The sequence below is a fragment of the Photorhabdus sp. RM96S genome (assembly GCF_042879335.1).
Taxonomy (GTDB): domain Bacteria; phylum Pseudomonadota; class Gammaproteobacteria; order Enterobacterales; family Enterobacteriaceae; genus Photorhabdus; species Photorhabdus kayaii.
The window spans coordinates 1-57671 of record NZ_JBHFKT010000018.1 but is presented as its reverse complement, the minus strand read 5'-3'; the positions used below and the strand labels follow the sequence as shown (position 1 = coordinate 57671).

At 42.4% G+C, this 57671-nt stretch carries 50 protein-coding genes, 3 tRNA genes, 3 pseudogenes and 1 CRISPR repeat array (1 of these 57 running past the window's edge); of the genes and pseudogenes, 30 read left to right on the top strand and 26 right to left on the bottom strand.

From position 1 onward, the window contains the following. The 9 genes from ACGF49_RS12480 to ACGF49_RS12440 all read left to right on the top strand — a co-directional run. Positions 1–660, top strand: the 3' portion of a protein-coding gene (locus ACGF49_RS12480; RefSeq protein ID WP_113043427.1) for a hypothetical protein. It extends 468 nt beyond the left edge of the window; the window shows 660 of its 1128 coding nt (coding positions 469–1128); its start codon lies off the left edge, out of view; its stop codon occupies positions 658–660. Beyond that, positions 657–4043: an ImcF-related family protein gene (locus ACGF49_RS12475; RefSeq protein WP_387491197.1), complete on the top strand. Its 3387-nt coding sequence runs from the start codon at positions 657–659 to the stop codon at positions 4041–4043. Before ACGF49_RS12480 ends, ACGF49_RS12475 begins: the two co-directional genes overlap by 4 nt. Further along, complete coding sequence (gene tssA / locus ACGF49_RS12470) at positions 4028–5602, top strand: type VI secretion system protein TssA (protein ID WP_387491194.1); 1575 nt, start codon at positions 4028–4030, stop codon at positions 5600–5602. Before ACGF49_RS12475 ends, tssA begins: the two co-directional genes overlap by 16 nt. Positions 5603–5698: 96 nt before the next feature. Then, on the top strand, positions 5699–7474 hold the full coding sequence (tssF, locus tag ACGF49_RS12465; RefSeq protein WP_113043424.1) for a type VI secretion system baseplate subunit TssF: 1776 nt from the start codon (positions 5699–5701) through the stop codon (positions 7472–7474). Next, positions 7438–8529 (top strand): type VI secretion system baseplate subunit TssG, encoded by a 1092-nt coding sequence (gene tssG, locus ACGF49_RS12460; protein ID WP_271859451.1) that lies wholly within the window; start codon positions 7438–7440, stop codon positions 8527–8529. Before tssF ends, tssG begins: the two co-directional genes overlap by 37 nt. Continuing rightward, positions 8507–8761 carry a hypothetical protein gene (locus tag ACGF49_RS12455; protein WP_387491190.1) on the top strand — a complete coding sequence of 85 codons (255 nt, stop codon included), beginning with the start codon at positions 8507–8509 and terminating at the stop codon, positions 8759–8761. The genes tssG and ACGF49_RS12455 overlap by 23 nt, the downstream gene beginning before the upstream one ends. A 109-nt stretch (positions 8762–8870) precedes the next feature. Then, a complete protein-coding gene (tssJ, locus tag ACGF49_RS12450; RefSeq protein WP_387491187.1) occupies positions 8871–9212 on the top strand; it encodes a type VI secretion system lipoprotein TssJ in 342 nt (113 codons plus the stop codon). 4 nt (positions 9213–9216) lie between these two features. Further along, positions 9217–9657, top strand: a complete 441-nt coding sequence (gene tssE, locus ACGF49_RS12445; RefSeq protein WP_113043421.1) for a type VI secretion system baseplate subunit TssE — start codon at positions 9217–9219, stop codon at positions 9655–9657. A gap of 100 nt (positions 9658–9757) precedes the next feature. Continuing rightward, a complete protein-coding gene (locus ACGF49_RS12440) occupies positions 9758–11167 on the top strand; it encodes a VasL domain-containing protein (protein ID WP_387491184.1) in 1410 nt (469 codons plus the stop codon). 139 nt (positions 11168–11306) lie between these two features. Here the strand turns inward: ACGF49_RS12440 and ACGF49_RS12435 are convergent, their stop codons facing one another. Both ACGF49_RS12435 and ACGF49_RS12430 read right to left on the bottom strand, forming a co-directional pair. After that, a complete protein-coding gene (locus ACGF49_RS12435; RefSeq protein WP_113043420.1) occupies positions 11307–12458 on the bottom strand; it encodes a type I restriction endonuclease in 1152 nt (383 codons plus the stop codon). Positions 12459–12467: 9 nt separating this feature from the next. Then, complete coding sequence (locus ACGF49_RS12430) at positions 12468–13160, bottom strand: XRE family transcriptional regulator (RefSeq protein WP_387491181.1); 693 nt, start codon at positions 13158–13160, stop codon at positions 12468–12470. Positions 13161–13752: 592 nt separating this feature from the next. Here ACGF49_RS12430 and ACGF49_RS12425 point away from each other — a divergent pair. The 3 genes and pseudogenes from ACGF49_RS12425 to ACGF49_RS12415 form a co-directional block, all read left to right on the top strand. Next, a pseudogene (locus tag ACGF49_RS12425) lies at positions 13753–14031 on the top strand (DNA-packaging protein); the annotation flags it as partial. 162 nt (positions 14032–14193) lie between these two features. Further along, positions 14194–14345: a CRISPR direct-repeat array (repeat unit 29 nt; unit sequence GTGCACTGCCGTACAGGCAGCTTAGAAAT). Between the two features lie 561 nt (positions 14346–14906). Continuing rightward, positions 14907–15525: pseudogene (locus ACGF49_RS12420) on the top strand (tail fiber protein); the annotation flags it as partial. A 230-nt stretch (positions 15526–15755) separates the two neighbouring features. Next, positions 15756–16382 carry a tail fiber assembly protein gene (locus ACGF49_RS12415; protein WP_113043468.1) on the top strand — a complete coding sequence of 209 codons (627 nt, stop codon included), beginning with the start codon at positions 15756–15758 and terminating at the stop codon, positions 16380–16382. A 102-nt stretch (positions 16383–16484) separates the two neighbouring features. On the opposite strand, the gene ACGF49_RS12410 is transcribed toward ACGF49_RS12415, so the two are convergent. The 6 genes from ACGF49_RS12410 to uvrY form a co-directional block, all read right to left on the bottom strand. Next, a tRNA-Leu gene (locus ACGF49_RS12410) sits at positions 16485–16571 on the bottom strand. A 6-nt stretch (positions 16572–16577) separates the two neighbouring features. Beyond that, positions 16578–16651 (bottom strand) — tRNA-Cys (locus tag ACGF49_RS12405). A gap of 90 nt (positions 16652–16741) precedes the next feature. Then, positions 16742–16817 (bottom strand) — tRNA-Gly (locus ACGF49_RS12400). Positions 16818–16961: 144 nt separating this feature from the next. Then, positions 16962–17510 carry a CDP-diacylglycerol--glycerol-3-phosphate 3-phosphatidyltransferase gene (gene pgsA / locus ACGF49_RS12395; RefSeq protein WP_049581866.1) on the bottom strand — a complete coding sequence of 183 codons (549 nt, stop codon included), beginning with the start codon at positions 17508–17510 and terminating at the stop codon, positions 16962–16964. A 57-nt stretch (positions 17511–17567) separates the two neighbouring features. Next, a complete protein-coding gene (gene uvrC, locus ACGF49_RS12390) occupies positions 17568–19400 on the bottom strand; it encodes an excinuclease ABC subunit UvrC (RefSeq protein ID WP_113040719.1) in 1833 nt (610 codons plus the stop codon). Next, a complete protein-coding gene (gene uvrY, locus ACGF49_RS12385; RefSeq protein ID WP_113040788.1) occupies positions 19384–20049 on the bottom strand; it encodes a UvrY/SirA/GacA family response regulator transcription factor in 666 nt (221 codons plus the stop codon). Before uvrY ends, uvrC begins: the two co-directional genes overlap by 17 nt. A gap of 499 nt (positions 20050–20548) precedes the next feature. Between uvrY and ACGF49_RS12380 the strand changes: the two genes are divergently transcribed. The 9 genes from ACGF49_RS12380 (at position 20549) to phoH (ending at position 28902) form a co-directional block, all read left to right on the top strand. Further along, positions 20549–20773: a DUF2594 family protein gene (locus tag ACGF49_RS12380; RefSeq protein WP_113040718.1), complete on the top strand. Its 225-nt coding sequence runs from the start codon at positions 20549–20551 to the stop codon at positions 20771–20773. A 236-nt stretch (positions 20774–21009) separates the two neighbouring features. Then, positions 21010–21438, top strand: coding sequence for a universal stress protein (locus tag ACGF49_RS12375; RefSeq protein ID WP_113040717.1), 429 nt, complete (start codon positions 21010–21012; stop codon positions 21436–21438). 163 nt (positions 21439–21601) lie between these two features. Beyond that, on the top strand, positions 21602–21940 hold the full coding sequence (locus ACGF49_RS12370; protein ID WP_228903145.1) for a hypothetical protein: 339 nt from the start codon (positions 21602–21604) through the stop codon (positions 21938–21940). Positions 21941–22297: 357 nt separating this feature from the next. After that, positions 22298–22993 (top strand): aquaporin Z, encoded by a 696-nt coding sequence (aqpZ, locus tag ACGF49_RS12365; protein ID WP_113040714.1) that lies wholly within the window; start codon positions 22298–22300, stop codon positions 22991–22993. 319 nt (positions 22994–23312) lie between these two features. Then, positions 23313–24032, top strand: coding sequence for a phage tail protein (locus ACGF49_RS12360; protein ID WP_113040713.1), 720 nt, complete (start codon positions 23313–23315; stop codon positions 24030–24032). A gap of 21 nt (positions 24033–24053) precedes the next feature. After that, positions 24054–24680, top strand: a complete 627-nt coding sequence (locus tag ACGF49_RS12355; RefSeq protein WP_113040712.1) for a tail fiber assembly protein — start codon at positions 24054–24056, stop codon at positions 24678–24680. A gap of 287 nt (positions 24681–24967) precedes the next feature. Next, positions 24968–26266: a tail fiber protein gene (locus ACGF49_RS12350; protein WP_113040711.1), complete on the top strand. Its 1299-nt coding sequence runs from the start codon at positions 24968–24970 to the stop codon at positions 26264–26266. Between the two features lie 378 nt (positions 26267–26644). After that, a complete protein-coding gene (locus ACGF49_RS12345) occupies positions 26645–27628 on the top strand; it encodes an endonuclease (protein ID WP_387491251.1) in 984 nt (327 codons plus the stop codon). A gap of 482 nt (positions 27629–28110) precedes the next feature. Continuing rightward, on the top strand, positions 28111–28902 hold the full coding sequence (gene phoH, locus ACGF49_RS12340; protein WP_113040709.1) for a phosphate starvation-inducible protein PhoH: 792 nt from the start codon (positions 28111–28113) through the stop codon (positions 28900–28902). 268 nt (positions 28903–29170) lie between these two features. Here phoH and ACGF49_RS12335 read toward each other — a convergent pair whose 3' ends face one another. The 7 genes from ACGF49_RS12335 to ACGF49_RS12305 form a co-directional block, all read right to left on the bottom strand. Further along, the gene (locus tag ACGF49_RS12335; RefSeq protein ID WP_113040708.1) at positions 29171–29917 is read right to left on the bottom strand and encodes a hypothetical protein; all 747 of its coding nucleotides are present in this window, start codon (positions 29915–29917) and stop codon (positions 29171–29173) included. Continuing rightward, on the bottom strand, positions 29914–31356 hold the full coding sequence (locus tag ACGF49_RS12330; RefSeq protein WP_387491172.1) for a lipase family protein: 1443 nt from the start codon (positions 31354–31356) through the stop codon (positions 29914–29916). Before ACGF49_RS12330 ends, ACGF49_RS12335 begins: the two co-directional genes overlap by 4 nt. A 546-nt stretch (positions 31357–31902) precedes the next feature. Further along, positions 31903–32736: a siderophore-interacting protein gene (locus tag ACGF49_RS12325; protein ID WP_228902294.1), complete on the bottom strand. Its 834-nt coding sequence runs from the start codon at positions 32734–32736 to the stop codon at positions 31903–31905. A gap of 138 nt (positions 32737–32874) precedes the next feature. Then, on the bottom strand, positions 32875–33963 hold the full coding sequence (locus tag ACGF49_RS12320) for a histidine kinase (protein ID WP_228902292.1): 1089 nt from the start codon (positions 33961–33963) through the stop codon (positions 32875–32877). Between the two features lie 208 nt (positions 33964–34171). Further along, a complete protein-coding gene (locus tag ACGF49_RS12315) occupies positions 34172–34330 on the bottom strand; it encodes a DUF2474 domain-containing protein (RefSeq protein WP_071824106.1) in 159 nt (52 codons plus the stop codon). Beyond that, positions 34311–35318, bottom strand: a complete 1008-nt coding sequence (gene cydB / locus ACGF49_RS12310; protein ID WP_113040704.1) for a cytochrome d ubiquinol oxidase subunit II — start codon at positions 35316–35318, stop codon at positions 34311–34313. Before cydB ends, ACGF49_RS12315 begins: the two co-directional genes overlap by 20 nt. Beyond that, a complete protein-coding gene (locus tag ACGF49_RS12305; protein ID WP_228902290.1) occupies positions 35308–36645 on the bottom strand; it encodes a cytochrome ubiquinol oxidase subunit I in 1338 nt (445 codons plus the stop codon). Before ACGF49_RS12305 ends, cydB begins: the two co-directional genes overlap by 11 nt. Before the next feature lie 130 nt (positions 36646–36775). Here ACGF49_RS12305 and ACGF49_RS12300 point away from each other — a divergent pair, with 130 nt between their 5' ends. The 3 genes from ACGF49_RS12300 to vapC all read left to right on the top strand — a co-directional run bounded on the left by ACGF49_RS12300 (position 36776) and on the right by vapC (position 39003). Next, positions 36776–38203, top strand: a complete 1428-nt coding sequence (locus ACGF49_RS12300) for a PLP-dependent aminotransferase family protein (protein ID WP_387491167.1) — start codon at positions 36776–36778, stop codon at positions 38201–38203. A 162-nt stretch (positions 38204–38365) separates the two neighbouring features. Next, on the top strand, positions 38366–38596 hold the full coding sequence (vapB, locus tag ACGF49_RS12295) for a type II toxin-antitoxin system VapB family antitoxin (protein WP_110090524.1): 231 nt from the start codon (positions 38366–38368) through the stop codon (positions 38594–38596). After that, positions 38596–39003, top strand: a complete 408-nt coding sequence (gene vapC / locus ACGF49_RS12290) for a tRNA(fMet)-specific endonuclease VapC (protein ID WP_262978256.1) — start codon at positions 38596–38598, stop codon at positions 39001–39003. Before vapB ends, vapC begins: the two co-directional genes overlap by 1 nt. An 83-nt stretch (positions 39004–39086) precedes the next feature. Here the strand turns inward: vapC and ACGF49_RS12285 are convergent, their stop codons facing one another. Further along, complete coding sequence (locus ACGF49_RS12285; protein ID WP_228902286.1) at positions 39087–39929, bottom strand: hypothetical protein; 843 nt, start codon at positions 39927–39929, stop codon at positions 39087–39089. A 783-nt stretch (positions 39930–40712) separates the two neighbouring features. Further along, positions 40713–41519: a hypothetical protein gene (locus ACGF49_RS12280; RefSeq protein WP_113040698.1), complete on the bottom strand. Its 807-nt coding sequence runs from the start codon at positions 41517–41519 to the stop codon at positions 40713–40715. 799 nt (positions 41520–42318) lie between these two features. On the opposite strand from ACGF49_RS12280, the gene ACGF49_RS12275 reads away from it, so the two are divergent. Both ACGF49_RS12275 and ACGF49_RS12270 read left to right on the top strand, forming a co-directional pair. After that, positions 42319–42495, top strand: a complete 177-nt coding sequence (locus tag ACGF49_RS12275; RefSeq protein WP_271867374.1) for a hypothetical protein — start codon at positions 42319–42321, stop codon at positions 42493–42495. Continuing rightward, entirely contained in the window at positions 42485–43693 is a 1209-nt protein-coding gene (locus ACGF49_RS12270) for a phage tail protein (protein WP_228903030.1), read from the top strand. The genes ACGF49_RS12275 and ACGF49_RS12270 overlap by 11 nt, the downstream gene beginning before the upstream one ends. A 68-nt stretch (positions 43694–43761) precedes the next feature. On the opposite strand, the gene ACGF49_RS12265 is transcribed toward ACGF49_RS12270, so the two are convergent. Beyond that, complete coding sequence (locus tag ACGF49_RS12265) at positions 43762–44196, bottom strand: PIN domain-containing protein (protein WP_271859444.1); 435 nt, start codon at positions 44194–44196, stop codon at positions 43762–43764. Continuing rightward, positions 44193–44414, bottom strand: a complete 222-nt coding sequence (locus ACGF49_RS12260; RefSeq protein ID WP_112895714.1) for an AbrB family transcriptional regulator — start codon at positions 44412–44414, stop codon at positions 44193–44195. Before ACGF49_RS12260 ends, ACGF49_RS12265 begins: the two co-directional genes overlap by 4 nt. Positions 44415–44572: 158 nt before the next feature. Here ACGF49_RS12260 and ACGF49_RS12255 point away from each other — a divergent pair. After that, a pseudogene (locus tag ACGF49_RS12255) lies at positions 44573–45447 on the top strand (IS982 family transposase). 6 nt (positions 45448–45453) lie between these two features. Here ACGF49_RS12255 and ACGF49_RS12250 read toward each other — a convergent pair. The 5 genes from ACGF49_RS12250 to ACGF49_RS12230 form a co-directional block, all read right to left on the bottom strand. Then, a complete protein-coding gene (locus tag ACGF49_RS12250) occupies positions 45454–46686 on the bottom strand; it encodes a DUF2087 domain-containing protein (RefSeq protein WP_387491162.1) in 1233 nt (410 codons plus the stop codon). Between the two features lie 11 nt (positions 46687–46697). Beyond that, the gene (locus ACGF49_RS12245) at positions 46698–47381 is read right to left on the bottom strand and encodes a hypothetical protein (protein WP_113040694.1); all 684 of its coding nucleotides are present in this window, start codon (positions 47379–47381) and stop codon (positions 46698–46700) included. A gap of 18 nt (positions 47382–47399) precedes the next feature. Next, a complete protein-coding gene (locus ACGF49_RS12240) occupies positions 47400–48587 on the bottom strand; it encodes an MFS transporter (RefSeq protein ID WP_113040693.1) in 1188 nt (395 codons plus the stop codon). Then, positions 48574–49761 (bottom strand): hypothetical protein, encoded by a 1188-nt coding sequence (locus tag ACGF49_RS12235; protein WP_271867368.1) that lies wholly within the window; start codon positions 49759–49761, stop codon positions 48574–48576. Before ACGF49_RS12235 ends, ACGF49_RS12240 begins: the two co-directional genes overlap by 14 nt. 101 nt (positions 49762–49862) lie before the next feature. Further along, on the bottom strand, positions 49863–50042 hold the full coding sequence (locus tag ACGF49_RS12230; RefSeq protein WP_113040691.1) for a hypothetical protein: 180 nt from the start codon (positions 50040–50042) through the stop codon (positions 49863–49865). A 185-nt stretch (positions 50043–50227) separates the two neighbouring features. Here ACGF49_RS12230 and ACGF49_RS12225 point away from each other — a divergent pair, with 185 nt between their 5' ends. Continuing rightward, a complete protein-coding gene (locus tag ACGF49_RS12225; protein WP_262405093.1) occupies positions 50228–50503 on the top strand; it encodes a transposase in 276 nt (91 codons plus the stop codon). Between the two features lie 266 nt (positions 50504–50769). Here the strand turns inward: ACGF49_RS12225 and ychF are convergent, their stop codons facing one another. Both ychF and pth read right to left on the bottom strand, forming a co-directional pair. Further along, positions 50770–51861: a redox-regulated ATPase YchF gene (gene ychF, locus ACGF49_RS12220; RefSeq protein WP_113040690.1), complete on the bottom strand. Its 1092-nt coding sequence runs from the start codon at positions 51859–51861 to the stop codon at positions 50770–50772. A 134-nt stretch (positions 51862–51995) separates the two neighbouring features. Then, entirely contained in the window at positions 51996–52586 is a 591-nt protein-coding gene (gene pth / locus ACGF49_RS12215; RefSeq protein ID WP_113024373.1) for an aminoacyl-tRNA hydrolase, read from the bottom strand. Between the two features lie 364 nt (positions 52587–52950). On the opposite strand from pth, the gene ACGF49_RS12210 reads away from it, so the two are divergent. Next, on the top strand, positions 52951–54633 hold the full coding sequence (locus ACGF49_RS12210) for a phage tail protein (RefSeq protein WP_113040689.1): 1683 nt from the start codon (positions 52951–52953) through the stop codon (positions 54631–54633). 256 nt (positions 54634–54889) lie between these two features. Next, positions 54890–57671, top strand: a 2782-nt coding sequence (locus tag ACGF49_RS12205) for an inverse autotransporter beta domain-containing protein (RefSeq protein ID WP_387491156.1), incomplete at its 3' end; no start/stop codon positions are given.

The window sequence follows — 57671 nt, the reverse complement described above, 5'->3', positions numbered from 1 at the left end:
CAGTGTCCCGGATATCGCTCGCTTTTGAGCACCATTTATCTTGCTGACGTCCCTTCAATGGATTTGTCTCATCATCAAGAGTGTGTGCAACAACAGTGGGGTTTGGTTCCCACTCAAATAGAGAGCAGGGAGGTAATCACGTCATTGTACGATAAGGCGGCTTTTGAGGGGTTGACAATGGTTATCGCCTGCCAGTGCTGGCCTGCCAAAGGAGGTAAAGAAGCATACAGCGAATTTTTGTCTGCTCAGTTACTTTCCTCAACGGCATTTGCCGCCCAGAAAAAGTTAAACGTTCTGGCGGGTATGGGAAGGGCGCTGCCATCGTTACCCGGGGAAATAAAGAAAGATTTCAGAATGTTATTTGAGTATAACCGCATTGCCAAAAGCAGTATGCAGCACCTCTGGGTGACGGGGATTTCTCAAAACGTGCTGACTGAACTGATGATGGAGGGCCGTGATAGTCCATTCCATTTTGTCCCGGAAAATCCTGTTCATTTAATCGACCATACTTTTGGTCCACCGGGGCCGTTGTCTGTGTTTCTGACCTCAGCCATGCTGACCGAGGCCACTGGCCTGACAAATAGCGATCATATCATTATCAATCAATTACCCGAGGGTAACGCTGTACTTTATTTAATGACGAAGGAGTTACATCCATGAATGCGAGTCATCATCATCACTATGGCCTTCGGGGATATATTGTAATTACGCTGAGTCTTGCCGGAATATTTTTTCTGCTGATTTATTTAAATCAGGCAGTGCTTGAGGACAACGGGTTACTAAACCTTGCGTGGTATGCCTATGCCACGCTTTTCCCAGCCATATTGATAGGCTTATTGGGGAGCACGGCATGGGAGTATATACGGCAGAATAAAGCGCAACAACCATTACGGCCAGAGGCTGCACAAGCTGAAATTCGCCTCAGCCAGTCTGCGCCAATACTCAGTGATTTAGGCGATCGCTTGCACCGTCGTTACGGGATGTTCTGGTGGTATAAGGTCCGTATCTTGTTGTTGGTGGGCGAACCTGAACAGGTGGAAGCCATCGCGCCGGGGCTGACCACGCAACACTGGCTGGAGGGCCATCGCACGCTCTTGTTGTGGGGCGGCAGTTTACACACTGAACCCGATGCCGCGCAACTGGCGGCCCTGCGTCGCTTGCGCCGTTTCCGTCCGCTCAACGGTATCGTCTGGGCGCTGACTGAACAACAAAGCGCGCAGCCGGTCTGGATGGATAAGGCCCTGCGGATGTTGCAGAAACAGGCTCAACAGTTGCACTGGCAAGCGCCCGTCTATTTGTGGCAGGTGTGTCACAGTCTCTGGTCACAGGCAGGACGGGTGACTCAGGCGGTGGGGTGCTTTTTGCCTGAACGCTGTACCCCCGAGATGGTGGAGACCCAGCTGCGCCAGTTGATTGACCCGATGCGCCAGCAGGGCATGCAACAGGTGCTGGCCGAGAATGCCCATGATTTTTTGTATCGGCTGGCCTCCACGCTGGAGAAAACAGGCATTGCCCACTGGCGCAAGGTGTTGACGCCGTGGCTGGCGGAATACGCTCAGGTCGTGTCGCTGCGCGGCCTGATGTTCAGTCTGCCGCTGGCGGCGACCCCGGACGCAGGACCGCAAAGCTGGCTGCCCGATGCCGCCTGGCAGGGGGTATTAGCTGACAGTCGGCACCGGCACGGCAGACGGGTCGGATGGCGCCAGAAGCGCAACGTTTATCACGGCCTGATGGCCCTGGCCTTATTGTGGGGCGCGGGCAGCGTGCTTTCTTTTTTGACCAACCGCGACCAGATAGCGGCGGTCAACGCGGCGGTGACCGATTTGCAAGCCCGTCCTGAGGCGTCCGACGCCCAGTTGATGGCGTTTAAGGCGCTGCGTAATGAACTGGGCCGGTTACAGTATCGGGTCGAACATGGGGCGCCCTGGTATCAGCGTTTCGGTTTGAGTCAAAATCAGCCGCTCTTGACGGCGGTGTTGCCGTATTACACCCAGATGAATAACCGGCTGATACGGGATAAGGCGGCGGCGATACTGCATCAAAAACTGAGCGCCCTGGTGAATCTGCCCCCGGGCAGTCCGCAACGGGCCCGCCGGGCAAAATCTGCTCACGACCAGCTTAAAGCCTATTTGATGATGGCCTCCCCACCGAGAGCGGAGGCCGCGTTTTTAACCCGCGTCCTCCGTGAAAACGAGCCGGCCCGGGCCGGTATTGCCCCCGGCGTGTGGTTGAGCGCGGCCCCGGATTTGTGGGCTTTTTATGCGGAGAATCTGCCCGCCCATCCGGAATGGCGGATTCAGCCGGACACGGCGTTGGTCAGTCAGGCGCGCCGGATATTGCTGGAGCAGATGGGGCGGCACAATGCGGAAGCCACGCTCTACCAGCAGATGCTGCACTCGGTGGCGCCGGATTATGCCGACCTGACCTTAAGGCAAATGACCGGCGACACCGAGGCGGAACGGTTGTTTACCACCTCGCGCGTGGTGCCGGGGATGTTTACCCGTCAGGCGTGGGAAGGGCAGATACAGAAAGCGATTGATAACGCGGTGGCTTCACGCAAGGAAGCGATTGACTGGGTATTGAGTGATAACCGTCAGGCCGTCCCGGCCGCCGTCTCACCGGCAGCGCTGAAAGCCCGCCTGACCGCGCGTTACTTTACCGATTTTGCCGGGGCCTGGCAGGATTTTCTCAACAGCCTGCGCTGGAACAAAGCGCGTAATCTGGCCGGGGTGACAGACCAGTTAACCCTGATGGCGGACGGGCGTCAGTCCCCGCTGATAGCGTTGATGAACACCGTGGCGTATCAGGGGCAGACCGGCCAGCAGGGGCCGGCGTTATCGGAGGTATGGGTGAAATCCGCGAAGACGTTGCTGAATAAAACGGCGGTGCCGGTGATTAACCAACAGGCTGGCGACGTGAACGGACCGATGGACAGCACTTTCGGTCCGTTACTGGCGCTGATGGGGAAAAATAAGGCATCGGATGTCATAACGGCGGACAGCAACCTCAACCTGCAAACCTTCCTGACCCGGGTTACTCAGGTGCGGCTGAAACTGCAACAGATAAACACCAGTGACGACCCCTCAGAGAGGGCGGGGAGGCTGGCGCAGACGGTGTTTCAGGGCAAAAGCACCGACCTGACGGAGACCCAGGGTTACGGCAATCTGCTGGCGGCCGGTTTGGGTGACCAATGGCGCGGTTTCGGTCAGACGATGTTCGTACAGCCGTTAAATCAGGCATGGCAGGGAATACTGAAACCGGCAGCGGCAAGTTTAAATGAACAGTGGCAGACAGCCATCGTGGCTAACTGGAATACCGCCTTTGCCGGTCGCTACCCGTTTGCCGGTGGGCAAAGTGACATTTCATTGCCGATGCTGGGGCAGTTTATCCGCCCGGACACCGGGCGCATTGAGCAGTTTTTGACGCGCCAGTTAGGCGGGGTGCTGCATAAAGCGGGTAACCGTTGGGTGCCGGATAACGTGAACGGTCAGGGGTTGCAGGTTAACCCGCGTTTCCTGCAAGCGGTGAATCAGCTCAGTCAGTTATCGGATGTGCTGTTTGCGGACGGCAGTCAGGGACTGCGGTTTGAACTGCGGGCGCGCGCGGCGCGGGATGTGGTGGAAACCGACCTGACGATAGACGGGCAGAAATTGCGTTACTTCAACCAGATGGAAAGCTGGCAGCGTTTTCGCTGGCCGGGAGAGACGTATAAACCGGGGGTGATGCTGACCTGGACCAGTGTCAATGCCGGGGCGCGGCTGTTCGGTGATTATCCGGGAACCTGGGGGCTCATTCGCTGGCTGGCGCGGGCGAAAGCAGAAAAGTGGGATGAAAGCCGTTACCGGCTGACCTTCACTATGCCGGACGGTTTACCGGTGACCTGGATATTACGCACGGAAATGGGCAGCGGGCCGCTGGCGTTGCTGAAACTGCGGGGATTTACCCTGCCGAAAGAGATTTTTGACACGACACCGGGTGATAACCCGGTCATCTCACCGGTCGATGACGATGACCTGACGGAGGACTCATGTTGCAACGATTGATAACAACCTGTCTGGGTGAGCGTGATGTGTTGGCCCTCGCCCGAGAGCAGACCGAACGGTGGACGACGTGGTTGTTGCCCATTAGCGCGGAGGCGCCGACCGGGGAGGATCCGGCGCATCACGATGATTTTCAGCGCATGCGTGAGGAGGTCAATAAACTCAGTGGCATTGATACGGCCCTTATCTGTCAATTGGCGGAAAAACTGCTGACGACCTGCTGCAAAGATGTTCGCGTGGCGACCTATTACGTCTGGGCGCGTCTGCATCAGGAGGGTGAAAACGGCCTGGCTGAGGGGCTGACGTTGTTAGCCGCGCTGGCGGACCGTTTTGGCGAAACCTTGCTACCCCATCGGGCAGGCCGCCGTCAGGCGGCGCTGGTGTGGCTGACCGGGGGCAAAGTTCAGGCCAGTTTATCCCGCTACCCGGAAGTGAATCGCGCCGATTTTGAACGCGTGCTGGCCGCGCTGGCGTTACTGGAACACGTGTTTGCCGGCTGGGACGCGGCGGCTCGTCCCACCCTCGCCGGGCTGGCGGGCCCCCTGGAAACCCGTCTGGCCCAATCGGGCGGGGTTGACGCCGTGGTGCCGCAAACTATCGCACAAACTGCGTCGGCGAACGGTGACGGGCCGTCACCCGGCGTACGGCCCGTGCAGTCCGGGCGTGATTTGCTGGAACAGGCGCGTGAACTGGCGCGTTATCTGCGTGATCAACCGCAAGGGTGGTTATCCAGTCATCGCCTGATGAAAAGTCTGCGCTGGGATACCGTTCATCAGTTACCGCCGCAGGATACCGCCGGACTGACCCGTTTGGCGCCGCCTCGTACGGAATACCGGGCGCGGCTGAAACGGCTCTACCGGCAACAAAGTTGGCGTGAGTTGTTGGCGCAGGCCGACCGGATGTTCGCGGCAGGGGTTAACCACTTTTGGCTCGATTTACAGTGGTATCTCTGTCAGGCATTAAGCCAATTGGGCCATCCTGATGAAAGTTGGGCGGATATTGTGAAACAGGATCTGAACATCCTGCTTGATCGTCTGCCGGGGCTGGAGAATTTGGCCTATAACGACGGGACACCGTTTGCCGATGAGGTGACCGGTCAGTGGATAGCGCGGGACGTGATGGCGGCCCAGGACCACGGGTTACCGGACGCCCCGCCGGCACCGGGTGAGCATGACCTCCTGGCGCGGGAAGCGGAGGCGTTACAATTGGCGGACAGTGAAGGTATTGAGGCGGCGTTGCGCTGGCTGGGGCAATTACCGGGGATCGTGGGGGGGCGTCCCCGCTGGCTCCAGCGCTTGTTGATGGCGCGGGTGGCGGAACAGTACGGCAAAAATGAGATGGCGTTGCATCTGCTTGCGGAGCTGGACGCCGGCGAGCCGTTGGCTCTGAGTGAGTGGGAACCGGCGCTGATGTTTGAGGTGAAAGCCCGGCAACTTAAGTTGCTGCGGATGAAAGCCCAACGCAGTGAACAGGATAAGGCGCTGACGGCCCAACGCAGGGAGACATTGCTGGCCGGATTGGTGGCGATTGATCCGGTCAGGGCGGCGGTGTTGTGTGGCTGATGGCCCTGGAATACGGTATGACACTCTTATCCCGGTTCGACCCGTTTTACCCTCCCCAATGTGTTTATTCTGAATGGTTTATTTGAGGACAATTCGATGGATGATTTAATCCTGCGCTATTACGAGGCAGAAATGCGCTACCTGCGTGACGCGGGCAACGAGTTTGCCAAAGCCCATCCTGACCGGGCGGCTCTGCTCAATCTGGACAGCGTCGGTACCCGTGACCCCTATGTGGAGCGTCTGTTTGAAGGCTTTGCCTTTCTGATGGGCCGCCTGCGCGAGAAGCTGGATGATGACTTGCCGGAGTTGACGGAAGGGCTGGTCAGTTTGCTGTGGCCGCATTACCTGCGTACCATCCCTTCCCTGTCCATTGTGGAACTGGGCGCGGATTGGGCACAGTTGAAACAGCTGAAAAATCCGGCGCAGGTGAACAAGGGCTTTGAGGTGCTTTCGCAGCCGATCGGCCCGCAACAGACCCGGTGCCGCTATACCACCACGCAGGCGGTTCAGTTGCTGCCGCTGGCGCTGACTGACGCTTCGCTTAAATCTGAGCCGGATGGCCGGGCTGTTATTCGCCTGCGTTTTGATTGCGGCACGCAGGTGGACTGGCGCCAGGTTGATTTGAGTCGGTTGCCGCTGTACCTGAGCGCGGACAGCCCGCTGGCCTGCGCGTTACATCGGGCATTGACGCTTCAGACGCAACAGCTGTATCTGCGTCTGCCCGGTCAGCCCGACCGCCAGCCGTTTGACGGGGGATTCTCCCCGTTGGGATTTGGCGATGAGGAAAGGCTGTGGCCGAAAGGGGACAGCGCGTTCAGTGGTTATCAGCTGCTGCTGGAGTATTTTACCTTCCGTGAGAAATTCATGTTTGTCGCGTTGTGTGGGCTGGAACAGCTGACTATACCCGACAGGACGCCGTGGTTTGAACTGGATGTGGTGCTGGGTGAAAGCTGGCCTCATGAGAGGCCGTTTTCTGCGGCGCATATCCGTTTGCACTGTGTGCCGGTGATTAACCTGTTCCCGCTGGAATCCGATCCGTTGCCGCTGTCACCGTTGAAAACGGAGTATTTGCTGCGCCCGATGCGCCTTCAGGACGGGCATACCGAGATTTATTCGGTGGATGCGGTAGTGTCCTCGAAGCGTAGTGATCACCAGTCGTATGTGCCCTTCAGTAGTTTTCGCCACCAGGGCGGTATGCTGCGCCATGACGCGCCGGCGCGTTACTACCATACCCGGGTAAAACAGGGGCCGTCGGGTTTGTACGACACCTGGCTGATTCTGGGCGGGGAGGCGATTGATAATCATGAGGGATCGCGTGAAGCAGAAAATCTGTCACTCACCCTGACCGGCACGCATGGGCAACTGCCCCGCAGGGCATTGCAGGAGACGCTGCTGGATACGGCGGTGTCTCCCCCGTTGGCGGGACTGACCGTGCGTAATCTGCGTGAACCGACATTGCCGTGTTATCCGCCAAACCGGGATCGCTTTCACTGGCGGGTGCTCAGTCATCTCGGCTCCAATTTCCTCAGTTTGATGGATAACCCGGAAGTGTTGCGCGGCACGCTGGCCCTGTATGACTGGACCGATGACGAGATGAACTATCGCCGTCTGGCGGCCATTGTGGCGGTAAAGCATTCTCTTATCGAGCGGTTTGAGCAGGGGTGTCTGCAACGGGGGGTGCATATTGAAGTCACGCTGGACAGCAACGGCTTTACCGGGACCGGGGATATCTGTCTGTTCGGCGAGATGCTCAGTCGCTTTTTTGCCTTGTACACCGATATCCATCTGTTCAACCGGCTGACGCTGGTCTCACAACCCACAGGAGAGCGCTTGTCATGGCAAGAGAAGCACAGTCAGTGTATTCCCGGTTAATGGCCGGACTAAAGGACGATATTTCGACACTCAATTTCTATCAGTTCTGTCAGGCCGTTGAGCGCATGGCCCCGGATCGGCACCCCCTGGGCAGTACGGATAATCCCGCCGATGATGTGATACGTTTCCGGCCCCATCCGGGGATGGGGTTCCCGACCGGTACGCTGAAAGCGATGGAAACTGACGGCGAATACCCGGATCGCCCCCCGACAGTCAGAACCACGTTTATGGGGCTGTACGGCGTGGATTCCCCGTTGCCGACCGCTTACCTGAACGATATCGCGCAACACCGGGAAGGGCATGAAGCGGTGGAAGCCTTTCTGGATATGTTTAACCACCGGATACTGACCCAGTATTACCGTATCTGGCGTAAATATTCCTACCCGGCGACGTTTGCCGCTGGGGGAAGCGACCCAACATCGCAGTGTTTACTGGGACTGATTGGCTTAGGCATTCCGGGCAGTCAGCAGCAGATTGCCACGCCGGCGTCCCGTTTTCTGGCGCTGCTCAGTGTGATGCGCCTGCCGACCCGGACGGCGGAAGGGGTATCGGCGCTGGTGACGTTGCTGGCGCCGCAGACCCGTGTCGGGGTGACGCCCGCCTGCCCGCGGCAGATCCCTCTGCGGCAACCGGCCGGTTTTTCAGACTCGCAGCCGATTTCCCTGTCGCAACGTACCGTGCTGGGCAGGGCCGGCACGGATATCAACAGCCAGTTATTGCTGGCGTTGCACACGGATTGCCCGGAGGAAGCGCGGGGCTGGCTGCCGGGCGGGCAGTTACACACCGATTTGTTGACGTTGCTGCGCGTTTATCTGGGCTGGCGGTACCGGGCCCGGCTGCAATTGACCCTTCAGACCCGAATATTACCGGTGCCGGTGCTGGGCGGCGATAAGCCTGTTCAGCTGGGGCTGACCGGGGTGCTGGGGTTGCAGGCTGAAAAAAATCAGGCGGCAATCCCGGACAAGATAACGGTGAGTCTGGGGGATTATCAGGGCATATCACCGGACAGCCATCAACACACCGGAGGACACCATGTTCACTACCGCTTTTTATAAAACGGCGCCGATGATAGCGGCAATCACCTTACTGCTGACCGGCTGCGGGCTGACGCAGACGGTCGCCGATGGCACGGTCTCCGTCACCCAGTCCCTTTTTCATCGACAAGTGAAAACCGCGCGGCTGGATTTTACGCCCCGGGCCGCGGTTAACACGGATAGCGGGGAAAGTGTTGCCCTGTCCGTCCCTGCGCTGGTCCTGTCTTTTAGTCACATCTCAAATTATGAGTAAATAGCCGTAATTTGATAAATATACTCAACTGATTTTAAAGGAAATATTTTTCAATACTGTCTTGATAAGTTTAAAATAATTCTCATAAAAAACAGTAGGATACAAAGTTGTGTATAAGAGACAGGCGCTGGTCCGGGTTTATCAGTTGCGGGATAACCGGGCGCTGGAAAAAGCGGATTACGCGGATTTGCTGGAAAACGGCGACCGTATACTCGGGGCCGATTGTCTGGCGAGCCGGGAGGTGGTGGTCAAACCGGGTAGTCAGGCTTCACTCAATATGCCGATGGCGGCGCAGGCGAAATATGTCGCGGTGGTGGGTCTGTTCAGAAATCCCGATTTAGCCGGGGCCACCTGGCGCCTAATCATCAGGCGCCAGGCGCTGCTACCGGATAAGCCGCGTACCATTGAGTTAAATGGCGGCGGCCTGACTCTGTTGCCTGAAAAGGAGTAAGTTGATGAAAAAGAAAACCCACAAGCCTTCCCTGTATGAATGCCTGTTCGGCAACGTTCGCGGCGGGTTGGATTTGCATCAGATCAGTGAGGAAAATCAGGTGATTTTATCGGTACTGGACAATATGCAGTGTATCCTCAATGGCCGGGCGGGTTCGCTGAGCCATCTGCCGGATTATGGCCTGCCTGATCTCAGCACGGTCCTGCAAGGGTTGCCTGAATCGTCACAACGCCTGATCGCGACGATTGAGCACACGCTGCTGACTTATGAGCCCCGCTTGAAGCAGGTCAGTGTGACGTTATTGCCGGAGATTGAACCGGCGCATTTGCGTTATGACATCAACGCCGAACTGAACGGGGTGGGGCGGGTGCGTTTTAGCACGGAATTTGTCCCGGAAGGGAAAGTGTTGGTTCGCCATCTGCGCCAACAAGGGCGGATGGATTAATCTGCGGTGGGGCTATCTTGCCGCCGCTTGCTGTTATCGGAACGGGCCGGGGTGACGCCCGGACGGTTGAATGCGTTGATGTTGTCCCGCGGCGTTAATCATGCGGATTTCAGCAACCAATCTGGGTGAAAATAAAGTGATGACTGAAAATAGTGTCTATATCGGGGAGGATCCCCGGACGCGGCCTGAATTCCGCGCGCTGAAAGACGAAATGAGCAAACTGAGCCATCCGGCCCGGCCCGACATTGACTGGGCTAAAGTTGAACAGCTTTGTTTGACACTGTTTCAGGTTAACGGTGTAGAACTGCAAAGTGCCGCCTGGTACACATTGGCCCGGGCACAACGGGCCGGATTAGCGGGTATGCATGAAGGGTTGGCCCTGATTGAGGGGTTAGTGGCTCATCAATGGTCGCAATGCTGGCCGCAATCTACACGTGTACGGGTTGAGATATTGGCCTGGCTGGTCGCGCGGTTACAACAGGTGTTACGTACCTCGGTTTTCTCCTATATTGACCTGCCGCTGATTTACCCGGTGGAAAAGGTGCTTGAACATCTGTGTGAAGTGCTTCAACGTCTGGAACTGAAATATGTGAGTCAACTCGACAGCCTCCGCGTGTGGCTTCACAACAGCGCTCAACGTTTAGAGCGGCTGAAACCGGAAACGGGGATGATGCCGGTTGTCCCGGTCTCCGCCATACAACCGGGAGGGAATGCTATTTTGACGCCCACAGCCCTCTCCCGGCCGCAACTGATATATGTCGTGCATGAAACGGTCTCTGGCGTCCCCCCTCAGGGCCATGGGGTCGGGGCTTTACCTGTGTCCCGCGGGAAAGTCTGGCACGGTTTTGTCGCGGGTGTCGCGTTGTGCGCGCTGGCAGCGGCCGGTGTTTGGTGGGTGAAAGGGATGCGCCAAGCGCCGCCGCTGGCGCAGGCATTGCAAGTGACCGCGCAGCCTTTGCCGCAGACCTTGCTCCCGGCGCAACTTGCTGAGTTGCGCCACCCGGACAACGCCGTGCTGCTGAATCAGTTGCAGGCGAAAACGCTGGCGGCCAGCCGGTCGCAACTGGCAAGTTTGGAGACCTTGCCTGTGTTGTGGCGATTAACGTATGGGACGCAGCTATTACACCAGCTGCAAACATTATGGCCGGCCAGCCAAACGGTGCAAGAGATGGAGAAACAGTGGCAACAGCAACGTGAAGCCACGGCGTTACCTGTCTCTGAACTGGAAAATTATCACCTGGTTCAATCGCGTCTGCAACGATTAGCGGCCCGCCTTGATGAGCTGGATGAAAGACGCGGTCGTTATCTCACGGGGTCTGAATTGAAATCGATAGTATTTGGCATTCAGCAACCGTTGGCGAGCACGCCGCCATTGGAAGAATTGTTGCGCCAACTGGCCGAACAACAAAAAAGCGGCCCGGTCTCCCCGGCACTGTGTCAGCAAATTGACACCCGTTTTAATCAATTACTCAATCGTTATGCCCTGCTCATGCAGTCTGCTATCCATTAATCAATTCACTGAAACAAGTAATACTTGTTTTTAAGGTGGGTTTATTTTTATTGATTGTTGGAAATGTGACTGCTTAGACATTTTTAGATGATAGTGAAGGATATGGGGCAGAAAAGCCACCGAGTGGTGGCTGGTATAATTATTGTGCTTTCTTTCTAAAGTTATCGTCGTTTTTAACAAACTCAAAAGCATCAAGGATAATACCTGTTATCCTCAATATATCTTCTGGAGCTTCTATAAATATTCTTGAGTTATTAGCAGATAATCCAGCTCTATTAACTTCGTTGGCTAATATATCAGTTAGCTCAATAGGTATCTGGATGTAAGGTTTATTCTTCTTGTCAAAGTATCTTATTATCCATCTATTTGATTTTCCTTGATAAAGAATACCAAAGTAAGACTCTGTATCTTTGTATTGCAAATCAACAGATTCCCCGACTATTGATTTTGCTTTTTCATATAGAGTTAATTCGTTTTTAGTGGTAACAATATTAGGGTTATCTAGATCTACTATCTCATCTGGTTCTTTCGGACTCTCTTGAGGTTCTATCTCGTCTTGAACTCCATCAATTGGAACATGTTTATTTGAAAGACCGGAAACCACCATTGCGCTGACAGATTTCTCAACAGCTTGTTTTACCAATGGGGTGATTGATTCAATAAAGCGCTGATTTAGTTGGCGTTCGACATTAGATCTATTGGCAACGTATCTCACAAATTCACTATCAACATCTCTTAAGCTAGTGCTGATGGTTTTAGTAAAAGCGGATAAGTAAACACTTTCCTCTGCAAGCGTTCTTAGTGCTTCCGGTTTGAATTTATCGTGTCTAAATCGATAGAGCTGGCCTACATCCGCATCGCTAACTTCATCCATTTTAATGCGTAAGAATGGGGTAAGATCCATTACGTTTTTTTGTTTTAAATCGGTAAAGAAACGCCACTCTAATCCATTTGTAATTGCTGAAATAGTCACTTCTGGAGTAGAATTAAAGTATCTGGATAACTGAGGACAGTGGTTATCTAGCTTTTCGCTGTATCCCTTTGCCTCAATAAACATAACTGGGACACCTTGGCAAAACAAGGCATAATCAACACGCTCATTTGCTTTTAACCCGGGAAAATCCGCTCCGTACTCGGCTTTAACTTTTTGAGGGTCATACGGACTGAACCCAAGAATATCTAAAAAAGGCAATATTAATGCTTGCTTAGTTGTTTCTTCGGTGGTGCAGTGTTGGCCCGCACTCTTAACGTGGTCAACATGATGTTTTATTTTTATCTTAAAATTGTCCATTCCATAACCTTAATAATCTAAAACGGAATACCAGAACATTCTCCCGATGATGTTCACTTGATCTTTATCTGCAACTTCATCTTCGTATTCATCACGGTTATAACTTCTGATAAGTAATTTTCCTCTCGGGCGTCTGTAAAGACATTTAAGACGCTTTAATCCATCCTGTTCAATCACATACACTTTTCCATCAATAATTTTCTTATTAGAGATATCTACTGCTATTGCTGTTCCATCCGGGATAACTGGCTCCATGCTGTCGCCCTTAGCAGGAAAACAAATAATTGTAGAGCCGTCAGTTGGTGCGCCAATTTTTCTTAATGTTGCTTTGGAAAATCTTAACTTAAAGCTGTTATAATCCGCATCAACACATCCACCATTGCTGCATGCGAATTCAATATCCTTTAAGAACCGCACCTTCACCTCATCGCCATCTAGTAGCATGTTGTTGTCCCATTGCGCAATAGTTGTCCACTTGCTATCAGGTGGAACTTGGTCCTCACCCTTTTTGAGTGTTTTGCCAAATAAAAGCCAGTTCACATCAGCGTCAAGGATAAATGCTAATGTTGTTAGCCTTGATTTTCTTGGTTCTGTGTTTGATTCCCACTGTTGTACAGACTGTGGAGTAACACCAAGCATATCTGCTAGTTCAGCTTGAGTTAATTTTTTTGCAAGCCGAGCTTGCTTGATTCTTTCGTGCATTGTTTTCATGCCTTAAATATACAAGCGAGGCTTTTATTTTTATAGCAAGCAAAACTTTATTTTTAAAGTATTTATTGTATTTTGTTTGTTGTTGTTAGTAAAAAAAGAAAACCTTTATGAACATACTGGATACAGCAGTAAAGAAAGCCGGCGGTATACCAGCGTTAGCCAAAATGCCTAAGTATTAGGGATCAGGTGGTTCGCCAGTGGAACAAAAAAGCGTATATACCCGTCATCTTTCAAGTTGCCTCTTTGTTGGCTGCACTCGCTCACCCCGGTCACATCGTTATCTATGCTCCCGGGGATTCACTCCCTTGCCGTCGCGATGCATCTTGAAATCCATAGGGTATAAACGAGAGGGCTTTCTTTGACTTTCTGAAAAATAAAATAACAGTGCTAATAGTTAGCAAGAGTAATAATGTATTAGAGGCAATTGTAAATATTATTAAAAACTGCCAATGATCAGGGAATGGGCTATAGAATTGAGGTGTTGTATTAACAGTGATTGGCGTGAATTGCAAGAGGGATTGTTTTTACAATAATTCAATATATTGATTATAAAATAACATTATTTAATTTCAGGAGAAAGTACATGAGTTATAAGAATGATTTTAAGGCTTTTTCTATTGGTGATAATGCGAATGTGGTAAATCAAGAAAAATATGAAGAAAACCAAAGTTTGAAGACTGGATTTACACCAGATAATGTTCCTACTCACTTATTAAATAAGGTATTACGTCAAGCATCAACCATATCATCTATCGTGGCTGATTTTATCGCGACACGATCTGGCAATGATGTTCTGGATGATGGAAATATAGCCAAACTCACCACTCAATTAAATAAAGCACTAGAGCAAAAAATTACCTCATCCACCGTTCGGTTATTTCACTTGTAATTTTTACCCTTTTTTAACGACCAACTATAATTCATTGATTTTTAATGAAATTTAACCTGTCTCATAAAAAAGGTTTTTTTTGCTTTTGATAAATATATTCTTTGATAGTCAGTGAGTTGGAGTTAATATATAACAGTGCACTGCCGTACAGGCAGCTTAGAAATAGACCCTGATGCAATGATTGTTGGTGAAATTGTGCACTGCCGTACAGGCAGCTTAGAAATTGTTCATAACGCCAAGACAAACCAAATCGAGGTGCACTGCCGTACAGGCAGCTTAGAAATAGAAAGTCTAATGGAGATGAAGCCTTTGTTGATGTTCCGGCAAGTGTTGCAGTTAATGTATTGTTGTTAAATACAATGCTGCAAACAAAAACAAATAATGCAGAGCTAGCGAGAAAAATAGGAACGTTTCCGCAAGATGTTCAACGTATAGTCTCATTGCGTCACAACACGAAGATTGACACGGTAGAAAGCGCGTTAAATGTTCTTGGTAAAAGATTGAATCTCGCTATTAGTTAACAACTTATTACACACGTTCAAAGGCTGCGCATTGCGTGGCCTTTTTTATTGATAGATAAAATTTTCTTTTCCATCGGTTCTACGAATAGAGAGAATAGTTTTCAGATGTTAAATATAAATGGTTTGGGCATGTTTTCAATTCTAAAATATTTAATTACTTATTGCCGCTAATTATATAAAAATAGTCAATCTCCTAATAAATAGGAATGCTGTATTACTCTTCTTTCTGAACTAGACTTTGATTTTAATGAATTACCGGCGGATTATTTTTACAGTAATTAAATATGTTGATTATAAAAAATATTATTTTTCTTAAGGAGTAAGGATATGAGTCAAAAAAATGATTTTAAAGCTTTTTCTATTGGTAATAATGCTAATGTAATTAGCCAAGAAGGATATGAAGCAAATCAGAATTTGCAGACTGGGTTTCCACAAGATGGTATTACCACTGATATGCTAAATAAGGCATTACGTCAGTCGTCCACGATATCCTCTGTAGTCGCTAATTTTATCGCCACACAATCTGGCAATGATGTTCTGGATGATGGGAATATAGATAAACTCAACGCTCAATTAAATAGAGCACTGGAACAAAAAACAAAAGTTTCTGATGCTTCATTAACACAGAAAGGTATTGTTCAACTTACAAATGTGGTTGGCAATAGCAATACATTGGCTGTTACACAAAAACTTGCTCAGGAAATAATAAATTCATTACGTGAAGAAATTAATATCCCTGTGGGTTCCCCCATTCCGTGGCCGTTACCCTATCCACCTATCAACTATCTCGTTTGTAACGGTGCATTTTTCAATAAATTGCAGTACCCAAAGTTAGCAGAAGCTTATCCTGACGGCAGATTGCCCGACCTAAGGGGAGAATTTATCCGTGGCTGGGACAGTGGTCGAAATGTGGACCCATCTCGTTCAATATTGTCATGGCAAGAAGGGGCTTATTTGTTACAGAATGTTGATCGGGCTAATAATTTTATGATTACCCTCTCACGCAATGAGTTTGCAAAATTGCAGTGGGATATTCCCCAAAATAAAAATACTTCGGTAAAAGCTGTATATTATAAAGCTCAGGCAGACTGGATTGCGAATTCCGCATTTATAGGGGTATCGAGGCCCCGTAATATAGCATTTAACTACATAGTGAGAGCAGCAGCATGCAGCATAATGACAGAACAAAAATACGCTTTAGAACATGAAACCGCCGTATTGGGTGAAGACGGATTAGCAATTCAAGCCGGCTGGATAAAAGTTTATCACACGGATCAAATAACAAGAGAATTTACTCACGCTGATATTGAACATGTCATGCTCGGTGTCAGTTTGTCAGCGAATTCTTATTTAGATGCACCAGACTTTCCCGATTCTGATGATGTGGCTGTTTGTCGCAGTGAAGACGGTAAGTGTTGGGAAATCGTCCCTGATTATCGGGGGAAAATAGCTTACGACACGTTAACACGAACTCAACAGAAAATCACTGAACTGGGTGAATTACCTGAAACTCTAACCTTCAAGCAACCGACCACTGATTTTGATAAATGGGATGGCACAAAATGGGTCACTGATAATGTAGCTCTAAAAGCAAATCAGATTGAACAAGCGGAGCAGCAGCGTGTAATTCTGTTGCGACACGCGAATGAATTCATTACATTACTGCAAGATGCTGTTGATTTAGATATCGCTACCGAAGTAGAAAAATCCGCTTTACTGACATGGAAAAAATATAGGGTAATGCTCAATAGAGTAAATATTTCGCTGTCTCCCGATATTGAATGGCCGGAACAGCCGAGGTAAAGAGTATAATGAAAGGATATAGTGATTTCCATCACGAAAAAAAGCCACCTTGCGGTGGCCTTTTCTTTTTCCTAACTCACTGTTTTACAGTAAGTTTCTATATGGTGCCCAGGGCGGGACTTGAACCCGCACAGCCTTAAGGCCGAGGGATTTTAAATCCCTTGTGTCTACCGATTTCACCACCTGGGCTGAATTTGGAGGCGCGTCCCGGAGTCGAACCGAGGTTGACGGATTTGCAATCCGCTGCATGGCCACTCTGCCAACGCGCCTTTCTATATTCAATGAATAATTATTCAACGAATAATTCAGCTACTAAACCTTTAGTCGCTAAGTTACTATCAAACTTCTGAACAGTAACTTGGAGCGGGAAACGAGACTCGAACTCGCGACCCCAACCTTGGCAAGGTTGTGCTCTACCAACTGAGCTATTCCCGCACCGCTTTGAACTGGCTGATTTACTTATTTGTTTTCGTAAATCTCATGTGCCGTTCGATGCGTTGCATTCTACTTACTTCACGTATCGAGTCAACACAATTATTGTTACGCTGTGTTTGTTCGATGGTTTTTACGTCATTTCGATCAAGCTTCACGCAAGTCAGACCAAGCCGCGTTTACATATTGAAACATTGACCAAAATGTCATCACCGTAGCAACATAAAGTAATATGAATCCGCCCAATTCGAATTCAAAATTAGGGCGCCATAATAAAGCAACTAACGCCGCCATCTGTGCTGTCGTTTTTACCTTACCCATCCAGGAAACGGCAACACTACTGCGTTTGCCTAATTCAGCCATCCATTCTCTGAGAGAAGAGATGATAATTTCACGCGCTATCATGGTTGCTGCGGGGAGGGTTATCCACCATGTATGATAGTGTTCGGAAACTAAGACTAATGCGGCAGCAACCATGATTTTGTCCGCGACAGGATCAAGAAATGCGCCAAAGCGAGTTGTCTGTTTCCAAAGGCGCGCGAGGAAACCGTCAAACCAGTCTGTCGCCGCAGCGACAATAAAAATTATGGCACAAACCATCGGCGCCCATGTGAATGGCAAATAGAATGCCAGGACAAAAAATGGGATCAGGACGATACGAAATAGAGTGAGCCATGTTGGTATATTTAATTGCATAGTGCTTCTTAACTATCTGGCTATAGTGGAATTTATAAGTATGGTGCATCAATGTACTTAGTGTTTCAATGCATTATAAATTTTTTCTGCTAATGCATAGGAAATAGTCGGTACTTTTGCGATCTCTTCGACACTTGCATTACGTAAAGGCTGCAAACCTCCCATGTATTTCAGTAACATTTGTCGGCGTTTTGGCCCAACGCCTTCAATAGATTCCAGCGTACTGGTGTTTCTAACTTTAGATCTACGTTGACGGTGCCCGGTTATTGCATGATTATGTGATTCGTCACGAATATGCTGAATCACATGCAGGGCAGGAGAGTCCGGCGGTAATGCGATACCTTTATCCTCCGTCGCGAAAAATAGTGTTTCAAGCCCGGCTTTGCGATCACTGCCTTTGGCAATGCCTATTAATTGAGGTCGCATTTTATCCCATTCAACATCAAGAGACTGAAAGACATCTATTGCCTGAGCTAATTGCCCTTTACCGCCATCGATGAAAATAATGTCGGGAATTTTTGACTCATCTAATGCTTTTCCGTATCGACGGCGTAATACTTGATTCATGGCAGCGTAATCATCACCGGGAGTAATACCACTGATATTATAGCGCCGGTATTCAGAACGTAGTGGACCATTGCTATCAAAGACGACACAGGATGCAACAGTTTGTTCCCCCATAGTGTGACTAATGTCAAAACATTCCATTCTCTGAATTTTTGCTAATTTAACTAATTTGGTGAGAGCGTCTAATCTTTGGTGAATAGTTGATTGTTGTGATAAGCGGGTTGCTAGGGCGATTGTTACATTTGTGCGGGCAAGTTTCAGATAACGGGCTTTATTTCCGCGGGGCCGGGTTTGAATATGAATTTTTCGCCCGGATATTTCAGATAAAGAATCAGACAAAATGTCTTTCTCTGGCAGAGTAAAATCCAGCAAAATTTCTGAGGGCAAAGTCCGATTTTGGCTGCCCTGTAAATAAAATTGACCAAGGAATGTTTGTACAATCTCATCAAGCTTTGTCCCAGTCGGGACTTTAGGATAGTAACTTCGGCTACCCAGTACTTTGCCCTGACGTATAAACAGTACATGCAGGCAAGCCATGCCCGCTTCAAAGGCAACACTGATAACATCGAGGTCATCGCCTGTTCCTGAAACAAATTGTCTTTCAGTAACCTGACGAACGGCCTGGATTTGATCACGGTATTTTGCTGCATCTTCAAATTTCAGTTGCTGGCTGGCTTGTTCCATTCGGTCAATTAATCTGGTTAAAACTTGCTGATCTTTGCCTGAAAGGAACAGACGAATATAATCAACTTGCTGCTGATATTCTTCTTCACTTACCAGCCCTTTAACGCAAGGCCCAAGGCAGCGGCCAATTTGATATTGCAGGCATGGCCGCGAGCGATTGCGGTAGACGCTATCTTCACATTGTCGGATAGGAAAAAGTTTTTGCAGTAAGATTAATGATTCTCGTACCGCATGAGCGTTTGGAAATGGGCCGAAATATTCACCTTTGAAATGTTTAGCTCCCCGATGCATTGTCAGTCGTGGGTGTTTATCTGCGCTGAGAAAAATGTAAGGGTAGGATTTGTCATCTCGCAGTAAAACGTTATATCGGGGTTGATAGAGCTTAATGTAATTATGCTCCAGCAGCAGTGCTTCAGTTTCGGTATGCGTAACTGTAACATCTATTTGAACAATATTTTTAACCAGAGATTCGGTTTTACGACTGGCGATCTGTGTGCGAAAGTAGCTGGCAAGCCGTTTTTTTAAATCCTTGGCTTTACCGACATAAATAACCGTGCCTGAGGTGTCATACATACGATAAACGCCAGGCTGACTGGTTACTGTTTTTAAAAATGTTTTTGAATCAAATTGTTCCGTCACTATTTAATAGACTCTCTGTGTCGAATAGCCCATAACGTATTGCTATATGTGTTAATTCTACATCACCGCTGATATTTAGTTTACTAAACATTCGGTAGCGATAGCTATTAACGGTTTTTGGGCTGAGATTAAGTTGTTCAGAGATATCGTTCACCTTTTGTCCTTTCGTGATCATCAGCATAATCTGTAATTCACGATCAGACAGACAACTTAATGGATTGTCTTGCTGTGGGCTAATTTGGCTAAGGGCCATCTGTTGAGCAATATCGGGAGCAATATAGCGCTGGCCGGCATTAACTGCACGAATTGCATTAACCATGTCTTGAGAGGTCGAGGCTTTACTGAGATATCCTCTGGCGCCAGCCTGCATCACCTTCATTGGTAAAGGGTTTTCAGTATAGACAGTCAACATGATGACACGGACATCGGGACAATAACGTAGGATTCTTTTTGTCGCCTCCAGGCCACCAATGCCTGGCATGTTCATATCCATTAACACGATATCTACTTTATTAGCTCGGCACCATTTTATCGCATCTTCACCACAATTAGCTTCTCCTACTACGGTTATTCCTTTTACGTCATCAAGAATACGTTTTACACCAACTCTGATCAGCTCATGATCATCGACTAACAAAATATTTATCAAAAAAGTGTCTCCAACTGGCTCTATATGCTCATACATGAGCTTCATTGATATACCCGTTATCTTTCAAATTGCCTCTTTGTTGGCTGTACTCACTTACCCTGGCCACATCGTTCGTTATGCTTCCGGCGATTGGCTCCCTTACCGTCGCGATGCATCTTGAAATCCATAAGGTATAGTAAAGATTATATAAAACAATAAAATAGATAGATTATCCTAAAAGTTCATCAGAAATGTGAATATTATACTTATCTCCTCCAAAGACAAAAGAGAATTATTTTATATGATAACAAGTGTTATTTATTTGAAATCAGAATGTCCTATATATTCTGATTATGATAAAATTAATAACTAAATAAATATTTATAAAACAAATGGCTTTAACAATAATTTAACGTTTTTTGGCGTAGATCTATTTGGAAAATGTATAAAAATAGGGGGTGAATTATGTGGTATAATTATTATTTTCATAACGTAATTAATACGTAAACAGGTAACGACTATGAATAAAATCGATTTAATTCCTTCATCTGATACTGAAACCTTGGCAACAGAGGTGACATGTTTGAAAGTTCTGTTGGCTTCTATGCTTAAAACTATGGGGCAAGCTCATGCAGGGAAAGTTGTACTGAATTTGGAACATGTTATTGCAGAAATGGGCGATGAAAAACAGGCTAAGATATTTGAAAATACCGTTCAGCAAATAAAAGTGTTATATCGGCAGTGAGGTAGGGTCTCAGGGGTTAATGTTATTGCCCCTGTACATATCCCACTTTTGCTACCTATTTAATGATCATAACTATATGAAACTAAAGGTGTAAGGTAAATAAATTAAAAATGATATTAATTGTCTGGTTATAGATAAAGGTGTGGGAAGAGGAAAATAGCTCATAGTAATTAACAGGATATAGCGTATACTAAATGTAGTAGTCTGGTTTGGTATGTAAATATAGGAGCGTGCGTATGTACAAAACTATTTTAGTACCGGTAGATATTTCAGAAGATGAACTAACGAGTAAAGCGGTTAAGCATGCACTGTCTTTAGCAAAAGAAACAGGTGCGAAGCTCCATATTCTTCATGTACTGCCAATTTCATCCGCGATTGTTAACGCATATTCGTTGGGATATGATGAAATTAAGGATAAAGCGACAATTAAAGCCGAAGATGATTTGAAAACGCTGCTTGATACCATCGATTTTCCTGCTGACAGGTTATCCTATTCCATTGCATTTGGGTCGCCAAGAGATGAAATAACAGCAGCAGCGACAGAAATTAATGCTGATCTTATCGTTATTGGCTCTAGAAGGCCCAATATTACAACGCACTTATTAGGATCTAATGCATCAGGTGTTGTCAAATATTCGACAACATCTGTTTTGGTTATCAGGTAAGGTGGTTAAAACGTAATGAGAGAGATTGATTAGCCATCTTCGGATGGCTTGCTATATATGTCTTAGCTAACGTTGTGTTGCGCTATTTTTATTAAATTTGCTCTGATTTCATTTTCATTGAGATTGCATAAGATTTCGTAGAATTGTTGAGGATGCAATAATTGTGGAAAAATTTACTGATAAACTGATTCGTTTGGACCATTTTTTATGGCGGGTGGTGCGTTTTTACCTTATTGCTGCAACGTTTTTCTTTATTGGAATAATTCCGGGTGTCCTGGGGTTTTACTTGATAGAGGGGCATACATTTTCTGAATCTTTGCTTAACGCTTTATCTATGCTGGGATCGCAGGGTTTAGATCCCGTCCCTGTTAGTTTACCCGGTAAATATTTTATTGCCATATATGGGGTATTTTTGGAAAGTGTGTTCTTTATTATTTTGGGGCTTGTTGTCACACCTTTCATTCATCGAATATTACATAAGTGGCATCTTGATTCTGAGTGATTGAAAATAGAGCTACACGGTAATTTATTTGATTTAGTTAAACAATTCACAACAAATAATGTAATAGTTTATACCCTATGGATTTCAAGATGCATCGCGACGGCGGGGAGCAGTCACAACAGAATATTGAACTTATTTTGGTGATAATTGATTTTAAGCTATCCATTTTTTACCAAAAAGTTGATCTGCACAGGATAGATGTTGCATAAAATCCCTGATTAAAGTGAATATCAGGCAAAGATGCCACAAGAATCAGCAACTTATGCGGTTATAGTAAAAATAAGCATGATTTTAATTTATTGGCTATAGTTAATTTCAGCAAGGTGACTCGTTTTGATAACTGGATGAGGACAAAACATGTTAAGAAAATTGGCGGCTGAATTACTTGGAACTTTTGTTCTGGTTTTTGGGGGATGTGGTAGTGTTGTATTCGCTGCGGCATTTCCTGAATTAGGGATTGGTTTTGTCGGTGTATCTTTGGCATTTGGCTTAACAGTATTGACGATGATATATGCTGTTGGGCATATTTCTGGCGGGCATTTTAATCCCGCTGTAACAATTGGTCTTTGGGCTGGTGGTCGTTTCAGGGCAGTGGAGGTTATTCCTTATATTATTTCTCAAGTTATAGGTGGTATTCTTGCTGGCGCGGTATTATATGTTATTGCCAGTGGGCAGGCGGGTTTTGATGCGACCACGAGTGGTTTTGCAGCAAATGGTTTTGGTGAACATTCACCAGGTGGATTCTCGCTTCAATCGGCTATTGTGGCTGAAATTGTTTTAACGGCTATTTTCTTAATTGTTATTATTGGTGCGACAGATAGACGAGCACCTCCGGGCTTTGCGCCATTAGCAATAGGTTTGGCGCTGGTTTCAATTAATTTGATTAGCATTCCTATTACTAACACGTCAGTCAATCCGGCACGAAGCACGGCTGTTGCGATATTCCAGAATACCTGGGCTTTAGAGCAGTTATGGTTTTTCTGGGTGATGCCAATTATTGGTGGGATTGTTGGAGGGGGAATTTACAGGTTATTATTTGCTGAAAAACAATGATTTTTACTGGTGAGTTACCTTGCTTAAGGCCACGCTGTAGTGTGGTCTTTTTACTTTTCAATGAAAGAACTTTTTGTCACTATTATTTTTTCATTTGTTTTAATAAAGGTAGGAAATATTATCATGAAGATTTATTGCAATGTGTTGGATGATTATTACTGCCAATTATACAAAAATAATTAACCCTATAAGTTATAAAATAAATTTCATTATTCCTTTCCTGAACTAGACTATAATCATCGCCAATTGAGATAGGCTATCTGTACGACTATTTAATATATTTATTACTGAATGATATTATTGAATTTAAGAGGAGTATATGAGCCAAAGAAATGATTTTAAAGCCTTTTCTATTAGTGAGAATGCTAATGTAGTGAGTCAAGAAAAATATGAAGAAAGCCAGAATTTAAAGACGGGGTTTCCACCTGAGAATGTTTCTACTCATGTATTAAATAAGGTATTACGCCAATCCTCAACAATATCGTCTGTTGTGGCTAATTTTATTGCGACACAATCTGGTGAAGATATACTGGATGATGGTGATATAGCTAAACTGACCGTGCTATTTAATAGCGCTTTAGATAAAGCTTTAGAGCAAAAAGCTTCAAATATTTCCGGTATCCCTGTTGGTTCTCCTATTCCGTGGCCGTTACCCCATCCACCTTCCGGTTATTTTACTTGTAATGGTTCCGCTTTTAGTAGATCACAGTATTCGAAGTTAGCAGAAGCTTATCCTGACGGTAGATTACCTGATTTAAGAGGCGAGTTTATTCGTGGTTGGGATGATGGTCGTGGTGTTGATGGTGGCCGTGTTATTTTAAGCGCACAGACTGACAACACAAAAAGAATACAACTTACGAAAGGACTCCCTGATGGGCAATTTCTTTCTAGTTATCAAGGTCCTGTAGATAGATACCAGTTCCCTCTGGGGCGTGATGTACTTGATAGTGCCACTGTTACATCAATTGCTAACAATACAAGCGGTCATGAAACCCGCCCCCGCAATATCGCATTTAACTATATCGTAAAAGCAGAATAATATCGTAAAGGCAGAATAATAATGACACAAGAAAATATCTTAAATTCAGAAACCGCTGTATTAGGTGAAGATGGATTAGCGACTCAAGCTGGCTGGATAAAAGTTTATCATGCCAATCCCTATTCGAGAGAATTCTCTGGTAGTGATTTCGAATATGTTGCGGAAGGCGTCGGTTTGTCAGCGCATTCTTATTTAGACGCGCCAGATTTGCCAGATTCTGATGATATGGCTGTGCGTCGCAGTGAGGACGGGAGTTATTGGGAAATTGTTCCTGACCACCGTGGAAAAATAGCTTACAACACGCAAGTGGGTGCACAGGAAGAAGTGGCTGCGCTGGGTGAATTACCAGAAACATTAACATTTGAACAACCGTCCACCGATTTTGATCAATGGGATGGTGAAAAATGGGTAACGGACTTTGAAGCTCAAAAAATCAGTCAAATTGAACAGGCAGAACAACAGCGTGCTATTTTTCGTCGGCAAGCTGATGAAGCCATCACGGTATTGCAATATGCGGTTGAAACTGAAATGGCCTCAGAAGCGGAAAAAACTTTATTGCTAGATTGGAAAAAGTATTTGGTATTACTGCGTCGGGTTGATGTTTCATCGGCACCAGATATTAATTGGCCTGAAAAGCCGCAAGAATAATACCATTAAAGTTTTATAATTCTTAAATATTAACGAAGCACTGGTTTTTAATCAGTGCTTTGATTGGAAAATTTGTATGAAAGTCCATATAAAAATGAACTCTGGTCTGTGAAATTTATTTGGTTATCGATTTTAAATGTATTTTTGCTAAAAGTGGAGGGCGGTCAGTAAGGATATTTTTATTATTTTTTATAATTAGACTATAACTGATGTGAATTATGGAGAATTATTTTTAATAATTCGATTTATTGACTGTAAATGAACATTATTTAATTTGGGGAAGGTATATGAGTAAAAATGATTTTAAAGCTTTTGCTATTGATAGTAACGCTAATGTGCCCAGTCAACAAAACTATGAAACAGATCCGAATTTGCCGCGTGGGTTTCCAGACAGGCAGTATATTGATAATTACATATTAAATAAGATATTTCGTCAAACATCAACAATAACATCGGTTGTAGCTGATTTTATTGCGACACAAACTGGTGAGGATGTTTTAGATGATGGTAATGTCACTAAACTCACTGCACAGTTAAATAAAGCTTTAGAACAGAAAGCGATAACAGGAATTCCCAATGCTTCATTAACACAAAAAGGTATTGTGCAACTTACCGATGTGATGGGTGATAGTGATACATTGGCAGTGACGCAACAGTTGATTAAGGAAATAGTTAATTCATTACTTGGAAATATTAATACTAGAGTACCTGATAGCCGGAAAATAAACGGTAAGGCGTTGACTGGGGATATCAATCTGACTGCGGCGGATGTGGGTGCGGTATCAACTAATAATGCAATGCTTTCAATGGGTTTTGCTCGTTTGGATGGATTGGAAAATTTATACGATGGTTGTGCCGGATATGGACCCAACGCGCCATTCGTCACTAAATATGGATTGCCACTTGGTGGGTATGGCGTTCAGTTAAGATTTAGTAATGTAAATGGCTTATCAAGTGAAGGCGTGTATGGTGTATGGAGCCATAGGCTGGTTTTCGAGCATGAAGGCAATACATATCGTACAGATAGCATAAATAGCGATAGCAACAGACAAGCTACCCGTAAGTTTTGGGACGATAAGAACGCTAAACCAGACACCAACGGATACCTCAAGAAAGCCTCTCCGATAATAGAAATTTACCCTGATGGCACATTCTCGACTAATGACGAATCCGAAGGTGCAGAAGTGATAAAACAGGGGACCGGTATATATCGTATATCAAATATCCTGGGCTATAACGCTGATGGTGGTTGGGGTGTTAATGGGGGTATTTCCGTTCCCCGCGACAACAATAATCTTGAACTGATTTTTGTTGATGATCACGTTCAACCTGACGGCTCTATTATTATTGAGACTTTCCATCGCCAACACGCACATTTACCGGAGAGATTTCAAAATTGGCGGCTCAAATCTATTGATGACAATGGCAACAAGATATTCTATCAAGATGGGGAACCCTGTGATATTCCCGATTCTTGCCGTTTAGATATTAGGGTCCAAATGCCAGAAGATTCACTCTGGAACTTGAATCGAAAGAAGTTACAGAAAGAAATGGCGAGTAGCAGCGCTTTTGGTCATAAATTGTAGATTGTAGTAAGACGGGGCCGTATATCGGCCCTGTATCTTATTTAGGCTTTTTGGCGCTTCAATATTAGGATGTTGACATTGAGCATCATTCTCTATTTTTTCATATTAATGGTGAGTGATATAACCGCTCGTTTTTAAAGCATATAGTTCATATGTTGATTTCATAATACCCAATTAATCATTCCGCTATAATAGGATAACCACTATCTTGTGATATCCCAACCTGTCTATTGAATAGTCTTTCTTTTTAAAAGAGCTGCTAAGAAGAAATGCAAAGAAACAATGTTTGTCTTATAGGTCGATTATGAGGCAATATAAAAGGTTAAAATCAGAATGATATTTTTATATAAGTAGGGGTTATCATTGAAACGTAAAGTTATTTTTTGGGCAATTCACATTGGGTGTTTCAGTTTAATTGCTCCTTTATCTTCTTTTGCCGCACCGGTTGCCTTTGAACAAGCTAAAGTTGAATTGCGTAAACGCATTTATCATGATCAATTTAAGTCAGAGACCGGGACACTTTATTGTGGTTGTCATTGGCAATGGACAGGTAAGAGCGGTGGACGCACAATCCTTTCTTCGTGTGGTTATCAAGTCAGGTCACAACAGAATCGTGCTGAACGAATTGAATGGGAACATATTGTTCCTGCCTGGGTTTTTGGTCATCAGCGGCAATGTTGGCGAAATGGTGGGAGGAAGAATTGTGTCTCTTCCGATCCTGTTTTCAGGGCAATGGAATCTGATATGCATAATTTGGCCCCATCAATTGGTGAGGTTAATGGCGATCGTAGTAATTTCAGTTATGGAATGTTACCGAAAAATATGCCGAATAGTTATGGTCGTTGTACCAGTAAAGTCGATTTTAAATCTCGAACGTTCGAACCGAGAGATGAAGTAAAAGGGCAGGTCGCTCGGATCAATTTTTATATGCACGATCGTTACAATCTTTCCATGTCCCGCCAACAACAGCAATTATTTATCGCTTGGGATCGTCAATATCCACCGAGTAAATGGGAGCAGGAGAGAGATAATCGAATTGCCGGTATTATGGGGCATCATAACCCTTTTGTTACCGGTGAACAGAAATGGCAATTGTGGCATAAAAACTCCGCCGCTGGCATTCCAAAAAGCGAGCAGAGAAAAGGGCAGAGAAATAGTCAAACAGATACCCAGAGACAACGGGTGTTATCTGATGCATCCTCTACAGGATTAATTAAAGGGAATAACAATAGCAAAATCTATCATTTTTCTCATTGTTCAGGTTATAAGATGATTCAGGAGAAGAACGCGGTCTATTTTAAAACAGAAACTGAAGCAAAAAATGCGGGTTTTCGATTGGCTGGAAACTGTAAGGGTACTTAATAAAACAGATAATTAACTATTTGCTCTGTTGTCATCAATAATAATATTATTGCCATCCGTTGAAGAAAAGTGCTTGCAGATAGTGACTTCTTTGCCGGATGGTAACGGAATGTATCAATACCATAGTAGTCAAATCAATAATGGCTACTATGATGTTAAGTAATTAGTGGTGTTAAGTCATTAGCTTATATTTAAGTCATATTATTCAATGAATTAAATTTCTCGCAAAACTAAATAAACGATACTGTCGATTATTTTTAATTGAGCGTCCCTGGCGTGTTTGTCATAACGGAGAGATTGTCATTATACTGTCATAATGATTCGTTATTTTTCACTAAATAGAAATAATGGTGAGTAACATTAATGATTGATATTCCGATAATATGCGAACCTGTGGGAAGCTCAGCGTCATTAAATAACGTAGTTATTGTATCGGTGATATGACACCGGATGGGTGAAAACAACGATAAGGTGATACTGCTATGAGTAGACAGAAAGCAGTGATTAAATCACGTCGAGAAGCAAAACGGATGATGAAAAGGGATTTGCGTCATCATCAATGTTATCAGGATGATAATGTGACTTCTCTGGTACAACTCGGTGGCGTAGAAGTCATTGGTATGGCACGTGATAAGCGGGATACTTCGGAAATTTTGCCACGGACTGAAACGCAACGGCGTTATATGCGTGCAATAAATTATAAAAAACTGATTATTGCCAGTGGGGAGGCGGGTTGCGGTAAAACGTTTATCAGTACGGCAATGGCTGCGGATGCGTTGATTAATAAGGAAATTGATAGGATCATCGTCACCCGTCCTGTATTACAGGTGGATGAAGATCTCGGTTTTTTGCCCGGAGATATGGCTGAAAAATTTGCACCCTATTTCCGACCGGTTTATGACGTTTTATTAAAACGCATGGGTGCATCGTTTCTGCAATATTGCTTGCGGCCTGAAATTGGCAAAGTAGAAATTGCGCCTTTTGCCTATATGCGGGGCAGAACATTTGAAAATGCATTTGTGATCTTGGATGAAGCCCAGAATGTGACGATCAATCAAATGAAAATGTTTCTGACCCGGCTTGGGGAAAATGTTACTGTGATTGTAAATGGTGATATAAGTCAATGCGATTTGCCGGTTGGAGTCGTATCAGGATTGCGTGATGCACTGGAAAGATTTTCAGATGATGAAATCGTCAGTGTTATCCATTTTAATCAAGAGGATTGTGTTCGTTCTCAACTGTGCCAGAAAACGTTATTAGCTTATTGTAAATAACTGATGGAAATATGCCGTGGGGGCTTTTGCAAGAGCGCCTCACGGCGTGATCCTTGATTATTCCGCCTATTTTAAATCCTTTACCTTTACTGTTTAATTTTGGATATATACCCTATGGATTTCAAGATGCATCGCGACGGCAAGGGAGTGAATCCCCGGGAGCATAGGTAACTATGTGACCGGGGTGAGCGAGTGCAGCCAACAAAGGGGCAACTTGAAAGATGACGGGTATAGATAAACTGGTGATATAACCTGAATGGCACTACTTCTACTTTATTTTCCAGTAATCAATAGAGTCTCTGTTTAAATCAATTCTGCCATCAGGATATTCAACTCTTGAAGGTTCTTTACCTGGTGGGATAATAATTTTAGGCATTTTGGTTTCATCTAATTTAGGTTTATAGGTAATTTTCCATTCCGCTCCTGGAGTTAATTTCAACCTAAAAGGATACGTATCCACCACGCCCTGCAAGAAAATTCTATTTGGACGCCCATCAACCACTTTTAATACAGGGTAAATAACCGGGCTGAAATCTATAGTATTCAATGCTGCAATTTCGCTAATATTTGTTTGAGTCGCGTCGTTGATAAATGCAGTTAATCCTGTTCCCTCGTACGGAACAGCATCTTTTACCAAATGACTGACATCGGTATAACTCACTGATACAAAGGCTCTATCAATCTTCCATTTACACCAACCTCCACCACTAAAAGGCAATTTTGCCTGAAAGTAACCAGTTTTCGCATCAGCTTTTACATCCAAACCTAGGCTATGATAAGTCGGTACTTTAAAAGGCGACATACCCGCATCAAATTGATATTTTAAGCAATCTTTTGACTTATATATAGCTGCTACATATGGCTCAGTGTGCTTCGGAGCCACTCCTTCTACCGTAATCAACTGCCCTTTTCCGGCAGATGAAAAGGGAAGCAGCCAGTTAAAAAAGGTGTCACCAAACGCCCAGTAAATAAAATAGAGAAATAATAAGGACAGCGTTATCTTCAATATTTTCATACGGACAGTTCCTGTTTATCACAGTAATGCTGTAAGGCCAGTTCCTCTTGTTCTTCCTGCTGGCTGACCGTCAGTGATTTTATTAACTGCTTATCCATATCCAGAAAATAGAGATTTCGGTAGTAAACATTGTCAGGGATAAGCATCTTATAACTGTCCATTTTCGCCTTAAATTGACGCTGACTGTCCTGATAGACCGTAATCTTATCCGGTTCACATAACTCTCTGAGGCGCTTGTCAATATAACCCGCATATTTATACGAGCTATGATTAGAGAAACCGAATCCGCCTTTTAAATCAGCACTTCTGTTTTCAACAAACAGTTTGTCTTTTTCTTGTTGACTGAGCTGATTAAACAACGCATTTTGCCGCTCACCGGCCAGAGAAAAATCCTTTTCTGTTTCCTGATTTAACTCAGGAATTAAGTAGAGTTTTGTGGTGTTATCCAATATTTTTTCAGCAACACCGGCTATCAGGGAGGCATTCCGGGCGGAAATCAGCCATTCCGGGCAACTGTTGGCTTGAAAGAAATGAACCACTTTACCATGATGCAAATAGATTTCTTTATTGGCTGTCGCCTGTTTAATTGCCTGAATAATCGGTGACGGCGACAACAACTTCATAACCGCCCAGTCATACCCCGCTGGTGCCCAATAATTGAAAAAAACATTATCCATATCCTGCTCAAATGGCACAGAAGGGATTACATCATCTTCATTAACATGGCGATAGTGGATAATAGAAGACAATTCCTCTACTGCACTGCGAGTTAATGTTCTCGGCATTCCATAACTGTAAAGACAAGGATTGTGTTCTTTCAGTTGTGCGCTATGCAATAATGCCAGCGCCCCTCCCAGACTGTGGCCACAAATAAATAACTTCCCTTTTTTAGCCAAATCCAAGATATCACTGAATACTTCTTTCTTTTTATCACTAGGGACTATTAACTCTCCAACCAAATTAAATGCATCCCAGAACCCTTTGTGCACTTTACCACTGTAGATAAACCCACTACACAGAGATTTGTCATCATCGCAACTTAAAGACAATGGCTGGAAAGTGGCATCAGTCAGGTAATTATCCAGATTAGCCGTTCCTCGCCAACTAACAATCACATCTTTCTGACTGGCAGCATAAAACAGTTTGGTATCACCCTGTTTGTTGTTCCCCGCTTGTGAATCAATAAATTCCACCCGGGTATAACGTTCACTAAATGGCACATCGTAAACTACAGGTGTTGCTGACAATGTTTCCACTTTATAGGGCAATTTTGAAACATCCACCATTTGCCGGTTAAAAAAGTGTTTCACAGAGCCTGCTACATTGACATCCCCATCGGCATAGGCCAGCACGCTCATCAAACACTGGTTATAGGCATTAACAATGGAATACTCCTTCTGATGATGTAGCAGTAAAACCCAGGCCCGGAAAGGACACACCTCCAGAACATAACGACGATTTAATGGATGAACCCGATAGCCTTTTGGTTCCGGGTCCGGCTATCAATCACCTTCACCATCATGCTGATGAAATCAGCATAAATATCCCGTCGGGAATAGCCGTGATTGATTGCGTCACTAAAGAAACAAGATAGTAAAAATCCTATTACCACAGATAAGAAACACCGCTTATGCTGTGAGTAATAGTGAGTTGAACGACAGGAAGACAGAATTGTATTCCCATCAATTAATCCCTTTGAATAAAGGGAACAGGAGTTGTAATTTCCTTCATACTGTCCATATGATGGAACTCAAGTTATGATTATTAAATCATCAGTAAATAGCAAGAGAAAATTTTCATTTTTTAAATCTATGAAAAAATAGATTTGTAAGAAAGTGTTACAAACTCAATAGGGATTGAGTTATCGTCAATCGCATTTCTTCGATTTTAAAAACCTCGTTTAAAGTGATGTTGCTGATAATATCAATATCGCTGATTCCCTCACTTTCTGATTGCAGTAAGTGAGGGGGGATTAAATAAGGTTCTTAATCGTCGCTATCCACCACTTCATGACGCAGGACATGATAACCTTCCTCATCAAAGCCATGCTTCCAATAAGGAATGGCATATAGCTGGTGGCGTTCATAGCCTTTTTCTCGGCGAATATAGCGACGAAGTTCTTTTACCAGCTTATCTTCACCAGCAAGCCAGAAAGTGACATCTTCTGTTGGTAATGACCAGGATTTGAATTCAGATATGATTTTGTCAGTTATTTCAACATCACCAGTGATCCAGTGAATGGCTATTCCTGCCGGTTTTTTTAATTCCTGAATATCTTGCTCACTTTCGATACGCATAATGACTTGCCCGGTCGCATCTGGTTTTACTGTTTCCAATAGCGCCGCAATAGCAGGCAGGGAGCTTGGGTCGCCGGCCATATAGTAGTGGCTGACTTTTGGCAGTAATGGATCTGGGCCACCGGGGTTAGTGATACCGATCCAGTCACCAATTTGGGCTCTATAAGCAAATTCCACTGCCGGGCCGCCATGGTGGTGTAGTGCGAATTCAATATCGATCTCTTTTTGTTCGGTACGGATAGCCCGAACCGAGTAAGTGCGCGTTATTGGGCGCAGTTCACTCGGCGGCCATATTGGGCCTTCTGGAGATAAAGTTGGTAACACCGGTTTGGTCTGCCCCGGAAGCGGTAAGAATATCTTTAAGTGTCCGCCTTCACATTCAGTGGGATAACTATCCAGACATTCACTGGTGAACGTCATGCTGCGCATATTAGGTGTCACGTCGAAAATGTTTTTTACCTGAACAAGTCTAGGTGGTGCAGGCCGGTAAATGTTTTTTTCTTCAATTGTTCTATTGGTCACGTAAAATTCCTCTGGAAAATTTACCGAAGGTTATTATCTGATAAAGCCAATGTTAGTGTAACAGTAATTAACGCAAATGCTAATTATTATCATTCAACAAATTGCGTTGCCGTCAATAATGGGATTTATCTGCCTTTTTCAATCCACTGAAAATTGAATTTCTACTTCTGTACCACCATGTTTACGGTTTTTTATCTGTAATTGCCCACCTAGGATAGAAACTCTGTCTTGCATAATAGCCAGCCCAAATTTGTTTTTATTAGCGGAATTCAAATTAATGCCTCGACCATTGTCACTGACAACTGTAATGATTTTTTCATCGACAGGATAAATATGGATACTGATCCAATTGGCATCGGCATGCTTATAACAGTTGTTCAGACATTCCCTAATGATTTGTATCAAATGCCTGCTGTAACTGTCAGGAATGTGTTGATGTGTCAGGCGGTAATTGAATTTAATGTTGAAGCCTAGACGGTGGTTAAATTCATTAATCAAGGTCTGTAAAGATTCTTGTAGATTACATTGAGGTTGTTCGTTCCTGAAAGTTGCCAGTAATTCTCTGAGCTGACGATAAGCAATATTCAACTCATCTTTAATCATATTCAGCGAGGTTAAACTTTGCTTGGGTAAATTATCACTGCCGATATATAGGCAATTAACTTGAATCTTAAGGAAAGAGAGGGATTGGGCAATGGAATCGTGGAGTTCACGAGAAATAGCGGCTCTCTCCGCGGCCAACATACTCTGGTGTTGGCATTGGATCTGATTTTCCCGTAATAGTTTATTTGTCATTAAAGTCACTATATCCTGGACCAGTTTTTTTTCATCAGGAGTGAGATCACTATTTCTGTGTGTTTTTATCCAGAGTATCCCATAGCTATCAATGTTATCATCTAGATTCCATCTCATAATCAGCGGCATATCAAAGTAGGGACATTGGTGGGGATTGCGAAAGAAATATTCTTGTTGTGATGGATAAAAGATGATTTTGGCTTCACAGAAAGGGATTAGGCGATTGAGGTGAGAAAAAATCTCCTGAAGCTTTTCAGGTAGCAGTTTACAATTTTGTAGTTTGAAATGGCTTTGACAGAGGAAATCCAAATAGCCATTTTTTTGTTTCAGTGCGTTAATTTCTGCTTTGTATCTTGCATGTTGCCATTCTTTGACAGGAGCAGAGTTATGTACCACTTTTATCAGAAAGTAGACATTTGTAATACTCAACATTATCAATAACGGTAAAATTAAATCTGGAATCGACGGTTTATTAATCAACAACAGTATAAAAAGTAAAAATAAATTTATAACAGAGTTGATTACAAACAGTTTTTGGTTTTTGAAGATGGTGTTATTTGAACTTGTTTTCATCAGGTTAAGATTCCGTTCTGCAATACTGATGAAAACTTTAGCTCAATTTGTTAAATAGTGTTAATAATTACTTCAATTTCATACCTGCTGCTGTCATCAGAAGACGAAATAGCGTGGAAACAGCAAAAAGAGCCATCACACTGCATAACCAGATCATTGCCATCCAGCCTATCCGTTTCCATACAGAAGGTCGTGGGGTGTTTTGATTAGTGGTAGCCTTGTTCATGGTTAACTTTCCCCCGAAAAACGTAGTAGCTCCAATAGGTGTAAACCAGGATCACTGGAATGATAAGTAGGGCGCCGACCAGCATAAAACCTAAACTTTGTTGCGGTGCTGCCGCAGTTTCGTAGCTAATGGTCGGTGGGATCAAGTTAGGCCAGATACTGATACCTAACCCACTGTAGCCAAGGAAAACTAACAATAGTGCTACCAGAAACGGTGTGTAATGAGCTTTACGTTTGATGGAATGCAGTAGTTTCCAGCCAGACCAGACCACTAACAGTGGCACGGGAAGGAAGAACAACAGGTTAGGTAAGCTGAACCAACGTTCAGTTATTGCCGGATGAATGAATGGTGTCCATAAACTGATAATGGCGATAACTGTCAGCATCAGAAAAGTGAGCGGACGGGCGACTCGGTACATCTCTTGTTGTAGGTGACCTTCGGTTTTCATAATTAGCCAGCCACAGCCTAACACTGCGTAAGCAATTATCAGGCCAAAACCACAAAATAGGGGGAAGGGTGAGAACCAATCAAAATAGCCGCCGGTGTAAGTTCGGTTTTCCACCGGGAACCCTTGAATAAAGGCGCCCACCACCACGCCCTGAGCAAACGTCGCCATCACAGAGCCGCCGATAAAAGCTTTGTCCCAGATATGACGATGCTCAGGCGCGCATTTGAAACGAAATTCAAAGGCGACACCGCGGAAGATCAGACCAAATAACATTAATGTCAGGGGGATCGTTAATGCATCAAGAATAACGGCATAAGCCAAAGGAAAAGCACCGAATAAACCTGCGCCGCCAAGCACTAACCAGGTTTCGTTACCATCCCATACCGGCGCAACACTGTTCATCATTAAATCACGCTCCTTATCGCTTTTAACCGTGGGATAGAGCAGCCCAATCCCAAGATCAAAACCATCCATGACAATGTACATCATGATGCTGAATACAATGATAATGAACCAGATTAACGGCAGATCAATACCCATTTTTTAGCTCCTTTTTGGGACCTTTGCGGATAAGTTTCATCATATAGGCGTAACCCACACCGAATACCGAGCTGTAAACCGCGATAAAAAGCAACAAACTGATGCTCATATGTATTTCACCGTGTGCGGATACGGCATCTTTGGTGCGCAACAGGCCATAAACTACCCACGGTTGACGGCCTATTTCGGTGGTAAACCAGCCGGCAAGAATGGCGATCAGGCCGGAAGGTGCCATCAAGAATATAAAGCGCAGGAAGCTTTTTGACTGATAAAGTCGTCTCTTATAGCGCAGCCAAAGCCCCCAAAAGCCGGCAACTATCATCAACACACCGAGTCCGACCATCACTCTAAATGACCAGAAAACCATAAGCGCATTGGGTCTGTCTTCCGGTGGAAATTCCTTAAGCGCTGGAACCTGCTTATCTATACTGTGAGTTAAAATTAGACTGGCGAGATAAGGAATTTCGACGGCATAACGCGTCTCTTCCCGCTCCATATCCGGGATACCAAACAGGATCAGCGGCGTTGCTTCACCGGGAAGATTTTCCCAGTGGCCTTCCATTGCCGCGACTTTAGTGGGTTGATGTTTGAGGGTGTTGAGACCGTGAGCATCACCAATCAATGCCTGCAAAGGCGCAATAATCAAGATCATCCACATCGACATGGATAGCATTTTTTTCATTGCTGCTGAGTCATTGCCTTTTAATAAATGCCATGCCGCTGAAGCTGCAATAAAGAATGCTGAGGCGAGGAAGGCCGCAGTAGACATATGAGCCAGACGATAGGGAAAGGAGGGATTAAATATCACTGCCAGCCAGTCGACGGGGACGACCTGATTATTGACAATTTCGTGACCTTGCGGGGTTTGCATCCAGCTATTGGAAGCCAGTATCCAAAAAGTGGATATCAGAGTACCTAGCGCAACCATAAAGGTGGCGAAGAAATGTAATTTTTCACCTACACGATCCCAGCCAAATAACATAACGCCGAGAAAGCCCGCTTCAAGAAAGAATGCGGTCAGTACTTCGTAAGTCAGTAATGGACCCGTGATCGAACCGGCAAAATCAGAGAAAAAACTCCAGTTAGTGCCGAACTGGTAAGCCATAACCAGACCGGAAACCACGCCCATACCGAAGTTAACAGCAAAAATTTTCGACCAGAAATGATATAGCACTTTGTAATCAGCATTACGCGTTTTCAGCCATAACCCTTCTAGTACGGCTAAAAAACTTGCCAGCCCGATGGTAATCGCCGGAAAGATAATGTGAAAGGAGACGGTAAACGCGAACTGAATTCTGGCCAGTTCCAGGGCACTTAAACCAAACATAGTGACCTCTTATTTTTAATTTAAATAAAGGCAGGAAATGTATGCGGACAAGTAAAGCATGAAAAAAATGACTATAATAGTGACAGTTTTTTGTATATTGACTATAACAGTTGCGGGGAGATCTGAATTGATGAAACGTTATGAACAATTTGCCAGGCAAATTCTCCAACATATTGAAGATGGTACCTGGCTGGTGGGAGATAAATTACCTTCACTGAGGGAATCAGTGAAATTATCGGGTTTGAGTTTGATGACTGTTGTTCAATCGTATCAATTATTAGAGAGTCAAGGATGGATCATTTCCCGCCCTCAATCGGGTTATTACGTCGCCAAACGTTTGCAGCCCTTTGCCGCAGCAAAAGGAGGAAAGCGATTACATTTAAGTGAAAGCGTAGAAATAAGCGCTTCTATTTTTGATGTATTACAGGCGTGCAAAGATCCTGCGATTATTCCGTTTGGTTCAGCATTTCCAGACCCATCTTTATTGATTCAACCTAAACTTTCCAAAGCGTTAGCGGCCGCTGCCAGGCGAATAGCACCGCATAGCGCTTTAGCCAATTTACCGCCGGGTAATGATAAGTTACGCCGTAACATATCGCGCCGTTATGCAATGCACGGTATTCATGTCTCTCCTGATGAAATTGTCATTACCGCTGGTGCGATGGAATCACTGAGTTTCAGTTTACAGTCGGTGACTGAGCCGGGGGATTGGGTCGTGATTGAATCACCGGCTTTTTACGGTGCTTTACAGGCTATTGAACGTTTACGTCTGAAAGCGGTGGCAATCAAAACTGATCCACAAAACGGTATTGATTTGGATGCGCTGGAGGAGGTCATTCAGAAATACCCAATAAAAGCCTGTTGGTTAATGACTCACTTTCAGAACCCGCTTGGGGGAACGATGTCTGCTGAAAGTAAATTACGGCTGGTGAATATCCTGAACAGTAATCAGGTGGTACTGATTGAAGATGATGTTTATGGTGAACTCTATTTCGATCAGCAACGGCCTGTACCGGCGAAAGGGTTAGACAGTGAAAACAACTTTATGCACTGTTCCTCGTTTTCTAAATGTCTGGCACCGGGATTTCGTGTGGGTTGGGTTGCAGCAGGAAGACATGCCAAGAAAATCCAACAGCTACAAATGATGAGTACCGTTTCTGCCAGCATGCCGACGCAATTGGCAATTGCGGATTATCTTGCTGAGGGGGGATATGACAACCACTTACGTCGCCTTCGTCGCACATTGGAGCAACGTCAGCAACTGATGTTACGAGCAATTGGTGACTATATGCCTGTTTCAGTCAAAGTGAATCGCCCTAAAGGTGGTTATTTCCTCTGGTTGGAATTTGAGCCATTGTTCAATGCACAGCGGCTTTATCAACTGGCATTGGCAGAAGGGATCAGTATTGCGCCGGGCAGTATGTTTTGTACCAGTGAACAGTTTAACCATGCCTTTCGTCTGAATGCCTCTTTTGATTGGAATCAGGAAATGGAACGTGCGATGCAGACTTTAGGCAATATTTGCCATAGTTTATTGGCTGAATGTGGAAAGGCATAACGATGCGGGTTTCTGGCTATAGTTGTTTAGTGATTTATATAGATCAGAGCCAATACCCTCAGAGTGTTCAATTAAGAAAAATTGGGTACATCTTGTTGACACGCTCTTTTTAGTGCTTATCATGGATATACAGTAAGTATATCCCTATATGAGGAACATTTTATGGTTCAAACAACGGTATTTAAAAGCAATCGTTCTCAGGCAGTCCGGCTTCCTAAAGCTGTCGCTTTTCCGGAAGATGTGAAGTGGGTTGATGTTGTCGCTGTAGGCCATACTCGCATAATCACTCCGGCTGGTGAGTCTTGGGACAGTTGGTTTGATGGCCCTAGTGTTACGGCCGATTTTATGGCAGAACGCGAGCAGCCGCCAGTACAAGAGCGAGAGGGATTCTGATGCTGAAATACATGCTTGATACCTGTATTTGCATCTACACTCTCAAGAACCAGCCCCAGAGAGTGCGTGAAGCTTTTCTGCTCCATCACGATCAGTTGTGTATCAGCACGGTGACATTGATGGAGCTGATTAAAGGCGCAGAGAAATCGGGAAATCCAGAAAGTAATATGAAGATTATTGAGGGATTCGTTGCTAGGTTGGAGGTATTGGATTTCGACAGTAAGGCTGCTGTGCATGCCGGTCAGATTATCGCAGAGCTTGAACGGGGCGGTTTACGCATAGGGTCTTATGACAATCAAATAGCGGGGCATGCCAGAAGCCAAGGGCTGATTATCGTGACTAATAATGTGCGCGAATTTGAGCGGGTTCCTGGCCTTCGTGTTGAGAACTGGGTCAACGAAAAATAATTACTGTATTATCGATGGTTCAATGAAACTTATGGTGTCCACGACGTTTTTGCAGACACCATTTTGGGGGTTATTTCACCACATTATTCTATACAAAGCGCTCTTACATTACTTCCTTGCTTTCTCCGAGTGGTCATACTATCAATCCAATCTTCTAATGATACCTTCTGTGCTTTCTCGAATGCTGGCCTTACATTTACCCATGATTCGTACCTCAGGTTATATTCTGCTTGTGGCAGGAAGTAATGAGATTTGAATTCGATAAGCCCTTTATCATCTTCGTAAGCGACGATTGAAAACTCAGACCAATATAAGAAGAATGACACGCCACCTCTTGGTGATGTAGCAAGAACACTTTGAACGAAATTGGATTGAGTTTGTCTCCTGCCTGCATAGGATAATGCAGCGATAGCCAGTTGTCTCAGTGGGGTTTTCATCTGCTCTCTCTCCTGACTAGATAATCCTAAGAAGTTTTCCAGGAAAGAGTTGATTAAAACATCGGCATTATGGCTTTTTTGAATAACATTTTGTACGCTGGTTGACAGTAAAGAAAGGAATGGAACGCCAGATAATTCTGAGGTAAATGAGAAGAAATTCTTTTTATTACCTTGGCCTTGAGGATCTAAAGGATTATAGCCTGAGACCGCACGGCACATATTAATAACAGTTTGCAAGCCTTCGGTAATGCTGAGTGGATTTCTAGATGATGTGGAAGAATTTTTTTCAAGCTGTGTATAATCCCCTGTAGCTGCGCCATTAGCTGGGCTCTGTACATCGGAATAATCTCCGGCATCAGGATAATCCATAGTAATATTGCCTGAACGCTCCCAATCTTTAAGGAATCTTGTTCCTCCTTTTTCAATATGTTCTATCCATTCTTGGGCTTTTTTGACTGCATAATCAGGATTATTTAAGATATTTTCCATGATTTTTATCCTTAATAGATTTATTAAGTTAGGTATTGAATGTTAGGGTACTGTTGAAAGTAGGGAACAATGTTGCACCCTATTTTTAACAGTGAGATAAATCGATAATCGTGTACTTAATATTACTGTTTTTTTAGCTTGGTAATTTTTATTTTAAATTTTGTTAATAAATGTTAAATGTATTTTTGTGAGAACTAAGTATATCCATAAGTGAATATTTTTCACTATCAAATATTAAGGGTATGTAATTTAACTTACTGCCTATCCCAATAGGGCTATTTTATTTGCCCTTCTTTGCCATAAAGAGCGAACCTGGGCAGTGCTCAAAATCCTCACGTACTACGTGTATGCTCCGGTTTTTCCGCGCTGTCCGTGTTCACTGTTCATTGATAAGAATGGCCTGCAACAATTACGCCTATTGGGATAGGCTCTTATTCCTCACGGATAAAAGGTTGTTTATGTGATATTTCCATATTAGCATTAAAATATAGTTTTTAAAATTTATCGATATAAAATTCACATTTTAAGATAATTCATTTTATATATTCTGACCGTATGTTATATTCTTTTATATTCTTTTATATTCTTTTATATTCTTTTATATTCTTTTATATTCTTTTATATTCTTTTATATTCTTTTATATTCTTTTATATTCTTTTATATTCTATTTTTATTGAATTTAATAATTTTATTAAATAACTATGATTAGAATAATCTTAGCACAGATTGGTAATAATATTGTTGATATAAATCAATTAATCTACTTACAGAGAGTTTTCAGTTTATGCTTTCATTTTGGTTGTCATACAATCAATTAAATATTCTATGGTTATCTTATCCTCTTTCTCGAATACAGATTTTACTATTTCCCACGTTTTCTGGCTGAGATTATATTCTGCCTGGCAAAGATTATAATGAGAGGTGAATTTAATAGTACCCTTGTTATCTACTTTCTTTATTATCAATATAGAAGAATAGAGTAAGAGTGACACCCCATTTGGGGTTTTAGTCAGAGCATATTGTACCAGGTTGGATTTTTTTTCCTTTTGATCGGCATATGATAAAGCGGTATGAATCAACTTTTTCAAATAAGTCTTAATGGTAATTTTATCCTGAGGAGATAACCCTTGAAAGGCTTCAACAAAAGAATCGATTAAGACATCTGTGTCATGACTTTGTTGGGTAATCGTATTGGTATCTGCCCATAGTAAAGAGAGAAAGGGAACCTTTTCTATTTCTTCTGTGAATGCGATGAATTTCTGCGCATTGCCATTACCTTCTGGTTCCTGCGGGTCGTAACCTGAGGCCACTCGACATAAGTTAATGATAGTTTGCAGCCCCTCAGTGACACTGACTGGGTATTTATTTGATGTGGCCGATTTTTTGGCGAATAGTGTGTATTTATTTGTCGCTGCTACACTGGCTGGGCTTTGTATATCAGAAAGATCCTCAATTTCTAGGAAATGAGTAAAAATATTATCTGAATGTGGCTGCGTTTTAGAATATCTTTCTCCTCTGTGTTTAACGTATTCTATCCACTCTTGGACAGTTTTAATTTTATGATCAGAATTTGTGAGTATATCTTTCATGTCTATTTTCCTTTATGGATTTATACCCGTCATCTTTCAAGTTGCCTCTTTGTTGGCTGCACTCGCTCACCCCGGTCACATAGTTTGCTATGCTCTCGGGGATTCACTCCCTTGCCGTCGCGATGCATCTTGAAATCCATAGGGTATATTAGATAATTAATTGATTTTCATTCTTTACTCAAAATGAGTTCCAGATTCAGAAACTATAATTTATTTCATATCAATAACATAGGGTTTATTTATGTGATAAGCATATGTTCCTGAAAAACGAGAATATCCTAATCAATAGGTAAAAATATATATCTAATCTTTTAATAATAGTGTAAAAATGTAGTATGTAAAGTCCATTGCAATAAAATTTGTGCTTTAGGTTGTTTTTATTGAATAATCTTACATTATATTATCCGGCTGTTTATTTTTTATTTTCTAATAATGAATTTTATTATTAATTATTTATCGATTTATTTTGTTTCATATTTATTTTAAATTAATAATTACAAGTGGAAATTACGATCAATTATATTAACTTCTTGGTTAAAACATTTTATTGCATGGTTAATTTTATTTATTCTTGGAAAGTAAATGTTGTTATAAATATTTTCGAGATGAAATGGATGGAAAAGAGTCACTTTCATATATTGGGCAGAAATGATTTTAATATATGTCTGGTTTTAGGGAGTTTAATTTTTATTGCTATCAATTATAAAAATAGTTGGTAATTTAAGTTGTAAGAATGTTCCATTATTGTTTTTCTAAGTTAGACTATGATTGAAGTGAATTATGGAGAATGATTTTCACGGTGGTTAAATTAAAATATACCCTATGGATTTCAAGATGGATCGCGACGGCAAGGGAGCGAATCCTCGGGAGCATAGCAAACTATGTGACCGGGGTGAGTGAGTGCAGCCAACAAAGAGGCAACTTGAAAGATGACGGGTATAATATTATTTTATTTTGGAGGGTGTATGAGTTCTAAAAATGATTTTAAAGCTTTTTCTATTGGTAATAATGCTAATATAGTGAGTCAAGAAGAATATGAACAAAGCCCAGATTTAAAGACTGGATTTCCACCAGATGATATTACTGTTCACTTGCTCAATAAGGTATTACGTCAGTCGTCAACAATAGCATCTGTTGTGGCTAATTTTATCGCAACATATTCCGGCAATGATGTTTTGGACGATGGGGATATAGTTAAACTTTCCGCCCAATTAAATGGCGCGTTAGAACAAAAAATTGCGACCGAAGTACCAAATGCTTCATTAACACAAAAAGGTGTTGTTCAGCTTACGGATAAAATCGGTAACAGTAATACCCTGGCGGTAACACAGAAGCTAGTTTCTGATGTAAATGATAATGCTAATAACCGATTGGCAAAAGATCAAAATGGTGCAGACATTCCTGATAAAAAAGCATTTGTGGAAAATCTCGGTTTAGAAGTGATTAGTACAAAGCCGGTTGTTGTTGGGAATAATACCGCTTCTACAATCGATAATTTTGATAATATTCCTCAGAATTCGACATATTTTGGCTATCCAGTAGGGTTAAATGGTCCAGGTGTATATGGTCCCGGAATGAGATTTTCAGGAGGGTATGGGGCCTTTAAGGGTTATGAGCTGATGATTCACTCCTCATATGTGCAGAAGAGCGAATTACACTATAGAACGCATAATGGTGACGGTAACATCAATAAATGGAATCCGTGGTATAAAGTCTGGTCAACAAGCAACGCCAAGCCGGATACTAATGGCAACCTTAAAGTCTCCAGTCCAGTAGTAGATATTCACCCAGACGGAACTTACCAGTTAACTTGCGAAGCGGAAGGGGTGACGGTCGAGCGAATAGAGACAGGGAAATATCGTATTAGTGGTTGCAGCGGTTTTGCTAAAGATGGGGCATGGGGAATTCACGGCGGTACTATCGTCCCGGCAGACAGCAACGGGTTAAACCTGATTTGGGTTTGTGAATCGGTAGATTCAGCCAGTGGCGATATAACCATCGAATGTTATCATCGTCAAAATAGAGATGCGCCGATATTTGCGCAAAATAGGCGTGTTAAGAGTATTAATAGTGACGGAGAAGTCGTTTATTACAATGATGGTGAATTATGCGACATTCCTGATGGACGAGTCATTAATGTTCGAGTGCAATTGCTGGAAAAATCACAAGAATAATATATAAAAATCCACGTAACCGCGTGGATTTTAAGGGCTTTAGCTAACTCCAGCATAACGCCTTTCCTCTAAGGCTCTTCTGTACCATCGATCTCCAAGGCGGCTTTATCAAATGTATAAAGCGGCGAAACCGATTTTTTGTTTTTTATGCCATACCGCTGAGACTTATTCACTATCAATGCATCCGCAAAGTCGGCCTGCTTAGTCTTGCCGCCGCATTTAATCGGTTTGGCATTGATGTAGTCATCCAACGCACACCAGAGCGCATGACCATCTTCGAAGACAACATTAGGCTCTTCAATGAGCCTGTGCAACACTTCTATCAGCGCCTCTTTAGGTAGCAAGTAACGCTTGCCTCTCAATGTCCAAATTATCTCAACTAAGACCACATCTGTGATCAAGATTTTTTGCTTGCCTTCAAAAAGTGCATTGGCCTTTTGAGACTGGTTCGCGTCATCTTGCAGAAGATATCTGAGAACAACATTTGTATCTACCGCAATCATTTGTGTATGGCACTCTCAAGTGATTCTTCTTCACTCACCTGGTGATCGACCAGGATACCCTTTAATATCCCCTTCGCGGCCCCTCTGCGCTTTGTGACAATTGAGATGACGCCTTTTCGGCTGACGAAACTCTCATACTCATCACCTGGCTGAATGCCGGCAATCGAACATTGCTCAAGCGGTAACGTTACCTGCCTTTTCTGGCTAACTATTGGCATACAAACACCTCTTTACTAAATGTAAAAGGTAAAGATATGCACATCTTTACATATTGTCAATAGTAAATAACGTGAGTTTCGCTTAATAAAGGAACTAAGTGCCTGAGGCACGATCAAAGTTTTTGTTAAAGAAAACATTATCGTGGAGATCCTCAGGCATGGTTAATTTAGAAGAACTTTACTGCGGCGTCGATGATTTTTGCCAAAAATTTATGCCTCTTTGGCATCAACAGTTAATTGAAAGCGGATTACTCAAACGTTATCGGCAGGCTTCCCTTTCACTCAGTGAAGTGATGACGATCCTGATTTTATTTCATATGAGCTACTATCGGGATTTCAAAACGTTTTATCTTCAACATGTTAGAAAATATCTTCATCAAGATGTTCCAGAGCTGGTCAGTTATACGCGGATGTTAACGTTGAAAAGAAGGGCTCTCATTCCCTTATGTGCCTTTCATTCCACTCGCAAGGCTAAGACAGCCGGGATCGCTTTTATTGACTCAACCAAAATTGCGGTTTGTCACAACCTTCGCATTCCCCGGCATCGGGTATTTGAAGGTATGGCACAGCAAGTACAGGATGGTTTTATGGCTTTAAGCTTCGTTTGGTTATCAATGATTGTGGCGAACTGTTGGCCGTTAAGTTGATGTCAGGAAATACCGATGACCGCAGCCCTGTCAAAGCGTTAGTGAAAGGGATAACGGGGCATTTGTATGGTGACAAAGGCTATGTATCGCAAGCCCTGTGTAATGATTTGGAAGCAGAAGGACTCATCTTAATCACAAATAGCCGTCGCAATATGAAAGCAAAAGCATTATCACTCTGGGATAAGCTGATGTTAAGAAAGCGTTTTCTGATAGAAACGGTTGTTGACCAGCTAAAAAATATTTCTCAGATAGAGCATTCAAGGCACCGTAGCCAACTCGGTTTTTTGCTGGAAGTCGTATCAGGATTAATTGCTTATACCTTCCAACCTAAAAAACCGAGTTTAAATCTACGCTTTTGTGACATGGCTATTCTTAAACAAAGCTGAGGTTATTTACTTAACCTTAAAATAAATCCCCTCGTTATTTCGGGTGAGAAGGCGATTATCAACCAGCGCACGCCTAAGCTGGGCATAGTCATCATCAAATAAAGAACAAAAATCTGAAATAAGATCTTCTGTATAAGAAACATCATCTCTTAATTGATTAGCAATGAGTAATAATGTGTTTGTATTATAAACTGAATTATGACATGATTTACTTTCAGATTGCCGATATTTATTTTTAAATACAGAATGATTCCAAAACTCAGTGTTATCTTTTAATACTCCATCTTCCATTAAAATAATTTCAGTGTCTAATAATTTTTTTATTGTTTTTTCTATGGTTTTAATAGGAATATTACAATTATTTTTTACTTCATTAATTCTGTTATGTCCAGCCAAAATAAGCGCGTAAATCAATCTGCTTTCTTCTTCATTGAAAATATTAAAGAATTTATTTATTTTATTGTTAGATCTATTAATAATATCAGGAATAGTAAATTTTATTGGTGGTTCATTGAGTGTAAGCATTTCATCCTGAAATGATGATGTTCTTCTAGTACATTCATATGTATCTTTTTTTCTTAATAAACCAATTCCAGCTTGCCTGTATTTATGATTTTCTGGAATAGTAATTAATTCAAAATCATTTGATAAATTAGTTGAGATCTCCTCCCAAATGGGATTACGGACAGTTCTTACTTTTGTTAACGATGATTCCTTTATTGTTGTTGTCATAAGTGGTTCATGTAAGCAAATTATTCCACCATATGATAAATAAGGTACAATCTTTGATAAGAATCGAACATCATCAACTAAAGTTCCAGCATCGATCCATGCAAAATCAATCATTCCCCAATTAGAAATTTCTGAATCTTTTATCTGATGAAAATCTTTTTTTATAAATGAAACTAATTGAGAAAGTGAAGGTTCATTTTCTACATATTTCCAAACATCTTCGGCTGAAGAGCCCTCACCTGAACCATCATCAATGCTGATCAATTTTGGGTTATAAGAATCATCCACAGAGAAAGGAATAATTAAAGAATGCCTTTCATTCCATTCACTAAGCATGATTATCTCTTTATCATGATTGAATTCATCTATGGTTTCTTTCAAGGCTTGTAATAATGAAATAGTTGAATCTCCAGCACCAATTTCTATGACTGTATTTGGCCTGAGCATTTTTATCAAACCTTTTAAAATAAGGCTACAGTTTTCAGTTCCCATACCTATTCTAAACATATTTTTTCCTTTTAATAAACTAATCTAAAAATGCCGGATTTAACAAGAAAGTCAAATTCTTTATTAAAGTCTATGGATATTTTAACGGTGAAACCCTGTTTTATTATATCGAGGTAATATTCATTAATTTTTATCATCCTTCCGGTTAATGTATTTATTGCGAAAATATCATTATTATTTATATGTGTCGAGGTGAAAGGTTCGGATATAATACTTACTCTTTTTTCATTAAAAGGGTTTGTTTTTATATTTTTTAAGTGAATTAGTCCATTACGATGTAAATTTATTGCAATAAATTTCAATTTAATATTCTGATTGTGAATTATCAAATAAGAATTAAGGTCTTTAATTAAATTTAAAAACCCCTCTTTTTTTATATTTTCTATTTGAATATAACTGCCAATGTCATTATTTATAATGGTCAGCATGTTTTTTTTGTTTATATCAATAATACTTTGCGTGTTTTCAAAAAATAAGCAAGACTCATTTACTGTAGCGATAACGGTATTATCCGGTTTGATTGGATATAATTCTAGGCGGTTAAAATGAGTTGGAGTTACTTTACTTAAAGAGTAATCATTATCTATACGGATTTTTTTCTCTCTATTAAAAATATACTCAGCCACTTGCCAATTATATCCTCCTGTATTATCACAGAAGAATAATTTTTTATAATTTATCGTATCTGCTATCATAGCAATATCCTATTAAATTTAATGATTTTTTTTGTTAATTAAAAACCCTACACAACCAAAGAATACAGTTATTATGCCTGAGAATAACAAAGATTCTGTAATGTAAGAGAATTTTATATAATATGAAATAGTAAATCCTAATAAAACTGAAAATTGAATAAATAGAATATAAGCTGGCATATATTCTTCTCTTTTAGAGGCAGGAATAGTTGCCATCATAAATGAACTCATTAATGTATTCTGGATACCATTAGCTAATCCAATTAATAATCCAATGGCTAATAAATACCAAAAATTAGACGTCAAACTGATTAAAATTAATCCCAGGCCAATGATTGATGCAGCCAGAGAAGAACCAGATGCCCTTCCTAATTTTAGAAAATAGTCACTTAATAATATAGGACTAATAATTAACCCTACGCTCATTGAAGAAACTATATAACCATATTTTTCATTACCTAAATGGATTATATTATTAACATATATAACTAATAGTACATTTAATACTGATGTAAATATTATTGTAAAAAACAGTGGAAATAGAGCATTTCTAATATTACTGGTTTTAAATAATGCTAACGTATTTCTGAATCCATTTTTATGATTTTTAGTTTTATGCTCATTTGATATATTTTCTGAAAATACTTTCCCTGACACTAATAAATAACTCAGTATCAAAGCAGAAAATAAAGTAAATACTCCTATTATATGAAATGTTTTATTCTCAAATTTAGAAAAAATAATTCCGGCAGTTGCAGGGCCTATAACATAACCTAAATTTCGGATTGTTTGAATTATTTTATTAGCTCTTTCTAATTCTTTAAATTCCTTGAAATAACCAGGAAGCACTGTCAATATAGCTGCCCATAACATGCTTCCGAGAAACCCAAGAGAAAATGAGATAATAACCATAGCTAATATATTGCTTGAAAAGGAGGACATAAAAATAATAAACGTTTGTATATAGAATATATAAATAATTATATTTTTTATATTTATGTGCCTAAAAAATAAGTTGGCAAAATTACTGGAAACTATTCCTCCGAGTAGCAAAGCGATAAATAACATAGCGATCTCATTAGAATGAGACATGCCGTTGAGTTTTAAAGTTAAAGCTACTTGAGTAGCTTCATCTGAGAAGCTACCTAATGTAATTGATAATAGTAATAATATATGGAATATTAATTTTATCTTAATGATCTGCATTTATTACACAACCCCATTCATATAATTTTATAACCAGCAACTGATGGAATTCATTGAGTTTATTTAAGTTTATCCTTTTTCCTTCTAAGATATAATATAACAATTTAATTGTATCTTTATGATAATCTATCAAAATGCAGTGCCCATTTGAAGAAACTAGTATATTCAATTTGGAACTCATGATATACCATTGTAGTAAAGAGTTCCCATTAAAAAAAACAGTTCTTATTTTTTTATCAAATTGTACCGGAGGTCTTGGGACACAAAGTGAACTACTGGTATCTCGTATTAATTGAGTTGTTATTAAATATTTTTCTAATGTACCTTCTTCGAATATTTTTTTGCCTTTTGTATGATACTGATGTAACTCAGGAGAAACACACACATTTCCTTGATATTCATTGTGTTCATAAATAGAGGTGTCAATTGTTTTATCTATTTGATTGTTTATGAATGATTTTATATTTTTTTTGTTTTCATCAAATTCCCAAAAAGCAATATTGATCACCAAAGAGATATTGTTTTTACTCTCAGCAACATGCAGATAATCATGTGGGAAATAGCATACTCTATCAGATGAATTATTGAGTATATAACTAGAAGATTTATATTGTTCATAATGAGGATATCGGATATACATTAATTGTTTATTTTCTGGCTCCCATGTATACATTGTTTTTCCATTTCTCAATGTAAATGCGAAATTATGGGCATAGTCTATATGTATTCCTGTATGAGTTGATGAGTATCTTCCTAAAAAACAATCAATATCAACTCTGCCTCTTGGTCTATAAAATAGTGAACTATATAATAAATCAGCAAAACTTTTAGCTTTATCCCAAATAACTGGAGTAGAGGCATGTAACCCAAAGTATGCAATACACCACTCTTGATTTATATATGAATTATCTAGTCGTTTGATATATTGATCAAAATTAATTTCATCTTTTTCAATCAAAAAATCTGAAACAGGCTTTTCAGTCAACTTTCCGTCTATAGCTGTTATAAATTCGGAAACACTATTTCTGGACTTCAACTCTTCTAGGGAAGTTTTATATTTTATTAATGAATCGAATATCTCATTTTCGGAAAATTTTATATTTGTTAAATTTAATTCCGCAGGTTTTTTATTCCAAATTTTTTGAGAAAAATCCAGACTAGAAATATCATTCATATGAAATAACCTTTAAAGTTTGGTTAACAAGGTAGTGAAATAATCACCACCTTGTTGTTTGTTAAATTTATATTATCTTAAAAAAGATCAAGATAATATAATTATTCCATAGGGATTTGTTGAGCGTACTTCACGTTTTTAGTTAATGGAGCAATATCCAAAAGTGATAGTTCTTCTATTGCGTTGTATTCTTCATGTACCTGCTGAGCATATTTAACGTTTTTAGTTAATGGAGTAATATCTGAAAGAGTAATTTCATCAATACGATTTTGGGATTTCATAGTGCACCTCATTTAAGTTATATTTATTTTTATTACATACGGCTTAAATGTAATAGGTAACTCATTTTAATAACGTCATTGACGTTAATTATATGTTAATTGATTGTTGTTTTTGTTTTATTGATCATTGTCACAAAATATAAGTTTATATGGAAATATTTATATTATATATAATATAATATAAAATGAAAAAAGAGGGTATTGAAATGATTACCCCGGTACGTGCCAATATGGATGATCCCATCCCCAGAGAAACGAGAAAGCGCATTAACGCCAAACGATGTTTAATTGAAACGGTCATTGGTCAACTCGCCGGGCAATTGACTATCGAGAAGTGCTGGGCGCGGGATCTGTGGCATGTGAGCAATCGAATTGCCAGGAAGGTGTTTTCTCACACATTAGGCATTTTTGCTAATTTTAAACAAGGTAAAAAAACAACGCGACTGGCTTCAACAAGCTAATGTTATAGGGCGTTAAAGTCGAGCATCGCGTTAATATAGGATATATACCCGTCATCTTTCAAGTTGCCTCTTTGTTGGCTGCACTTGCGCACCCCGGTTACATAGTTATCTATGCTCCCGGGGATTCACTCCCTTGCCGTCGCGATCCATCTTGAAATCCATTGGGTATATATAGTCGGGATCTGAATCCACGCAACTGCGTGGATTCTAAGAATTTTAATCAGTCTCAGAGACATCTTGCGATGTCATGAGACATGAAAAATAAATTAGACATTAAACAAGAAATTCATTACATCGCCATCTTTAACGATATAGTCTTTACCTTCTGAACGCATCTTACCGGCCTCTTTTGCCCCTTGCTCACCTTTGTAAGTGATGAAATCTTCAAAAGAGATGGTTTGTGCGCGGATAAAACCTTTTTCAAAATCAGTATGGATCTTACCGGCTGCTTGTGGTGCGGTTGCGCCAACTGGGATGGTCCATGCTCGAACCTCTTTCACGCCGGCAGTGAAGTAAGTTTGCAGATTCAGTAACTGATAACCCGCGCGGATAACGCGATTTAAACCGGGCTCTTCCAGCCCAAGTTCAGCCATAAACTCTTCGCGTTCATCATCTTCCAGCTCCGCGATATCCGCTTCTACCGCCGCACAAACCGGTACGACCACTGACCCCTCTTTTTCTGCGATCGCACGAACCGCATCCAGATGAGGGTTGTTTTCGAAACCCTCTTCGTTGACATTAGCGATGTACATAGTGGGTTTCAGCGTCAGGAAACTCAAATAGCGGATAGCCGCTTTCTCTTCGGTACTGAGATCCAACGCCCGCAACATACCCGCTTGTTCCAGATGAGGCAGACATTTTTCCAGTGCCGCTAATTCTGCTTTGGCATCTTTATCGCCACCTTTGGCTTTTTTCTGGACACGATGAATGGCTCGTTCGCAGGTGTCCAGATCGGAAAGAGCCAGTTCGGTATTAATGATCTCAATATCAGCAGCAGGATCAACTTGACCGGAAACGTGAATGATATTGTCATTGACAAAACAGCGCACAACATGGCCGATAGCTTCTGTTTCACGAATGTTAGTCAAAAACTGGTTGCCCAAGCCTTCACCTTTTGATGCACCTTTCACCAGACCAGCAATATCGACGAATTCCATTGTGGTTGGTAAGATTCGCTGAGGTTTCACAATTTCAGCCAGTTGTTCAAGCCGTGGATCTGGCATAGGGACGACACCAGTATTAGGTTCAATGGTGCAGAACGGGAAGTTTGCTGCTTCGATACCGGCTTTAGTCAGCGCATTGAATAAGGTTGATTTTCCGACGTTAGGCAGGCCAACGATACCGCATTTGAATCCCATGATTTTCACCTTAATTTACTTATAAATCAAAAGGCTGTGTCAGCCTTTTCGAAGAGTCAAAAAAATTGGCGCCATTATACACGGAATGACGGGCTATCACGATCTTACAGACAAGATTTATCGATTCCATGTCATCAAACGCTGGCTTTGAAGCTATGTAAGCGGTTGATCGCTTTATCCATATCTTGTTTCATCAGGATATCAGTACAACGCCGTGCTTCATCAATCGCATCATCAATCAGCTTTTGTTCATTGGCTGGTGGTTTGCCTAGCACAAAACCGACAACTTTATTTTTATCGCCGGGATGGCCGATACCAATACGTAAGCGATAAAAGTTAGGGTTATTGCCAAATTTGTTCTGAATATCTTTCAAGCCATTATGACCGCCATGACTACCACCCAGCTTCATTTTTGCCACCCCTGGCGGTAAATCGAGTTCATCATGAGCCACCAGAATTTCATCCGGCTGAATACGGTAGAAGGAGGCGAGGGCAGCGACAGATTTACCACTGAGATTCATAAATGTCGTTGGCACTAACAGACGAATATCATGACCGCACATATTAATCCGGGCAGTGTAACCGAAAAATTTACTCTCTTCTTTTAGTGATTGATTGTGGCTCCGAGCGAGTAGATCAACATACCAGGCTCCGGCATTGTGTCTGGTTTGGGCATATTCAGCACCGGGATTAGCCAGACCGACGATTAGTTTTATGTTACTCACTATTTTTCTTCACTTTTGACAGTAAAACAAAAAGGAGGATAGTTTACCTGTCGGCGGCTACAAGTACAAAGTTCAGTTTGAAAGCTTGGAAATATTGTTACGAAAATTTTCGAGAGGAAATTGGAAGGAGAATAGTCATTTACAGAGATTAAGCACAAATAGTTTTGATATCTTTCTGGTTTGAAAATATTTAATTTTTTATTGTTGCCAGTGGTACAAAAATAGTTAACTACCTAAGTCATAAGAAAGTTTTATTATTGTTTTTTCGAGATAGACTATAATTTAAATAAATTATGCAGAACGATTTTTACGATAATTCAACATGTTGATTATGAAATGATGTTTTTTTATTTTAGGAGGATATATGAGTCAAAAAAATGATTTTAAAGCTTTTTCTATTAGTAATAATGCTAATGTGGTGAGCCAAGAAGGATATGAAGAAAGCCGGAGTTTAAAGACGGGGTTTCCACCAGAAAATATTACTACTCATTTACTCAACAAGGTATTACGTCAGTCGTCGACAATAACATCTGTTGTGGCTGATTTTATCGCAACATATTCCGGCAATGATATTCTGGATGATGGGGATGTAGCTAAACTTATTGTTCAATTAAATAGAGCGTTAGAACAAAAAATAGCAATAAAAGTACCAGATGCTTCATTAACACAAAAAGGTGTTACTCAGCTCACAGATAAAATAGGTAATAGCAATACCCTCGCGGTAACGCAGAAGCTTGTTTCTGATGTAAATGATAACGCTAATAACCGATTGGCAAAAAATCAAAATGGCGCAGATATTCCTGACAAAAACGCGTTTGTGAAAAACCTCGGCTTATCGGAAACAGTAGAATTGGCGAAAAATGCGGTATCGACCAATGGGGGGAATTATCCACAGTATTTTAGGTTTAAACAGGTTGAAACACTGCCCACTGAACGTAATGAGACGATGTTAGTTTCTTTACAGGGCGCCAAACCGACAAGTGAAATAGTCGGGTTTACGCTTTACAACTGGTATGACAATTATATTAAAACAGGTATTGTGCGTGGCAGTAGCGTTGATACCTACGGATATACAATAGATATTAATGGCAAACGGGTTTTTTCTGTTTCTCCTGCGGGGCGGATTGAAGCCGCGTCAGCGAATATAAGGGGGAACGCGGGAGTTTTTAACATAACCCATGATACGGGTAAACATGCATATTTTCAGTTTATTGAGGGAGCAAAAAGAACGGCCTATGTTGGATTTCCAAGTGACGGGTCGCCGAATTTTGATATTTGCAACGAAAAAAAATCTAGCAAATTAACAATTGGTGGAGAGTTGGCGGCATATATTAATAACAATCGGGTTTTCTCTGTTTCTCCGGCGGGTCGGATTGATGCTGGGTCGGCGAATTTAAAGGGGGCTGGGGGTGTTTTTAACGTAGCATACGATGCAGGCGGACATGCATATTTGCAGTTTTATGAAGGGGCAACAAGAACGGCCTACGTTGGATTTCCAGGTGACGGATCATCGGATTTTGATATTTGCAATGAAAAAAAATATGGCAGGCTGACAGTTGGCGATAAGTTAAAATATAACGGTAATCCTATTGCAGTTTTTAATGATAACTGTATCGCCGATACTAACGGCAATCTCAAAGTATCCAGCCCCGTAGTGAATATTCATCCAGACGGAACTTATGATCTCACTCGTGAAGCGGAAGGTATGATTGTTGAGCGGATAGAGACAGGGAAATATCGCATTAGCGGTTGCAACGGTTTCGCTAAAGATGGGGCATGGGGAATTCACGGTGGTACTATCGTCCCAGCAGATAGCAACGGGTTAAATCTGATTTGGGTTTGTGAATCAGTAGATCCATCTAATGGCAATATAACCATCGAATGTTATCATCGTCAAAATAAAGATGCGCCGATATTTGCTCAAAATAGGCGCGTCAAGAACGTTAATGGCAATGGAGAAGTCATTTATTATAATGATGGTGAACTATGCGATATCCCCGATGGACGAGTGATTAATGTTCGAGTCCAACTGCCGGAAAAATCATAATATACCCTATGGATTTCAAGTTGCATCGCGACGGCAAGGGAACGAATCCCCGGAAGCATAGATAACGATGTGACCGGGGTGAGCGAGTGCAGCCAACAAAGAGGCAGCTTAAAAGATGACGGGTATAAATACTTAATGCTGTATTAGGAAAGCATTTACGACGACTTTTATTTTGCTAAGTGATTACTTATGGTTATCGACTGATAATTTATTTTCATTATACAAAATCATAGAAAGTAATTTAATGTGCTCAGTAGTGACAACTGAATATAACGGCAATGACTTTATGGTATTACTGATGAACATTAATCGTACTTTCCGTAGTATAAATAAGAGTGTGCTAATCGTTTGTTTTTTGTTTGCAGCGATTATGCTACTAAAAAGTTATCCTGCTTTATCTGAGCCAGTAAAGTCTTTGATTGGTATTGAAAATTGTCAGGAATACCCAAAAGCAGTTATAGAGCATAATATTGATAGCAAAAAACAGATAACCGAGCAGGCTGGCAATAAATTACACGAAAACGTTACTTATAAAGAGAAAAAGCGATCAGAGCCGAGGAGATGTGGTAATTTTTTATCAAAGAGAAGCATAGTAGGAAAAAACGATGGTGGTGAAAAACCCAAAATACCCCAGTTATATGAAAATAGTCATAAAGATGATAATCAAAATACTCCTCCTTTAATTCTCTCTCGTGGCCCCGAATTCCTTGGGTTATTAAATAAAGATCCGAAAAAATTAGCCCAGGATTATATTGTCAACAAGTTAAATAGTCAGATAACAAGTAATACTCAGAAATGGTTATCCCAGTTTGGTACAGCCAAAATTGATCTAAAAGTTGATCATCATGGGCACTTGGATGAAAGTTCTGTAGACTTACTCGTTCCTTTTTATGATGATAAAGATCATTGGCTTGTTTACAGTCAATATGGATATCGTCATAAAGATAACCGTGACACCGTGAATTTAGGTGTTGGAAGCCGTTTATTTATAAATGACTGGATGTATGGGGCGAACACTTTTTACGATAATGATTTAACCGGCAATAATAGCCGATTCAGCCTGGGTGGTGAACTATGGACTAACTACCTAAAAATGTCTGCTAACGCATATTTTCGCCTGAGTAATTGGCATAATTCCCGTGATTTAACCAATTATTATGAGCGCCCTGCCAATGGTTATGACCTTATTGCCGACATGTATTTACCTTCGATGCCGTCACTCGGTGCCAAAATAAAATATGAACAATATTTTGGTGATAATGTTGCATTATTTGGAAAGAACAAGAGACAAAAAGATCCCTATGCGGCAACTATTGGGGTAAATTATACCCCGATTCCACTGATCACAGCAGGGATTGACTATAAATTAGGAAAAGAGGGAAAAAGTGATGGTATATTTTCATTCAATGTGAATTACCGATTTGGTGTTCCGTTGTCAGAACAACTTTCACCAGAAAATGTCTCTTCACTACGAAGCTTGGCCGGCAGTCGTTACGACTTAGTTGAAAGAAATAATAATATTATTTTGAATTATCTGAAAAAACAGCAACATTTTAGGTTACTGGTCCCTGTAATAGAAATTAGTAGTTACGGTGGTGAAGTTAAACCAATACAAATTCAATCTGATACTCCATTCAAAAATGTGATTTGGGATATGCCTGAGTTATTCCAGAAGAATGGCGGGATTATAAATATAGAAAGTACTAATGGTTATACCATTCAGTTACCGGAATATCAGACTGATGGAAAAAATGACTATACTATAACAGGTACAAGTAAAGATGATCAGCTAAGGGTGCAAATACAAGCTCATGTATTACAACGTAATATTTCTTTGAGTGTTAACACAACCGATCCTTTAATTGCTGATGGAAATGCGAAATATGTTTATACAGCTACTCTGTTTGGCGCTGACAAAAAAACGCCGATAGAAAATGCAAAATTGATTTGGGATACGGATAAAAAAGATCCTGGATTGAAATTAAAGCCTGATTCAGAGACAACAGATAAAAATGGACAACAGACTGCAACATTAACAAGTACAACGCCATTATCCGATATACAAGTCAGTGTCAGTATTAATGGCGAACGTGTTACTACGGATAAAAAAGTCAGTTTTACAGAGTCCAGCAGCAGTTATCGAGTCACCGGCGTGACGGTGGATAAAGAGGGGCCGCTCTACAACAACGGTACTGATATTTATACCTTCACGGCGACGGTGGTGGATGGGCATGGCAAGCCGGTAGCGGATAAAGCGATCGACATTGACTGGCAGACAGATTCAAAGGCTGACGGGTTAAAACTGACGAAGCAGAGCAATTCGGTGAGTAACGCGCAGGGACAGGTGACCGCGACGTTAAGCAGTACAGTGGCAGTGAAAGATGTGCAGGTATCGGCGAAAACGGCCAGCCAGCAGACGGCGGTGAACGCGAACGGAAAAGTCAGTTTTGCGGAGTTCAGCACCAGTTACTATGTCGCCAGCGTGACGGTGGACGTGGATAAAGACAAGAAGCGCTACAACAACGGTACCGACAGTTATACCTTCACGGCGACGGTGAAGGATGGGCACGGCAATCTGGTGGTGGGTCACCCGATCGACATTGACTGGCAGACCGACCCAGCGGTTGACGGGTTAACCCTGACAAAACAGAGCAATTCGGTCAGTAACGCGCAGGGGCAGGTTACCGCGATCTTAACCAGCACAGTGGCAGTGAAAGATGTGCAGGTATCGGCGAAAACGGCCAGCCAGCAGACGGCGGTGAACGCGAACGGAAAAGTCAGTTTTACGGAGTTCAGCACCAGCTATTATGTCACCAGCGTGACGGTGGATGTGGATAAAGACAAAGTACGCTACAACAACGGCACTGACAGTTATACCTTCACGGCGACGGTGGTGGATGGGCATGGCAAGCCGGTAGCGGATAAAGCGATCGACATTGACTGGCAGACCGACGCAAAAGCTGACGGGTTAAAACTGACGAAACAGAGCAATCCGGTGAGTAACGCGCAGGGGCAGGTCACCGCGACCTTAACCAGCA

What these genes read in the sequence shown, in the direction of transcription:
- ACGF49_RS12475 (WP_387491197.1), top strand. Translation starts at nt 657, where the DNA reads ATGAATGCGAGTCATCATCATCACTATGGCCTTCGGGGATATATTGTA.
- tssA (WP_387491194.1), top strand. Translation starts at nt 4,028, where the DNA reads ATGTTGCAACGATTGATAACAACCTGTCTGGGTGAGCGTGATGTGTTG.
- tssF (WP_113043424.1), top strand. Translation starts at nt 5,699, where the DNA reads ATGGATGATTTAATCCTGCGCTATTACGAGGCAGAAATGCGCTACCTG.
- tssG (WP_271859451.1), top strand. Translation starts at nt 7,438, where the DNA reads ATGGCAAGAGAAGCACAGTCAGTGTATTCCCGGTTAATGGCCGGACTA.
- ACGF49_RS12455 (WP_387491190.1), top strand. Translation starts at nt 8,507, where the DNA reads ATGTTCACTACCGCTTTTTATAAAACGGCGCCGATGATAGCGGCAATC.
- tssE (WP_113043421.1), top strand. Translation starts at nt 9,217, where the DNA reads ATGAAAAAGAAAACCCACAAGCCTTCCCTGTATGAATGCCTGTTCGGC.
- ACGF49_RS12440 (WP_387491184.1), top strand. Translation starts at nt 9,758, where the DNA reads ATGCGGATTTCAGCAACCAATCTGGGTGAAAATAAAGTGATGACTGAA.
- ACGF49_RS12435 (WP_113043420.1), bottom strand. Translation starts at nt 12,458, where the DNA reads ATGGACAATTTTAAGATAAAAATAAAACATCATGTTGACCACGTTAAG.
- ACGF49_RS12430 (WP_387491181.1), bottom strand. Translation starts at nt 13,160, where the DNA reads ATGCACGAAAGAATCAAGCAAGCTCGGCTTGCAAAAAAATTAACTCAA.
- ACGF49_RS12415 (WP_113043468.1), top strand. Translation starts at nt 15,756, where the DNA reads ATGACAGAACAAAAATACGCTTTAGAACATGAAACCGCCGTATTGGGT.
- pgsA (WP_049581866.1), bottom strand. Translation starts at nt 17,510, where the DNA reads ATGCAATTAAATATACCAACATGGCTCACTCTATTTCGTATCGTCCTG.
- ACGF49_RS12380 (WP_113040718.1), top strand. Translation starts at nt 20,549, where the DNA reads ATGAATAAAATCGATTTAATTCCTTCATCTGATACTGAAACCTTGGCA.
- ACGF49_RS12375 (WP_113040717.1), top strand. Translation starts at nt 21,010, where the DNA reads ATGTACAAAACTATTTTAGTACCGGTAGATATTTCAGAAGATGAACTA.
- aqpZ (WP_113040714.1), top strand. Translation starts at nt 22,298, where the DNA reads ATGTTAAGAAAATTGGCGGCTGAATTACTTGGAACTTTTGTTCTGGTT.
- ACGF49_RS12360 (WP_113040713.1), top strand. Translation starts at nt 23,313, where the DNA reads ATGAGCCAAAGAAATGATTTTAAAGCCTTTTCTATTAGTGAGAATGCT.
- ACGF49_RS12355 (WP_113040712.1), top strand. Translation starts at nt 24,054, where the DNA reads ATGACACAAGAAAATATCTTAAATTCAGAAACCGCTGTATTAGGTGAA.
- ACGF49_RS12350 (WP_113040711.1), top strand. Translation starts at nt 24,968, where the DNA reads ATGAGTAAAAATGATTTTAAAGCTTTTGCTATTGATAGTAACGCTAAT.
- phoH (WP_113040709.1), top strand. Translation starts at nt 28,111, where the DNA reads ATGAGTAGACAGAAAGCAGTGATTAAATCACGTCGAGAAGCAAAACGG.
- ACGF49_RS12335 (WP_113040708.1), bottom strand. Translation starts at nt 29,917, where the DNA reads ATGAAAATATTGAAGATAACGCTGTCCTTATTATTTCTCTATTTTATT.
- ACGF49_RS12320 (WP_228902292.1), bottom strand. Translation starts at nt 33,963, where the DNA reads ATGTTGAGTATTACAAATGTCTACTTTCTGATAAAAGTGGTACATAAC.
- ACGF49_RS12315 (WP_071824106.1), bottom strand. Translation starts at nt 34,330, where the DNA reads ATGAACAAGGCTACCACTAATCAAAACACCCCACGACCTTCTGTATGG.
- cydB (WP_113040704.1), bottom strand. Translation starts at nt 35,318, where the DNA reads ATGGGTATTGATCTGCCGTTAATCTGGTTCATTATCATTGTATTCAGC.
- ACGF49_RS12305 (WP_228902290.1), bottom strand. Translation starts at nt 36,645, where the DNA reads ATGTTTGGTTTAAGTGCCCTGGAACTGGCCAGAATTCAGTTCGCGTTT.
- ACGF49_RS12300 (WP_387491167.1), top strand. Translation starts at nt 36,776, where the DNA reads ATGAAACGTTATGAACAATTTGCCAGGCAAATTCTCCAACATATTGAA.
- vapB (WP_110090524.1), top strand. Translation starts at nt 38,366, where the DNA reads ATGGTTCAAACAACGGTATTTAAAAGCAATCGTTCTCAGGCAGTCCGG.
- vapC (WP_262978256.1), top strand. Translation starts at nt 38,596, where the DNA reads ATGCTGAAATACATGCTTGATACCTGTATTTGCATCTACACTCTCAAG.
- ACGF49_RS12285 (WP_228902286.1), bottom strand. Translation starts at nt 39,929, where the DNA reads ATGGAAAATATCTTAAATAATCCTGATTATGCAGTCAAAAAAGCCCAA.
- ACGF49_RS12280 (WP_113040698.1), bottom strand. Translation starts at nt 41,519, where the DNA reads ATGAAAGATATACTCACAAATTCTGATCATAAAATTAAAACTGTCCAA.
- ACGF49_RS12270 (WP_228903030.1), top strand. Translation starts at nt 42,485, where the DNA reads ATGAGTTCTAAAAATGATTTTAAAGCTTTTTCTATTGGTAATAATGCT.
- ACGF49_RS12265 (WP_271859444.1), bottom strand. Translation starts at nt 44,196, where the DNA reads ATGATTGCGGTAGATACAAATGTTGTTCTCAGATATCTTCTGCAAGAT.
- ACGF49_RS12260 (WP_112895714.1), bottom strand. Translation starts at nt 44,414, where the DNA reads ATGCCAATAGTTAGCCAGAAAAGGCAGGTAACGTTACCGCTTGAGCAA.
- ACGF49_RS12250 (WP_387491162.1), bottom strand. Translation starts at nt 46,686, where the DNA reads ATGTTTAGAATAGGTATGGGAACTGAAAACTGTAGCCTTATTTTAAAA.
- ACGF49_RS12245 (WP_113040694.1), bottom strand. Translation starts at nt 47,381, where the DNA reads ATGATAGCAGATACGATAAATTATAAAAAATTATTCTTCTGTGATAAT.
- ACGF49_RS12240 (WP_113040693.1), bottom strand. Translation starts at nt 48,587, where the DNA reads ATGCAGATCATTAAGATAAAATTAATATTCCATATATTATTACTATTA.
- ACGF49_RS12235 (WP_271867368.1), bottom strand. Translation starts at nt 49,761, where the DNA reads ATGAATGATATTTCTAGTCTGGATTTTTCTCAAAAAATTTGGAATAAA.
- ACGF49_RS12230 (WP_113040691.1), bottom strand. Translation starts at nt 50,042, where the DNA reads ATGAAATCCCAAAATCGTATTGATGAAATTACTCTTTCAGATATTACT.
- ACGF49_RS12225 (WP_262405093.1), top strand. Translation starts at nt 50,228, where the DNA reads ATGAAAAAAGAGGGTATTGAAATGATTACCCCGGTACGTGCCAATATG.
- ychF (WP_113040690.1), bottom strand. Translation starts at nt 51,861, where the DNA reads ATGGGATTCAAATGCGGTATCGTTGGCCTGCCTAACGTCGGAAAATCA.
- ACGF49_RS12210 (WP_113040689.1), top strand. Translation starts at nt 52,951, where the DNA reads ATGAGTCAAAAAAATGATTTTAAAGCTTTTTCTATTAGTAATAATGCT.